We start from the raw sequence: 55600 nt of genomic DNA, 5'->3' as shown, positions 1-55600 counted from the left end.
CTTCGCGGTGCGCGCGCTCGAGGCGTCGAACGAGCGCCTCGAGGCCCTGATCGAGCAGGGACTGGCCATGGCCGTGCAGGCTGCCGAGGAGCGCGAGGGGCTGCTGTCCAGGCTGCAGCAGATGTCCGACGACGCCGCGCAGCAGGCGCTGCAGGCGGCGCTGGAGCGCCGCGCCACGGCCGAACAGGCGCTCTCCGAAGCCCGCCAGCGGCTCGACGACCTGACCCATACGCTGCGCCAGCGCGACGAGCAGCGCCTGGTGGCCGAGCGCGAGCAGGAGCCGCTGCGCCAGCGCGTGATCGAGCTGCAGCTCAAGGAGCAGGCGGCGCGGCTCAACCAGGAGCAGTTCGCGCAGCAGCTCGCCGAGGCCCAGGTCGACGCCACCGCCGAGCAGGCGCTGCGCGAGGGCCTCGAACAGACGCCTAAGCCTTCCTGGCTGCAGGGCGAGGTCACCCGGCTGGCCAACGCGATCGCCGCGCTGGGCCCGGTCAACCTGGCCGCGCTCGACGAGCTCGCCCAGGCCAGCGAGCGCAAGGGCTTCCTCGACGAGCAGTCGAAGGACCTGAACGAGGCGATCGCCACGCTGGAAGACGCGATCCGGCGGATCGACCGCGAGACCCGCGAGCTGCTGCAGGACACCTACGACACGGTCAACCGCCATTTCGGCCAGCTGTTCCCGCAGCTGTTCGGCGGCGGCGAGGCGAAGCTGATCCTCACCGGCGACGAGATCCTCGACGCCGGGGTGCAGGTCATGGCCCAGCCCCCCGGCAAGCGCAACAGCTCGATTCACCTGCTCTCGGGCGGCGAGAAGGCGCTGACCGCGATCGCGCTGGTGTTCGCGATGTTCCAGCTGAATCCGGCGCCGTTCTGCCTGCTCGACGAGGTCGACGCCCCGCTCGACGATGCGAACACCGAGCGCTATTGCGACATGGTGCGACGGATGTCCGACCAGACCCAGTTCCTTTTCATCACCCACAACAAGATCGCGATGGAACTCGCACAGCAACTGATCGGCGTCACCATGCAGGAGCGCGGCGTGTCACGGATCGTGGCCGTCGACCTCGAGGCGGCGCACCGGATGGCGGAGGCAGCCTGATGAGCAGCCTCGGCATCAGCATCCTGATCCTGGCGGTCTCCGCGATCGTCGCGGTGGTCGCGGTCAACCTCGCGCAGGCGCTGGGGCGACGCAGGCGGCTGGCGGCGGCTCGCCCGCGAGGCGAGGCCGACAAGGTCCGCGAGCGCGGCGGCGAGGCGGCGGGCGAGGCGCCCGCACCGGCCGATGAGCGCGGCGCGTCGCCCCGGAGCGCGCGGGCCGATCGCCGCGAGCCCCGGCTCGGCGAGGTCGAGGCCCCGGCGGGGGCCGAGCCCGGCTTCGCTTCGGAACGGGACCCTGAGCTCGACGCGCCGCACGAGCCGACGGAAGCCGTCGCCCAGCCCGGGCCGGCCCGCAGCGCCCCCGCGGCGGCCCCGGCCCGCCCGCCGGCACCGGCCCCGTTGCTATCGCCGATGTGCGACTGCATCGTCACGCTTCCTCTCGAAACCCCGATGCCCGGCGAGCGCCTGATGGCGGCCACCCAGGGCATCCGCCGCGCCGGCGGCAAGCCGATCCTGGTCGACGGGCTGCCCACGGGATTCGCGAGCGAGGACGACGCGGTGCCGCTGGCGGCGGGGATGGCCTTCCGCGCCCTGCGCATGGGCGTGCTGCTCGCCAACCGCCACGGGCCGCTCAACGCGATGGAGTACTCGGAGTTCGTCGCCGCCGCGCAGGCCGTGGCCGACCAACTGGCGACCCTTGCCGACACGCCCGACATGGCCGACGCGATCGCGCGGGCGCGCGATCTCGATGCCACCTGCGCCCAGCTCGACGCCCAGATCGGCCTGAACGTCGACGCGCCGGATGCTCTCGGCCCCGCGCAGGTGGCGGCGCTGGCCGCCGAGCTCGGCATGGTCGACCGCGGTGGCCACCGACACGCGCGGCTGGGACCGGGCGGCGAGCTGGTGTTCACGATGTCCCTCACCGATTCGCCGCAGCGGCTGGGCTTCCTGCTCGACGTGCCGCGCACCGCCGAATCGCTCGAAGGCTGGTCGGCGATGCTCGACTGCGCGCGGGATGTCGCGGCCCGGCTGTCGGGCCGGGTCGTGGACGACGCCGGACGGCCGATTCCGCTCGAGTCGCTCGACACGATCGCCCGCCAGCTCGCGCAGCGCTATGCCTCGCTCGAGGCGATCGGCCTGCCTGCCGGCTCCACGCTGGCGATGCGCGTCTTCAACTGACAGCCCCGTCGCGTGACCGACCATCCCGACCTTGGCAGCCGGCCTGCAGACGATCCGCGTTCGCGGGCCGAGGCCCTTCGCCGCCTGATCGAGCGCTACGACCACGAGTACTACGTGCTCGACGCGCCCACGGTGCCCGATGCCGAGTACGACCGGGTGTTTGTCGAGCTCCAGGCGCTCGAGCGCGAGCACCCGGGGCTCGCGTCGCCCGATTCGCCCACGGCCCGCGTCGGCGGCGTGGTGGCCGGCGGCTTCGAGTCGGTGCGCCACAGCCGGCCGATGCTCTCGCTGTCCAACGCCTTCGACGACGACGCCGTGCGTGGCTTCGACCGGCGCATCCGGGAGCTGCTCGCCGAGGCCGGTGTCGACGCGTCCGGGCTGCGCTACAGCGCCGAGCTTAAATACGATGGACTGGCGGTCAGCCTGCGCTTCGAGCGCGGCCGCCTGGCCCGGGCCGCCACCCGCGGCGACGGGGCGGTCGGCGAGGACGTCACCGCGAACATCCGCACCATCCGTGCGATCCCGCTGCACCTGCACGGCAGCGTGCCCGAAGTGCTCGAGGTGCGCGGCGAGGTGCTGATGTGGCGCGCCGACTTCGAGGCGCTCAATGCCCGTCAGCGCGAGGCGGGCGAGCGCGAGTTCGTCAACCCGCGCAATGCCGCAGCGGGCAGCCTGCGCCAGCTCGATCCGGCGCTGACGGCGCGCCGGCCCTTGCGATTCTTCGCCTACGGCGTAGGCGAGGTCGCCGGCAGCGAGGCCTCCCGGTTGCCCGGCACGCACTCGGGCCTGCTCGACTGGCTCGCCGCCGCCGGCCTGCCGGTAGGGCCGGAGCGGGCCCAGGCCCGCGACGCCGACGACCTGCTCGCCTTCTACCGCCGGATCGGCGAGCGGCGGGCTGCCTTGCCCTACGACATCGACGGCGTGGTCTACAAGGTCGACCGGCGCGACTGGCACGAGCTGCTCGGCTACGTGGCCCGGGCGCCGCGTTTCGCACTGGCCCACAAGTTTCCGGCCGAGGAAGCGGTCACCGATCTGCTGGACATCGAGGTGCAGGTCGGCCGCACGGGAAAGCTCACGCCGGTCGCGCGGCTCGCGCCGGTGTTCGTGGGCGGCGTCACGGTTACCAATGCCACGCTGCACAACGAGGACGAGATCGTCCGCAAGGATCTGATGATCGGCGACCGGGTGGTCGTGCGACGCGCCGGCGACGTGATTCCCGAGGTGGTCCGGGCGCTGCCCCGCGAGGCGCCCGAAGGGCATTACCGCCGCTTCGAGATGCCCCGCGACTGCCCGGTCTGCGGCTCGACAACGGCGCGCGAGGAAGGCGAGGCCGACCGGCGCTGCGTGGCGGGCCTGTTCTGCCCGGCGCAGCGCCGGCAGGCCCTGCTGCACTTCGCGCAGCGCCGCGCGATGGACGTCGACGGCCTGGGCGAGAAGCTGGTCGGCCAGCTGGTCGACGGCGGGCTGGTGCGCACGCCGGCCGACCTGTACCGGCTCGATGCCGCCACGCTGGCCGGCCTGGAGCGGATGGGCGAGAAGTCCGCCGCCAACCTGGTCGAGGCCATCGACCGGTCCCGGGAGACCAGCTTCGCGCGCTTCCTGTTCGCGCTGGGCATCCGCCATGTCGGCGAAGAGGTCGCCCGGCTGCTGGCCGAAGCCTACCCGGACGTCGACGCGCTGATCGCCGAGGACTGGGACGCGCTGACCGCGCGCAAGGCTGCCGTCCAGAAGGAGAACGCCCGGCGCCGCGCGCGCGGCGAGCCGGCCGATCCGGTGCCGCTCGAGGGCGTCGGCCCGGAGATCGTCGACAGCGTGCGGCGCTTCTTCGCCGAGCCGCACAACCAGCAGGTGGTCCGCGCGCTGCTCGATGCGGGCGTACGCTGGGAGCCGGCCGCCGCGCCGGCGGCGGGCGCCTCGGGCGGCGCGGGTCCCGCGCAGGCCGGCGCGCTGCAAGGCAAGACCATCGTGCTCACCGGCACGTTGCCCTCGCTCACCCGGGAACAGGCCGAGACGATGATCCGCCGACACGGCGGCAGCGTCACCGGCTCGGTGTCGCGCAAGACCGATTTCGTCGTGGCCGGCGAAGCCGCCGGCAGCAAGCTGGAAAAGGCCCGCGCCCTCGGGGTCGCGGTCATCGACGAAGCGGCGCTGCGCGCCATGGTCGGCGAGCCCGGCTAGGCCCGGGCTCCCGGGTCGGCCAGGTTCGCGCACCTGAAACGGAGAACTCGAAGAATGCTCGGAATCATCGGCGGCAGCGGGCTCGCCCGGCTGGCTGACCTGGAAAACCCCCGGCGGCGGATCGCCCGCACGCCCTGGGGGGATCCTTCCTGCGCGCTGACCTTCGGCGAGCTCGACGGCCGCGAGATCGCGTTCCTGGCGCGCCACGGCTACGGCCACACGATCGCGCCGCACGAGATCAACTATCGCGCCAACCTGTGCGCGCTGCGCGACGCCGGGGTGGAGGGCGTGATCGCGGTGGCCACGGTGGGCGGCATCGCCCGCGACTGCGGCCCGGGCTGCCTCGTGGTGCCGGACCAGATCATCGACTACACGCATGGGCGCAAGAGCACCTACTTCGAGGGCCCGGACCAGCCGGTCACCCACATCGACTTCACCGAACCCTACGATCCCGCGCTGCGCGCCCGCCTGCTAGGCGCGGCGGCCCGCGCCGGCGAATCGGTGATCGACCATGGCGTCTACGGCTGCTCGCAGGGTCCGAGGCTCGAGACTGCCGCCGAGATCCGCCGGATGGCGCGCGACGGCTGCGACCTGGTCGGGATGACGGGCATGCCCGAGGCGGCGCTCGCCCGCGAGCTGGAGCTGCCCTATGCCGCGCTGTGCGTGGTGGCCAACCACGCGGCAGGCATCGGCGAGAGCGCGCAGCGGATCTCGCTCGAGGCGATCACCGAAGTGCTCGACCAGGCCATGGCCCGCGTTCGACGGATCCTCTCCGAGGCGATCCGCGGCGAGCCGGCAGGGCGCTGAGGGGAAAGCGACCGCGCGAATCGAGAGCGACCGGAAACGGGCCGGCCCGCCAGCCGACCGGGAACGGGAGGCTTGGAGTGCCTGAAGAAATCGGCGAGATCGGGCCGCGCAGGAGATTCATCCGGGCGTTCGGGCGTTCAGGCGCGAAGCGAGTCGAGCAGGTCGGTCTCGAACTGGATCTGCTGGCGCGGGTTCAGCAGGGCAGGGCCTTCGATCAGGAACACGTCCTCGACCCGCTCGCCCAGCGTGGTCACGCGGGCGGTCTCGAGCGTGATCCCGTGCCGGGCGAGCACCAGCGCGATCGCGTACAAGAGGCCGGTGCGGTCGTTGGCGGTGACCGAGAGCAGGAAGTGCTCGCCGCGCTCGTCGGGGCGCAAGTCCACCGTGGGCTCGATCGGGAAGGTCCGCGAGCGCCGGGAGCTGCGCCCGCGCACCGGCGTGGGCAGCGGCGCCCGCCGATCCAGCCAGTCGCACAGCTCGGTCTCGACGAGGGTCAGGATGTCGCGGTACTGGCCGACCTCGCCCAGCGGGTCGACCACCAGGAAGCTGTCCAGCGCCCACCCATCGCGCGTGGTGTGGATCTTGGCGTCGAGCACCGACAGGTTGCGGCTGTCGAAGTAGCCGCACAGCCGCGCGAACAGATCGGGCTGGTCGCGCAGCCACACCACGACCTGGAAGCCTTCGCCGATCGGCGCCACCCGGGTGCGCACCACCGGCCGGTCGGCAGGCTGCCCGGTCAGCACCCGCGCATGCCAGGCGATGTCCTGCGCGTCGTTGCGCAGGAAGTAGCCCATGCCCAGCCGTTTCCAGAAGTCCTCGTAGCGCTCCGGCGCCACCGCGTGCAGGTTCAGCAGGCGGACCGCCTCGGCGCGGCGCGCGTCGAGCCGGCGCTCGCGGGTCGGCGCTTCGCCCTCCAGCGCGCGCTTGGCGGCCCGGTAGAGGTCCTCGAGCAGCTTGGCCTTCCAGGCGTTCCAGACCTTGGGGCTGGTGCCGCGGATGTCGGCCACCGTCAGCAGGTAGAGCGCGGTCAGCCGCTCCTCGGTGCCCACCAGCGACACGAAGCGGGTGATGACCTCGGGGTCGCCCAGGTCCTGCTTCTGCGCGATCGAGGACATGGTCAGGTGGTGCTCGACCAGGAACTCGACCAGCGCGGTGTCGGCCGGCTCCAGGCCGTGCTGGACGCAGAAGCGGCGTGCGTCGACCTTGCCGAGCTTCGAGTGGTCGCCGCCGCGCCCCTTGGCGATGTCGTGGAACAGCGCCGCGATCGTGAGCAGCCAGGGCTTGTCGAAGCCCGCCAGCAGCTGGCTGCAGAACGGGTACTCGTGGGCGTGTTCGGCCATCGCGAAGCGGCGCAGGTTGCGCACCACCATCAGGATGTGCTGGTCCACCGTGTAGACGTGGAACAGGTCGTGCTGCATGCGGCCGACGATCCGGCGGAAGGCCGGCAGATAGCGGCCGAGGACTGACCACTGGTTCATCCGCCGCAGTTCGTGCGTCACGCCGCGCGGCGATTGCAGCAGCTGGAGGAACAGCGCGCGGTTGGACGGGTCGCGCCGGAAGCGCGCGTCGATCCTGGCCCGGGCGTGCCAGAGCGCGCGCAGCGCGCCGGTGGCGATGCCCGAGAGCTCGGAATGGCGCTGCATGGCGAGAAAGCAGCGCAGGATGGCCGACGGATCGCGCTCGAAGAGTTCGGGATCGGCCAGGTCCAGCAGCCCCTGCTTGTCGACGAATTCGCGGTCGATCGGCCGGGCGACCGCGCCGGGCGACGGGAACAGCGCGCCGCGCAGGTTCTGCAGCACCATCGTGTTGAGCTGGGTCACCGTCTTGGCCGACCGGTAGTAGCGCTGCATCAGCTCTTCGGACGACTGGCGGGCCGAGCTGCGGGCCAGGCCCAGGGCCTCGGCGACCCGGGCCTGCAGGTCGAAGAGCAGGCGGTCCTCGTGGCGTCCTGCCAGGATGTGCAGCCAGGCCCGGATTCGCGCGATGCGGCGCTCGTTGGCGCGCAGCTGGGTGGCCTCGCTGGCGGTGATCAGGCCGCGGGCATGGAGCTCGCTCCAGTTCCGGCCGAAGCCGCTGGCCCGCGCGATCCAGCGGATCACCTGCAGGTCGCGCAGGCCGCCCGGGCTCTCCTTGGTGTTGGGCTCCAGGCTGTAGGGGCTGTCGTCGAACTTGGCGTGGCGCTGGCGCATCTCGAGCAGCTTGGCCGAGAAGAACTCGTCGACCTTCAGCGCGGCGTCGAGCTCGCGGCCCAGCGCCTCGTAGCGCTGCCGGCTGCCGGCCAGCAGCCGGCGCTCGAGCAGGCTGGTGCGAACCGTGATGTCGGCCTGCGCCTCGCGCAGGCACTCCTCGGGCGTGCGAACGCTGTGGCCGATCTCCAGCCCGAGATCCCAGCAGGCGCCGATGAACCGCTCCAGGCCCACCGCCGCCGCGCCCTCGGGGCGCTCCGGCACCAGGATCAGCAGGTCGACGTCGGAGTGCGGGTACTGCTCGCCGCGCCCGTAGCCGCCGACCGCGGCCAGCGCGTACTGCCGCGAGGGCGCCAGCAGCCGCCACAGCGCGCAAAGGGTCCGGTCGGTCGCGCGGCCCAGGGCGCGGTGGAGACGGTCCGGATCCTGCGACGCCCGAAAGCCCTCGATCGCGGCGCCGCGATCGCGCTGCCACGCCTCGCGAACGGGCGCGAAATCGGGCATGTCCGCTTGCGGCGGGAGGGCCTCGGCCCGCAGCGCCCGCGCGCCCACGGCTCAGGCGACCGCGGTGAGCGGCTCGGGGCGGGCCGGCGCGCCGGCGGATACCGTGAGCACCTCGAAACCGGTGTCGGTGACCAGCACCGTGTGCTCCCACTGCGCCGACAGGCTGTGGTCCTTGGTCACGATGGTCCAGCCGTCAGCCATCTCGCGGACCTCGCGGCGGCCGGCATTGATCATCGGCTCCACGGTGAAGATCATGCCGGCTTCGAACCGGTCGCCGGTGCCCGGCCGGCCGTAGTGCAGGATCTGCGGCTCCTCGTGGAACTTGCGGCCGATGCCGTGTCCGCAGAATTCGCGGACCACCGAGCAGCCCTGGGCCTCGGCATGGCGCTGGATCGCGTGGCCGATGTCGCCGACCGTGGCGCCCGGGCGCACCTGCTCGATGCCCAGCCACATGCAGTCCCAGGTGACCTGGCACAGCCGGCGCGCGGCGATCGACGCCTCGCCGACCAGGAACATCCGGCTGGTGTCCCCGTGGAAGCCGTCCTTGATGACGGTGACGTCGATGTTGACGATGTCGCCGTTCTTCAGCACCCGGTCGCCGGGAATGCCGTGGCAGACCTGGTGGTTGACCGAGGTGCAGACCGACTTGGGGTAGGGCCGGTAGCCGGGAGGCGCGTAGTTCAGCGGCGCCGGCACGGTGCCCTGCACGCCGACCATGTAGTCGTGGCACAGCCGGTCGAGTTCGCCGGTGGTGACCCCCGGCTTCACGAAGGGCGTGATGTAGTCGAGGACCTCGCTGGCCAGGCGGCCGGCGACCCTCATGGCCTCGATCTCGGAGGCTGTCTTGATGTTGATTGCCATGCTAGAATTATAGGCTTCGCTTTCGGCGGATGGCGCGCATTGTCCATGCGGTGCCTGAGTCGATGGCGAAAATCGCGCGCGCCGCACCTGACGGGTGCCGCCGGCCACCGATCAGCCCGCACAGGCAACCAGCCCGTGCGGGGCCGGTCGGTCCGGCGGCCTTTGCGGCGCGTCAGTCACAACCCTCAGTTGGAGTCTGTCATGTCCGTCACCATGCGGCAAATGCTCGAGGCCGGCGTTCACTTCGGCCACCAGACGCGGTTCTGGAATCCCCGGATGGCCCCGTATATCTACGGCCATCGCAATCGCATCCACATCTTCAATCTCGAGAAGACCCTGGTCATGTACCAGGACTCGATGAAATACCTGCGCCAGCTGGCCGCCAACCGGGGCACCGTGCTGTTCGTGGGCACCAAGCGCTCGGCCCGCGAGACCATCGCCGAGGAAGCCGCGCGCGCCGGCATGCCCTTCGTCGACCAGCGCTGGCTCGGCGGCATGCTGACCAACTTCAAGACGGTCAAGGCCTCGATCAAGCGCCTGAAGGAGATGGAAGCCACGATGGCCGAAGGCGGCCTCGAGAAGATGTCCAAGAAGGAAGGCCTGATGTTCCAGCGCGAGATGGAGAAGCTCGAGCGCAGCCTGGGCGGCATCAAGGACATGGGCGGCCTGCCCGACGCGCTGTTCGTGGTCGACGTCGGCTACCACAAGATCGCGATCACCGAAGCTCAGAAGCTCGGCATCCCGGTCGTGGCGGTGGTCGACACCAACCACTCGCCCGAGGGCATCGATCACGTGATCCCGGGCAACGACGACTCGGCGCGCGCCATCAAGCTCTATGCCCGCGGCGCCGCGGACGCGATCCTCGAAGGTCGCGCCGCCTCGCTGCAGGAGATCGTCAAGACGGCGACCGAAGGCGACGAGGAATTCGTCGAGATCGACGCCGGCGAGGACGAAGAAGCCTGAGCAGTCGCAACCCCGTAGCGGCCGACGGCCGATGAAATCGGCGGCGGGCACGGCCCGCCGGCCGGGGGCGCGGCGGGGCTGTCGGTGACAGCCCCTTTTTTTTACCCGACACGAACACCACGAAACCGAACGGAGTCCAGCAATGGCCGAAATCACTGCAGCCATGGTCAAGGAACTGCGCGAGAAGACCGACGCGCCGATGATGGAGTGCAAGAAGGCGCTCACCGAGGCCGAGGGCGACATGGCCCGCGCCGAGGAGATCCTGCGCGTCAAGCTCGGCAACAAGGCCACCAAGGCGGCCGCCCGGGTGGCCGCCGAAGGCGTGGTCGGCATCCACGTGAGCGCCGACGGTCGCAAGGCGGCCATGGTCGAGCTCAACTGCGAGACCGACTTCGTCGCCAAGAACGACGACTTCCTGAAGCTCGCGAGCGACCTCGCCACCCTGGTGGTCGAGCGCAACCCGGCCGATGTCGAGGCCCTGTCGGCGCTGCCGATGGCAGGCACCACGGTCGACGAGTACCGCAAGACCCTGATCGGCCGGATCGGCGAGAACATGAGCATCCGCCGCTTCGCCCGCATCGAGGCCAAGGGCCGGATCGCCAGCTATCTGCACGGCGGCGCCAGGATCGGCGTGCTGGTCGACCTGGTCGGCGGCGACGAGACCCTGGCCAAGGACCTCGCGATGCACATCGCCGCCAGCAAGCCGAAGGCGCTGTCCAAGGAAGGCGTGCCGGCCGACGAAGTCGAGCGCGAGCGCTCGATCGCCTCGCAGAAGGCTGCCGAGTCGGGCAAGCCGGCCGAGATCGTCGCCAAGATGGTCGAGGGCACCGTCCAGAAGTTCCTGAAGGAGGTCACGCTGCTCGGCCAGATCTTCGTGAAGGATCCGGAAGGCAAGCAGACCATCGAGCAGCTGCTCAAGGCGCGCGGCGCCCAGGTCGCCGCCTTCACGCTGTACGTGGTCGGCGAGGGCATCGAGAAGAAGCAGACCGATTTCGCTGCCGAAGTGGCCGCGCAGGCTGCCGCTGCCGCCGGTCGCTGAGCGAGACGGCAATCGAATTCGCGGGCATCGAAATCGGGCGATAATCGCGAACGGCGGCGCCCTGCCGGGCGCCGACCTCGCGGGCGCCCCGTCGGGCGGCCCGTCCAGGGCGCCCGCCCTCGGGTGCCGCATCGCGAGGATTCGTCCGGTCGCGGAGCCGGCCCAGCCGGCCCGGCGCACCGGTCCACATCGGGAGATCGACTTTGACTGCAGTCGAAAGCCTTGCCGCCCGTCCGGAGCCGCTCGCCGCGCCGATCCCGCATCGGCGGGTGCTGCTCAAGCTCTCCGGTGAAGCCCTGATGGGCGACGATGCCTACGGCATCAATCGCGAGACCATCGAGGCGATGGTCGGCGAGATCGCCAGCGTGGTCGAGCTGGGCGTCGAACTGGCGATCGTCATCGGCGGCGGCAACATCTTCCGCGGCATGGCCGGCGGCGCGACCGGCATGGACCGCGCCACCGCCGACTACATGGGCATGCTGGCCACGGTCATGAACTCGCTGGCGCTGCAGGACGCCCTGCGCCAGAAGGGCGTGGTCGCCCGCGTGCAGTCCGCCCTGAAGATCGAGCAGGTGGTCGAGCCCTACATCCGGCCCAAGGCACTGCGCTACCTCGAGGAAGGCAAGGTCGTCATCTTCGCGGCCGGCACCGGGAATCCCTTCTTCACCACCGACACGGCTGCGGCGCTGCGCGGCGCCGAAATGGGTGTCGAGGTGGTGCTCAAGGCCACCAAGGTCGACGGCGTCTACACCGCGGACCCCATGAAGGACCCGGGGGCCACCCGTTACCAGCGCATCAGCTTCGACGAGGCCATCGGCCGCAACCTGAAGGTCATGGACGCCACGGCCTTCGCGCTGTGCCGCGACCAGAAACTGCCGATCCGCGTGTTCTCGATCTTCAAGGAAGGCGCGCTGCTGCGCGCGGTCCGCGGCGAGGACGAGGGCACGCTGGTCCACGTCTGACACCTTTCTTTCCGGAGGATCCATGAGCGTTGCCGAGGTCAGGAGCACGGCCGAGCAGAAGATGCAGAAGTCGCTGGACGCGATGAAGACCAGCTTCCAGAAGATCCGCACGGGCCGCGCCCACGCGGGCCTGCTCGACCACATCCAGGTCGACTACTACGGCAGCATGGTGCCGCTCTCGCAGGTCGCCAACGTCACGGTGCAGGACGCGCGCACTCTCGGCGTGCAGCCCTGGGAGAAGAAGATGGTCCAGGTCGTCGACAAGGCGATCCGCGAGTCCGATCTCGGCCTGAATCCGGCCACCAGCGGCGACCTGATCCGCGTGCCGATGCCGCCCCTGTCCGAGGAGCGTCGCCGCGAGATGACCAAGATCGCCCGCGGCGATGCGGAGCACGCCAAGGTGGCCGTGCGCAACCTGCGCCGCGACGCAAACGAGCAGCTCAAGAAGCTGCTCAAGGACAAGGCGATCTCGGAAGACGACGAGCGGCGTGCGCAGGAGGACATCCAGAAACTGACCGACCGTTTCGTGGCCGAGATCGACAAGCTGCTCGCGACCAAGGAGCAGGAGATCATGACGGTCTGACCGCCGTCGATCGCGTTCGCTCGATGCCCAGATTTCCCAGCTCGACCCGCGAGGTCCCCGCCACCGGAGGGGTGCCTCGCCATGTCGCGATCATCATGGACGGCAATGGCCGCTGGGCCACCTCGCGCCACCTGCCGAGGGTGGCCGGCCACGCCAGGGGCGTCGACGCGGTGCGGCGCACCGTCGAGGCCTGCGCGCGAGCCGGCGTCGAGTACCTGACCCTGTTCGCGTTCAGCTCCGAGAACTGGCGGCGCCCGGCCGACGAGGTGTCGGTGCTGATGCGCCTGTTCATCACCGCGCTCGAGCGCGAGGTCGGCAAGCTGTCCGACAACGGCATCCGGCTGCGGGTCGTCGGCGACACCAGCCGCTTCGAGCCGCGGCTGCAGGAGCTGATCGGACAGGCCGAGGCGCGCACGGCCGCCAACAGCCGGCTGACCCTCACCGTGGCGGCCAATTACGGCGGGCGCTGGGACCTGGTCCAGGCCACCCGGGCGCTGCTGGCGGCCCGGCCCGAGCTCGCCGCCGAGCCCTCGCGCATCGCCGAGGACGACATCGCGGCGCACCTGGCCATGGCCTGGGCGCCCGAGCCCGACCTGTTCATCCGCACCGGCGGCGAGCAGCGAATCAGCAACTTCCTGCTCTGGCAGCTCGCCTACACCGAGCTCTATTTCACCGACACCTGGTGGCCCGACTTCGACCAGGCCGAGCTCGAGCGCGCCTTCGAGTCCTTTCGCGCCCGCGAGCGCCGCTTCGGCCGCACCAGCGCCCAGCTGGCGGCCGGCGCGCAGGCCTGAGCGCGCACCAATGCTGCGCCAGCGCGTCATCACGGCCCTGGTCCTGCTGGCCGTCCTGCTGCCGACCCTCTTCTGGTGGCCCGCCTGGACCTGGGCCGCGCTGACCCTCGCCTTTCTGGCCGTGGGCGCGCGCGAGTGGGCGGGGCTGCTGGCGATCGCCCGGGCGGCATCGGCGCGGCCTCCGGGCGCCGGCGCGTCAGGACCCGGCAGCGCCGGCCTGCCGGTGCGCTCCGTGGGGCGAAGCGCCTGGCCGGTCGGGCTGGCGGTCGTGGCGATCGGCCTCGCGCTGCTCGCCTGGCGGGCGGCCGCGGGCTGGCCGGAGTGGTTCGGTCTGGCGCTGTCCGCGCTCGCCACCGGCTGGTGGTGCCTGGCCGGCCCGGCGCGACTCGCGCAGCATCGGGCCGGGGGCGGCGGCACGCCGCTGGCCGCCTTCCTGCTGCTCGCCTGCTGGGTGGCGCTGATCGAGCTTCACGCGCGCGGCCCGGTCGTGCTGCTGGCTGCCATGGCCATCGTCTGGATCGCCGACATCGCCGCGTATTTCGTGGGTAGGGCGATCGGCCGGCGCAAGCTGGCGCCGGCGATCAGCCCCGGCAAGAGCTGGGAGGGCGCGCTCGGCGGCGCGCTGGCAGTCGTGCTGGCGGGCTGGGCGGTCGCCGTCTTCGCGGGGCAGGGCGGGGCGCTGTCGGCCACGCTCGCGGCGCGGCTCTTCGACGCCTCGGCGGTGCTGGCGGTGCCGGTTCTGCTGGCGCTCGCCGCGCTGTCGGTCGTCGGCGACCTGCACGAGTCGCTGCTCAAGCGCGAGGCCGGCGTCAAGGACAGCGGCACGCTGCTGCCCGGCCATGGCGGCGTGCTCGACCGGATCGATGCGCTGATCCCGGTCATGCCTGCGGTATCGTTGCTGCACCGGCTGCTCGGTTGATCGGCCAGCCATCCGCCGCTCCGGCCGCACACCCCGTTCCAAGATGATCCATCTCACGATCCTCGGCGCCACCGGCTCGATCGGGCGCAGCACGCTCGACGTGGCGGGGCGGCACCCGGACCGCTACCGGGTGTTCGCGCTCGGTGCGCAGCGCCAGCACGAGCTGCTGGCCGAGCAGTGCCTGCGCTTCGCGCCGCGCTACGCGGTGCTGGCCGACGAGGCTGCCGCGGCCCGCCTGCGCGAGCGCCTGGCGGCTGCGGGCAGCGGCACCGAGGTCCTGGCCGGGCCGCGCGCCCTGATCGAGGTCGCCGCGGCCGCCGAGGTCGACGCGGTGATGGCCGCCATCGTCGGCGCCGCCGGCCTCGAGGCCGCGATCGCCGCGGCACGCGCGGGCAAGCGGATCCTGCTGGCCAACAAGGAGTCGCTGGTGATGGCCGGCCAGGTCTTCCTGTCGGCCTGCGCCGCCGGCGGCGCCTCGGTGCTGCCCATCGACAGCGAGCACAACGCGGTGTTCCAGTGCCTGCCTCCCGGCGGGCGCGCCGACGGCCCCGGCATCCGTCGCATCCTGCTGACCGCCTCCGGCGGCCCCTTCCGGCGCGCCAGCGCCGCCGAGATGGCCCAGGCCACGCCGGAGCAGGCCTGCGCGCATCCGAACTGGTCGATGGGCCGCAAGATTTCCGTCGATTCCGCGACGATGATGAACAAGGGTCTCGAGCTGATCGAGGCACATTTCCTGTTCGGCTTGCCCGGTTCGCGATTGGATGTCGTCGTGCATCCGCAGAGCATCGTGCATTCGCTGGTCGAGTATGCCGACGGGTCCATGCTGGCCCAGCTCGGCAACCCGGACATGCGCACGCCGATCGCCCATGCGCTCGCGTATCCCGAGCGGATCGAGAGCGGCGTGTCGCCGCTCGATCTCGCCCGTATCGGCAGACTGGATTTCGAGGAACCGGACATGGAACGCTTTCCCTGCCTCAGGCTGGCCCACCAGGCGCTCGACGCCGGCGGCGGCGCGCCCTGCGTGCTCAACGCCGCGAACGAGGTCGCGGTCGAGGCCTTCCTGGCGCGCCGCATCGGCTTCGCCGGCATCGCGCAACTGAATGCCCGCGTCCTCGACAAGCTCGGCGACCGGCCCGCGGGCGCCGACGTCGAGTCGGTGCTGGCGCTGGATCGCGACAGCCGCCGCGCGGCCGGCGCGCTCCTCGAGCGAGTCGCGGCATGAGCGGGCTGCAGACCCTGGTCGCCTTCCTGGCGGCACTCACCCTGCTGATCTTCGTCCACGAGCTCGGGCACTACCTGGTGGCGCGCTGGTGCGGGGTCAAGGTGCTGCGCTTCTCGATCGGATTCGGCAAGCCGCTTGCGCGCTGGCACGTCGGCCCCGACCGGACCGAGTGGACGCTCGCGATGATCCCGCTGGGCGGCTACGTCCGCATGCTCGACGAGCGCGAGTCGCAGGATTCGCCCATCCCGGCCGGCGAGCTCTCGCGCGCCTTCAGCCGCAAGCCGCTGTCGCAGCGCGCCGCGATCGTGGCGGCCGGCCCGCTGGCCAACTTCCTGCTCGCGATCCTGCTCTACGCGGTGCTGGGCTGGGTCGGCGTCGACGAGCCCGCGCCGATCGTCGACAAGCCGGCGGTCGAGACGCCGGCGGCGCGCGCCGGGCTGGCGCGCGGCGACCGGATCCTGTCGGTCGACGGCGACGAGGTACGCTCCTGGAACGAGCTGCGGCTGGCCCTGCTCGATCCGCTGATCGAGCGTCGCGCCGCGCAATTGACGGTCCAGCGCGAGGGTGGGGCAGGCAGCGGCACGCTTGCGCTCGATCTGTCCGGCATGTCCGAGCGCGATGCCGAGCGCGACTTCCTCGGCCTGATGGGCCTTCGGCTCGCGGCCGGCAAGGTGGTCGTGGGTTCGCTGGTCGAAGGCGGCGCCGCCCTGAGCGCCGGGCTGGCGCCGGGCGACGAGCTGGTGTCGGTGAACGGCGCACCGGTGGGGCGTGCCATCGACCTGATCGACGCGGTCAAGGCCAATCCCGGGCGCCAGATCCAGATCGTGGTGCGCCGCGGCGCCGACGAGATCGCCTTGCCGGTCGTGCCCCAGGCCGTGGCGGGCGAGGGCGCCGACGCAGGCCGCACCATCGGCCGGATCGGCGCCGCGCTGCAGGACCGGGTGAAGATGGAAACGCTGCGTTACGGCCCGCTGGAGGCCTTGTGGCAGGGCACACGCCAGACCTGGGACATGTCGGTGTTCACGCTGCGCATGCTGGGCCGCATGCTGACCGGCGAATTGTCGATCCGCAACCTGAGCGGGCCGGTGACCATCGCAGACCTGGCCGGCCAGTCGGCGCGCGTGGGCTGGTTCGCCTACCTGAGTTTCCTCGCGCTCATCAGCATCAGCCTGGGCGTGCTCAATCTGCTCCCCGTGCCGGTCCTCGACGGAGGGCATTTGGTATATTACGGACTCGAGGCAGTGAAGGGCAGGCCGCTGTCCGAGCGCTTCATGGTCGTCACGCAAAAAGCCGGCCTCGCGATCATCATGCTGATGATGGCAGTGGCCCTGTTCAATGACATCAGCCGCCTGATCGGTTCCTGATCCATGCCATTCCTACGTAGCCGCCTGCGGCGCGGCCGCAGCGCGGTACGTCTGGCGATCGTCTCCGCCGTCGCGCTGCTTGCAGCCAGGGCCGCCTTCGCCTTCGATCCTTTCGTCGTCCGCGACATCCGCATCGAAGGCGTTCAGCGCACCGAGCCGGGCACGGTCTTCAGCTACCTGCCGGTCAAGGTCGGCGAGCGGCTCACCGAAGAGGGGGCCAGCGAGGCCGTGCGCGCGCTGTTCGCCACCGGCTTCTTCCGCGACGTGCGCCTCGAGGTCGACGGCGACGTGCTGGTCGTCTACGTCGAGGAACGCCCCGCGATCGCTTCGGTGGACGTGGTCGGCGCCAAGGAGTTCGACAAGGAAGCCCTCAAGAAGGTACTGCGCGACCAGGGCCTGGGCGAGTCGCTGATCTTCGACCGCAGCGTGCTCGAGCGCGCCGAGCAGGAGCTCAAGCAGCAATACCTGGCGCGCGGCCGTTACGCCGCGAGCGTCACCTCCACGATCACCCCGCTCGAGCGCAACCGAGTCGGCATCGTGCTCACCGTCGACGAGGGCGATGTCGCCCGGATCGGCGCGATCCGCTTCGTGGGCAACAAGGCCTTCACCGAGAAGCAGCTGCTCGACGAGATGCGGCTCACCACGCCGAACTGGTTCACCTGGTACTCGAAGGCCGACCAGTATTCGCGCGAGAAGTTCGCCGGCGACCTCGAAACCCTGCGCTCCTTCTATCTCGACCGCGGCTACCTCGAGTTCGAGGTCCAGTCCACGCAGGTGTCGATCACGCCCGATCGCGAGCGGGTCGAGCTCACGATCGCCATCCGCGAGGGCGAGCAGTACCGGGTCAAGGACGTCGGTTTCGGCGGCACGCTGCTGGGCCGCGAGGCCGAATTCGCGGAGCGGGTCACGCTGAAGCCTGGCGACGTGTTCTCGGGCTCGAAGCTGACCGAGTCCACCAAGCGGATTTCCGACCGGCTGGGCGAGCTCGGCTACGCCTTCGCCAACGTCAACGCGGTGCCGACCATCGATCGCGACAATCGCGAGGTCTCCTTCCAGATCCTGGTCGACCCGGCGCGCCGGGTCTACGTGCGCCGGATCAACGTGGCCGGGAACTCGCGCACCCGCGACGAGGTCATCCGCCGCGAACTGCGCCAGTTCGAGGATGCCTGGTACGACGCCGACAAGATCCGGCTCTCGCGCGAGCGGGTGAGCCGGCTCGGCTACTTCACCGACGTGCGCATCGACACGCAGCCAGTGCCCGACGCGCCCGACCAGGTCGACCTGAACGTGGTGGTCACCGAGCAGCCGACCGGCAACGTCACCTTCGGCGTGGGCTTCTCCAGCACCGAGAAGGTGATCCTGTCGGCGTCGCTGAACCAGCAGAACTTCATGGGCACCGGCAAGTCGTTGGGCCTGACCGTCAACACCAGCAAGTTGTTCCGCACGGTCGCGCTGTCCTACGTCGATCCTTACTTCACGCCGGACGGCGTGAGCCGGGCATTCGATCTCTACACCCGCACCTACAACGCGAGCGAGCTCGACCTGGGCGACTACCGGATCCGTTCGAGCGGCATCGGCCTGCGTTTCGGCGTCCCCTACACCGAGTACGACCGCCTGTCCTTCGGCCTGGTGGCCGAGCGCAACGACGTCAAGCTCGGCACGCTCGCGCCGTCGCGCTACATCCAGCAGGTGGCGAACTTCGGCGAATCGGCCAGCGCGCTGCTGGCCACTGCCGGCTGGGCGCGCGACAGCCGGGACAGCGCGCTGATCCCCACGCGCGGTCGCCTGCAGAGCGCCACCCTCGACGTGACCCTGCCGGTGGGCGACCTGCGCTACTGGCGCGCCGCCTACAAGCACGAGTGGTACTACCCGCTGAACCGCGACTACACGATCGCGCTCTACGGTGACCTGGGCTTCGGCCGGGCGTTCGGCGGCAACCCGTATCCGCTGTTCAAGAACTTCTACGCCGGCGGCATCGGTTCGGTGCGCGGCTACTACCCGTCCTCGCTGGGTCCGAAGGACTTCGAGCAGCTGCTCAACGGCGGCTTCCGCGAGGTGCCGCTGGGGGGCCAGTCGAGGGTGGTCGGCAGCGCCGAGTTCATCTTCCCCTTGCCCGGAACCGGCAGCGACCGCACGATCCGGACCTTCGTGTTCCTCGACGCCGGCAACGTGTTCGAGGGCACCTCGATCGACCTCGGAGACCTGCGCTACTCCGCCGGTCTCGGCCTGAGCTGGCTGTCGCCGATCGGTCCGCTCAAGCTCAGCGTCGCCTTCCCGATCAACAAGGAAACCGGCGACCGCACCCAGCGCCTGCAGTTCCAGGTCGGCACCGGTTTCTGAGGTCCGGTTGCCGGGCGGGGCTGCCGCGCCGAGGGGCGGAACCCCGGTTGACGGCGCCGCGTCATCGCGCCGGCGCCTCGGGGGGCGGCGGCGCTTCTGTGCGACAATCGCCGCTTGATCGCTCACGCATGTAGGGACCACCGTCGATGAAGAACGGATCACCGTCCGCCCGGATTCTGAAGTTGGTTGCGGCCGCCGCGCTCGCCGCGACCGCATCGTTCGCCGTCGCCCAGGAAGGCACGCGGATCGGCTTCGTCAACACCGAGCGCATCCTGCGCGATGCCGCCCCGGCCAAGGCTTCGCAGCAGAAGCTCGAGCAGGAGTTCAGCCGACGCGAGAAGGAGCTGCAGGACATGGCCGCGCGCCTGAAGTCCATGGGCGAGCGCATCGACCGCGATGGCGCCGTCATGTCGGACGGCGATCGCCAGCGCCGGCAGCGCGAGTATGCCGACGTCGAGAAGGAATTCCAGCGCAAGCAGCGCGAGTTCCGCGAAGACCTCAACCAGCGCCGCAACGAGGAACTCGCCCAGGTCATCGAGAAGGCGAACCGGGTCATCAAGCAGATCGCCGAGCAGGAGAAGTACGACATCATCCTCCAGGAGGCCGTCTTCGCGAGCCCGCGTATCGACATCACCGAGAAGGTGCTGCGCGCGCTCACTTCGGGCGGCAAGTGAGCTTCGGCTCTGCGGCAACGCGGGGCGCGCGGCAATGGAACTGAGGCCCGGTCTGAGCCTTGCGGCGGCGGCCGGGATCGCCCGGGCGCGCATCCTGCGCGGAGACCCCGATCGGCTGCTGCGCGGCCTGGCGACACTGGCCTCGGCCGGACCGGCCGATCTTTCCTTTCTCTCCGATTCCCGCTACGCGGCGCAGGCCCGCGACAGCGCTGCCGGTGCGATCATCGCCCGGGAATCCGACGCCAGCGGGCTGCCGGCAGGCTGCGCCGTGCTGGCGAGCGACGACCCCTATCGCGCCTTCGCGACGCTCGCGCGCGAGCTCGAGGCCATGCTGCGCCCCGCGAGCGCGCCCGGCTGCGAGCCCTCGGCGGTGGTGGCGCCCGACGCCCGGATCGGCAGCGGCGTCAGCATCGGCGCCCAGGTGGTGATCGGCGCGGGGGCGAGCATCGGCAAGGGGGCGTCGATCGGTCCCGGTTCGGTGGTCGGGGCCGGCGTGAGCATCGGGGCCGGCACGGTCCTGCACGCGCGCGTGACGATCTACGACGCTTGCACGATCGGCGAGCGCTGCATCCTGCACTCGGGCGCGGTGATCGGCGCCGACGGCTTCGGATTCGCGTCGGCCGAGGGGCGCTGGGAGAAGATCCCGCAGCTCGGCGCCGTGCGCATCGGCAACGACGTCGAGATCGGCGCCAACACCACGATCGACCGCGGCGCGCTCGACGACACGGTGATCGGTGACGGCTGCAAGCTCGACAACCAGATCCAGATCGGCCACAACGTGCGGATCGGCGAGCACAGCGCGCTCGCCGGCTGCGTGGGCGTGGCCGGCAGCGCGGTGATCGGACGCCGGTGCCGGATCGGCGGCGGCGCCGGCATCCTGGGGCACCTCGAGATCTGCGACGACGTGACGGTTTCGGCGATGAGCCTGGTCACCCGCACGATCCGGCAGCCGGGCTTCTACACCGGCGTGTTCCCGCTGATGGACAATGACGACTGGGAGCGCGCGGCCGCCGTGCTGCGACGACTGCCCGAACTGCGCACCCGGGTGCGCAGGCTCGAACGAACCGACGAGGACAACACCCGATGACAGTCATGGACATTCGCGCCATCCTGGAACACCTGCCGCATCGCTATCCGTTCCTGCTGGTCGACCGGGTGCTCGAGCTCGAGAAGGGCAAGCGGATCGTGGCGATCAAGAACGTCACGATCAACGAGCCGTACTTCACCGGACACTTTCCCTACCTGCCGGTGATGCCCGGCGTGCTGCAGATCGAGGCGCTCGCGCAGGCCGCCGGCATCCTGTCCTTCCAGACCATGGGCCGGGTGTCGGACCAGGGCTCGGTCTACTACTTCGTCGGCGTTGACAATGCGCGCTTCAAGCGCCCGGTGGTCCCCGGCGACCAGCTTCGGCTCGAGGTCGAGATCGTGCGGATCGCCCGCTCGATCTGGAAATACGCCGGCCGCACCACGGTCGACGGCCAGCTGTGCGCCGAGGCCGAGTTGATGTGCACGCTGCGGGAGATCGACGGGTCCAACGGGGGCGGAAATCCGGGCGGCGCCGGCCCCGACGGCGGCGCGACGCCGGCGGCTTCGGCCTGAACCGCGCGGCCTGGCGATGAGCGGCGCGCAGCGCATCCACCCCACGGCGATCGTCGACCCGGCCGCCGAGCTCGACACCTCGGTCGAGGTCGGCGCCTATGCGGTGATCGGCGCAAGCGTGAAGATCGGCGCGAACACCCGGATCGGCCCGCACGCGGTGATCGAGGGACCTGCCACGATCGGTCGCGACAACCGGATCTTCCAGTTCGCGTCGATCGGCGCCGACCCCCAGGACAAGAAGTACGCCGGCGAACCGACCTCGCTCGAGATCGGCAACGGCAACACGATCCGCGAGTTCGTCACGATCAACCGCGGCACCGCGCAGGACCGCGGCGTGACCACGCTGGGCGACGACAACTGGGTCATGGCCTGCGTGCACATCGCGCACGACTGCCTGATCGGCAGCCACGCCATCTTCGCCAACACCACGAACCTGGCCGGCCACGTGCAGATCGGCGACTGGGTGATCCTCGGGGGATGCACGCAGGTCCACCAGTTCTGCAAGATCGGCGCGCACGCGATGACCGGCGTCAGCTCGGTGGTGCTTCACGACATCCCGCCTTTCGTGATGGCCTCGGGCAGCAGCGCGCAGGCCCACGGCATCAACTCCGAGGGCCTGCGCCGGCGCGGCTTCTCGGCCGACCGGATCAACGCGATCCGGCGCGCCTATCGCACGCTCTACCGCTCGGGCCACACGCTGCAGGAGGCGATCGCCGCGCTGCGCGTCGAGCCCGGCCCCGACGTCGCCGCGCTGGTCGCCTTCCTCGAAGGCGCGACCCGCGGGATCGTCCGCTGAGCGGCGCCGCGCCGATGGCCGGACTCCGGCTCGGCATGGTGGCCGGCGAGGCCTCGGGCGACCTGCTTGCGGCCTCCGTGCTCGACGGCCTGTCGGCCCGCACGGACGCGCTGGATGCCCGAGGCATCGGCGGGCCGCAGATGCGCCATGGCGGCTTCGACGCCTGGTGGACCACCGATGCCTTGTCGGTCAACGGTTACATCGAGGTGCTGCGCGAGTACCCGCGCCTGAAGCGGATGCGCGACTCGCTGCGAGAGCGCCTGCTCGAATGGCGCCCCGACGTGTTCGTGGGGGTCGACGCGCCCGACTTCAACCTGGACCTCGAGCTCGCGCTGCGCGAGCGCGGCCTGCGCACCGTGCACTTCATCGGCCCGTCGATCTGGGCCTGGCGGGCCGGGAGAATCGAGCGCATCCGGCGCGCGGTGGACCACGTGCTGCTGATCTTTCCCTTCGAGGAGGAGATCTACCGCAAGGCCGGGATCCCCGCGACCTACGTGGGCCACCCGCTCGCCGATCGCATTCCCGAGGGGGTCGACACCGAAGGCGCCCGCCGCGCGCTCGGGCTGTTTCCCGGCGGCGGGCCGGTCGTGGCGCTCATGCCGGGCAGCCGGGGCGGCGAGGTCGAGCGCCTCGGGCCGGATTTCCTGCGCACCGCGGCCTGGCTGCACTTGCGCCGGCCCGACATCCGATTCCTGTTGCCGGCGGCCTCCGACCGGTTGTTCGAGCGGCTCAGGGAGATGGCCACGGCGCTGAAGCTGCCGGCCACCCTCCCGCTCACGCTGGTCAGCGGCCGCTCGCACGAGGTCATCGCCGCGGCCGACACGGTCCTGGTCGCCAGCGGCACCGCCACGCTCGAGGTGGCGCTGATGCGCAAGCCGATGGTGATCGCCTACCGGCTGGCCTGGTTGAGCTACCGGATCATGCGGCGGATGGCTTTGCTGCCGTGGATCGGGCTGCCCAACATCCTGAGCCGCGAGTTCATCGTGCCCGAGTTCGTGCAGGCGGCGGTCAGGCCGGAAGCGCTCGGCCAGGCCCTGCTCGCGCAGCTCGACGACGACGCCGGGCGCGAGGCGATCGCCCGGCGCTTCGCCGACCTGCACGGACAGTTGCGGCGCGACTGCGCCTCGCGGGCGGCCGAGCGCATCCTGGAGATCGGCGGTGGCTGAGCGGCCCGCGACGCACGGCCAGCTGTCGCTTGGCCTGCCTGCGCGCGAGGGCCCGGTGTGCGGCGTCGACGAGGCCGGGCGAGGGCCGCTTGCCGGGCCGGTGTACGCGGCTGCGGTCGTGCTCGACCCCGGCGCGCCGGTGGCAGGCCTGCGCGACTCCAAGGCGCTTTCGGCGCGCGCGCGCGAGTCGATCGCCGGGGCGATTCGCGAGCGGGCGCTGGCCTGGTCGGTGGCCAGCGCCAGCGCAGCCGAGATCGACGCGTTGAACATCCTGCAGGCGACGATGCTGGCGATGCGCCGCGCGGTCGACGGCCTGGGCTTGCGTCCGGCGCTTGCGCGCGTCGACGGCAATCGGGCGCCGGTGCTGGCCTGCGCAGTGGAGACCCTGGTGCGCGGCGATGCGCTGGACCCCGCGATCTCGGCAGCCTCCATCCTGGCGAAATGCGCGCGCGACGCGCAGATGGACGCCTTGCACGAGCGTTTCCCGCAGTACCGCTTCGATCTGCACAAGGGCTACCCGACCGCGCTGCACCTGGCGCTGCTGCGCGAGCACGGGCCCTGTCCCGAGCATCGGCGCAGCTTCGCGCCGGTGCGCAAGCTGGAGCAGGCATGAAGCGGATCGAGTCGGCGGCGAACGAGACCTTCCGCGAGCTGCTCGCGCTCGCGGGCTCGGCGCGCGAGCGGCGCAGGCTCGGCCTGTCGGTGATCGAGGGCGTGCACCTGCTCGAGGCCTGTCTCGCCCGGAGCGGGGCGCCCCGGCAGATCTTCCTGCCGGCGCGCACCGCGGAGGCCGTCGCGGCCGCCGGCCGCGACATGTCGGGCCCCGGCGTGGCAGGGGCCGCGCGAGCCGGCGCCCCGGACGCCGCGCAAGCCGGCGCGGGAGGCACCATCGCCGAGATCGCCGCCTTGCTCCATGCGACCGGCCTGACGCCGGTCGTGCTGGCCGACCGCTTGTTCGCGCAGGCCAGCCAGGTCGAGCACGGGCCGGGGCCGATCGCCCTGGTGGACACGCCGCGACCGGTGCTGCCCGACCGACTGGTCGACGACGCGGTCTATCTCGATCGCGTGCAGGACCCGGGCAACGCCGGCACCGTGCTGCGCACCTGCGCCGCGGTGGGCGTTCGGCGCGTGATCACCTCGCCGGGCACCGCCTTCTGCTGGTCGCCCAAGGTGCTGCGCGCGGCCATGGGCGCCCACTTCCATCTGGACATCCACGAAGGCGTGCCGCCGGCCGAGCTGCTCGCCAGGCTCGCGGTCGAGGCCGTCGCCACCACGGCCGATGCGCCGACCGGCCTCTGGCAGGCCGACTTGCGCGGCCCCAGGGTCTGGCTGCTCGGCAACGAAGGGCAGGGGCTCGAGGCCGCGCTGCTGTCCGCCCCGGGCGTGCGCCGGGTGTCGATCCCGCAGTCCCACGCGGTCGAGTCGCTCAACGTGGGCGTGGCCGCCGCGGTGTGCCTCTACGAGCAGCTGAGGCAACGCGCAGCGCCGACGCCGGATCGGGCAGTGCAGTAGCCCTGTCCGCGCGCTCAGCGCTCGGCGAGCTGCTGCAGCACCGTCGTCGCGATCTCCTCGATCGACTTGGTGGTCGTCGACAGCCAGTGGATGCCCTCGCGGCGCATCATCGACTCGGCCTCGGCGACCTCGTAGCGGCAGTTGTCCAGGGCCGCGTAGCGGCTGCCCGGCCGTCGCTCCTGACGCACCTCGGCCAGCCGCTCGGGCGCGATCGAGAGCCCGAACAGCTTGGCCTTGTGCCGGTACAGCTCGTCGGGCAGCCGGCCGCGGTCGAAGTCCTCGGGAATCAGCGGGTAGTTGGCGGCCTTGATGCCGTGCTGCATCGCCAGGTACAGGCTGGTGGGCGTTTTGCCGCATCGCGAGACCCCCACCAGGATCACGTCCGCCTGATGCAGCTCGCTGTGCTGCTGGCCGTCGTCGTGCGCCAGCGAGAAGTTGATCGCCGCGATGCGGTTGCGGTAGGCCTCCGAGTCGGCGGCCGCGTGGGAGCGCCCCATCCGGTGGGAGGAGCGCACGCCGAACTCCACCTCGAGCGGCTCCACGAAGGTCGCGAACAGGTCGAGGAAGCGGCAGTTGGCCTGCCTGACCACGTCGTTGATGGCCGAGTCGACCAGCGTGCTGAAGACGATCGGCCGGTGCCGGTCGACGCGGCCCTGCCGCTCGATCCGCTCGACCGCCTCGTGGGCCTTTTCGGTGGAGTCGATGAAGGGCAGGCGGACTGTCCGCAGGCGCAGGTCCTCGAACTGGCTGAGCAGCGAATGGCCGAAGGTCTCGGCAGTGATGCCGGTGCCGTCGGACAGGTAGAACACGGTGCGGTCGTAGCGGGTATCGCCGGTGTCGGGCATCGCAGGTCCGGTCGGAAAGGTTCGTCGCAGCCTGCATTCTGACGCGTGGCGCCCGAACGCGCGCGGCCGGGACGGGAGCGCCTCCCGTGGCGTTCCCGGGGCCGCTGCCGCCGGCGAAGTAAAATGCCCGGTTCCGGAACGTTCCGGATGCGCTCCCTCCATCGCCTGGCCCGCGCCGACCCCCGGGCCGCAGGCGAAGCTGCCTGGCAGGGGGTGCATCCAGAGCGCTTCGCGCAACCGGATCTCAACCTGTCAGGACCTTCCCATGAACCGTCACGAAGGACGTTACGTCGTCCCCTTCGAGGAACTGCGCATGACCGATGTCGATTCGGTCGGCGGCAAGAACGCCTCGCTGGGAGAAATGATCAGCCAGCTCGCGGCCTCGCATGTCCGCGTGCCCGGCGGCTTCGCCACCACCGCCTTCGCCTTCCGCGAGTTCCTCCAGCACCAGGGGCTGGCCGGGCGGATCGCCGCCGAGCTCGACGCGCTGAACGTCGAGGACGTCAAGGCGCTGGCCGAATGCGGCGCGAAGATCCGCCAGTGGGTCGTCGAGGCGCCGCTGCCCGCGCAACTCGAAAAGGAGATCCGCGAGCACTACCAGCGGATGGTCGACGAGGCCGGCGGCGCCGGGATCTCGGTCGCCGTGCGCTCGTCGGCCACCGCCGAGGACCTGCCCGACGCCTCGTTCGCCGGCCAGCAGGAGACCTTCCTCAACGTGGTCGGCGTCGAGGCGGTGCTCGACCGCATGCGCCACGTCTTCGCGTCGCTCTACAACGACCGTGCGATCTCCTACCGGGTGCACAAGGGCTTCGCGCACGCCGACGTGGCCCTGTCGGCCGGCGTGCAGCGCATGGTGCGCAGCGACCTGGCCAGCTCGGGGGTCATGTTCACGATCGACACCGAGTCGGGCTTTCCCGACGTGGTCTTCATCACCAGCTCCTGGGGCCTGGGCGAGACGGTCGTGCAGGGCGCGGTGAACCCCGACGAGTTCTACGTCCACAAGCCGATGCTGGCTGCCGGCAAGTTCCCGATCATCCGTCGCGAGATGGGCTCCAAGCTGGTCAAGATGGAGTTCGTGGCGAACGGCGGGGCCGGGCGCACGGTGCGCACCGTCGACGTGCCGATCGAGGCGCGCAACCGCTATTCGCTGACCGACGTCGACGTGATCGAACTGGCCCGCTACGCGGTGATCATCGAGCAGCACTACGGCCGTCCGATGGACATCGAGTGGGGCAAGGACGGCGGTGACGGCAAGCTCTACATCCTGCAAGCGCGGCCCGAGACGGTGAAGTCGCAGCAGGGCGGCACCCGCCAGCAGCGCTGGAAGCTCAAGTCGCGGGCCGAGGTGCTGGCCTCGGGCCGGGCGATCGGCCAGAAGGTCGGCGCGGGCCCGGTGAGGGTGGTGTCCGACGCGTCGCAGATGGACAGCGTGCGCCCCGGCGACGTCCTGGTGACCGACATGACCGACCCGAACTGGGAGCCGGTCATGAAGCGCGCCTCGGCGATCGTCACCAATCGCGGCGGGCGCACCTGCCACGCAGCGATCATCGCGCGCGAACTGGGCATCCCCGCTGTGGTCGGCTGCGGCGACGCCACCGGCCGGCTGGGCAGCGACGCGCTGGTCACCGTGTCCTGCGCCGAGGGCGACACCGGCTACATCTACGATGGCCTGCTCGAGACCGAGGTCACCGAGGTCGACACCGGCGCGATGCCCGAGCTGCCGGTCAAGGTGATGATGAACGTGGGCAACCCCAGCCTCGCCTTCGAGTTCGCCCGCATCCCGAACGCCGGGGTCGGTCTGGCCCGGCTCGAGTTCATCATCAACAACAACATCGGCATCCACCCGAAGGCGATCCTCGACTACCCGAACGTCGACCCCGACCTGCGCAAGGCGGTCGAGAGCGTCGCGCGCGGCCACGCCACGCCGCGCGCCTTCTACGTCGAGCGCCTGGCCGAGGGCGTGGCCACCATCGCCGCCGCCTTCTGGCCGCAGCCGGTGATCGTGCGGCTGTCCGACTTCAAGTCCAACGAGTACCGCAAGCTGATCGGCGGCTCGCGCTACGAGCCCGAAGAAGAGAACCCGATGCTGGGTTTCCGCGGCGCTTCGCGCTACGTGGCCGAGAGCTTCCGCGACTGCTTCGAGCTCGAGTGCATGGCCATGCGCCGCGTCCGCGAGGAAATGGGGCTGACCAACGTCGAGCTGATGGTGCCTTTCGTGCGCACCACGAAGGAGGCCGCCGCGGTGGTCGGCCTGCTGGAGAAGCACGGCCTGAAGCGCGGGCAGGGCGCCGGCCCCGACGGCAAGGGCGGGCTCAAGCTCGTCATGATGTGCGAGCTGCCCTCCAACGCGCTGCTGGCCGAGCAGTTCCTCGAGCACTTCGACGGCTTCTCGATCGGCTCGAACGACCTCACGCAGCTCACGCTGGGCCTGGACCGCGACTCCGGGCTGGTCGCCGAGAGCTTCGACGAGCGCGACCCGGCGGTGAAGCTCCTGCTCGAGCGGGCGATCGACGCCTGCCGCGCGGCCGGGAAATACGTCGGCATCTGCGGGCAGGGGCCGTCCGATCACCCGGACCTTGCCGAGTGGCTGATGGCCAAGGGAATCAGCTCGATCTCGCTGAATCCCGATACCGTGGTCTCCACCTGGCAGCGGCTGGCCGGCGTCAAGGCGGGCTGACCCGCGGGAACGAAGACGGCCTCCCTCCGGAGGCCGCTTCGATCGAAAGGAGAACGGCCCCCGCGGGGGCCGATTCAGCGAACAAGAAAACGGCCCCCGAGGGGGCCGTTTTCGCGTCAGACGATGGCGATCACTTGACGACCATCATCTGCGTCTTCTGGCCGCCCTTGTAGGTGTAGAGCGTCAGCGCCGCGTCCTTCATGTCGCCGAACTGGTCGAAGGCGATCTTGCCGGTGATGCCCTCGTAGTTGATCTTGGCCAGCTCGGGCAGGTACTTCTTCGGATCGGTCGAGTCGGCCTTCTGCATCGCGGCGACCATCGTGTTGACCGCGTCGTACACATAGGGCGCGTACAGCTGCACGTCGATGCCGAACTTGGCCTTGAAGCGCTTCTTGAAGTCCTCGATGCCGGCGGCCTTGTCGGGCGTGACACCGCCCGCCTCGGCGCAGATCACCTTGCCTTCGCCGATCGCGTCGCCGGCCAGCTTGGCCATCTCGCCAGTGCAGATGCCGTCGCCGCCCATGAACTTGGCGTCGATGCCCAGCTGCTTCATCTGGCGCATCATCGGGCCGGCCACCGCGTCCATGCCGCCGTAGAAGACCACGTCGGGCTTGGCGCCCTTCAGCTTGGTCAGGATGGCGCTGAAGTCGGTGGCCTTGTCGTTGGTGAACTCGCGCCCGACGATCTTGCCGCCGGCGGCCTTCACCGCCTTCTCGAACTCGTCGGCCACGCCCTGGCCGTAGGCGGTGCGGTCGTCGATGACCGCGATCGACTTGGCCTTCAGTTCGGTGACCGCGTACCGGCCCAGCGTGCCGCCGAGCTGGCCGTCGTTGGCCACGACGCGGAAGGTCGTCTTGAAGCCCTGCTTCGTGTACGACGGAGCGGTCGACGAGGGCGAGATCTGCGGGATGCCGGCGTTGCTGTAGATGCGGGCGGCCGGGATCGAGGTGCCCGAGTTCAGGTGGCCCACGACGCCGGCCACGCCGGAGTCGACCAGCTTCTGTGCGGCGGCGGTGCCCTGTTTCGGATCGGCGGCGTCGTCCTCGCCGATCAGCTCGAACTTGACCTGCTTGCCGCCGATGGTCAGGCCCTTGGAGTTCAATTCCTCGATCGCAAGGCGGCCGCCGAACTCGTTGTCCTTGCCCAGGTGGGCGATGCCGCCGGTGAGCGGGCCGACGTGGCCGATCTTGACCACGGACTGGGCCGAGGCGACGCCGGCGCTCGCGGCGAAGGCGGTGGCGATGGCGAAGCCGATGAGCTTCATTTTCATCAGGGTGTCTCCGGATATGGGTCCATCGAACGCAGGGCGGGCGGATGCCTCGCCGACTGCGGCTCAACGGCGCGAATCCTAGCCCGAAACGCCTCCGGGCGGCAATGACGACCCTTGTCCCGACCCGGCGTCGACGCAGGCCGACCGGAGGCTGCTTCGGCGCGGCGGGTTGGTGCTAGCATCCCCCGCATGCGGCAGCCCCGGGGGCAGGTCCGCGACCGGACGCGCGAGGGAGAGTCGAATGCAGGTGCATCACTGGTGGTGGATCCTTGCGCTGGCGCTCGGCGTCGGCGAGATGCTCACCACGACCTTCTACCTGCTCGTGCTCGCGCTGGGTGCGCTGGCCGGCGGCGTGGTGGCCTGGGCCGGCGGCTCGGCCACGCTGCAGGTGCTCGCGACCGCCGCGGTCGCCATCGTCGGCTGGACCGTGCTCTGGCGCCGGGGCCGCGCACGCGCCGCGGCGGCGCGGCCGGGCGCCGACCGGAACATGGTGCTCGACATCGGCGAAAGCCTGCGCGTGGACGAATGGACCGACGGCCGCCGCACGCGCGTGCCCTATCGCGGCGCGCACTGGGCAGTGGAGCTCGACCCGAGCGAGCCCGACTCGGCGGCCCGTGCCGGAGCCTTCGTGATCGACCGCGTCGACGGCAATCGGCTGATCGTGCGCCGGCAGGCGGCCCCCGCCGCTTCCTCGGCGCCATCCGCCTCCTGATCACCCACCTTCCCGAACCACGGAGTCCAGCATGCCCAGCGGTGGTTTCAGCGTATCCCTGATCGTCCTCGTCCTGGCGATCGTCTTCATCGTCCGGGCGCTCAAGGTGGTGCCCCAGCAGCACGCCTGGGTCGTCGAGCGGCTCGGCAAGTTCGACCGCGTGCTGGCGCCGGGCCTCAACTTCCTGATCCCCTTCGTGGACCGGGTGGCCTACAAGCACCTGCTCAAGGAGGTGCCGCTCGACGTGCCGAGCCAGGTCTGCATCACCAAGGACAACACCCAGCTCACCGTGGACGGCGTGCTCTACTTCCAGGTCACCGACCCGATGCGCGCCTCCTACGGCTCGAGCAACTACATCGTGGCGATCACCCAGCTGGCCCAGACCACGCTGCGCTCGGTGATCGGCCGGATGGAGCTGGACAAGACCTTCGAGGAGCGCGAGCTGATCAACGCCAACGTGGTCTCGGCGCTCGACGAGGCCGCGCTGAACTGGGGCGTGAAGGTGCTGCGCTACGAGATCAAGGATCTGACGCCGCCGGCCGAGATCCTGCGCGCGATGCAGGCGCAGATCACCGCCGAGCGCGAGAAGCGCGCGCTGATCGCCGCCTCGGAAGGTCGCAAGCAGGAGCAGATCAACATTGCCACCGGCGAGCGCGAGGCCAGCATCCAGCGCTCCGAGGGCGAGCGGCAGGCCGAGATCAACCGCGCGATGGGCGAGGCCTCGGCGATCTCGGCGGTGGCCGACGCCACCGCCCGCGCGATCGAGCGGATCTCGGCGGCGATCAACCATCCGGGCGGCATCGAGGCGGTCAACCTGCAGGTGGCCGAGAAGTACGTCGATGCGCTCGGCAAGCTGGCCAAGGAGAACAACACGATGATCGTGCCGGCCAACCTGGCCGACGTGTCCTCGCTGGTGGCCGCAGCCACCTCGGTGATCCGCCACGCGAAGCAATGACCGCGCCGACGCTGCTCGCCGCGGCGCGCAGCTTCCTGCTCGACCATCCGCCGTTCTCGCTGATGGCGGCCGAGGACCTCGACTTCCTCGCCCAGCGGCTCGAGCTCGAGTACTTCGCCGACGGCGAGACCCTGATCGAGCCCGCTTCGGGCACGCCCGACGCCATGTGGATCGTGCGCCAGGGCCTGGTGCAAGGCTGGCGCAGGCCGCCCGGCGAGACCGCCGGCGAGCTGCTGCCCATGGTCCATCTGACGCCCGGCGACACCCTGCCGGTCGGCGCGCTGATGGCCGAGCGGCCGGTCAGCTCGGTCTACCGGGCCCAGGGCGACGTGTTCTGCTGGCGCCTGCCCAAGGACGACTTCGACGACCTGCTGGCCTCCAGCCCGGTCTTCCTGGACTTCTGCAAGCGGCGCACCGCCGCGCTGCTCGACCTTTCCAACCAGGCCTTGCAGGCGAACTACGTAGCCCAGACCACCCAGTGGCGCTCGATGAACGAGCCGCTCGCCGAGATGCTGCGCCGCCCGCCGGTCACCTGCGGGCCGGACGAGCCGCTGCGCGCGGTGTTCGAGCGGATGGAGCGAGAGGCGGTCGGCGCGATGCTCGTGGTCTCCACGACGCCGGAGGGCAGCGAGCGGGTCGACGGCATCTTCACCCGCCAGGACGTCGTCGGGCGGGTGGTGCTGCCCGAGGTGCCGCTCGACGCGCGGATCCGGCAGGTCATGTCCTCGCCGGTCTACACGATGGACGCCGCCGACACGGTCGGCGACGCGATGCTGCGGATGGCCGAGCATGCGATCCGCCACATCCCGGTGATGCGCGAGGGGCGCCTGGCCGGGGTGGTGACCGAACGCGACCTCTTCGTGCTGCAGCGGCGCACGCTGCGCCAGATCTCCGACGCGATCGGGCGGGCCGACGACGTCGAGGGACTCGCCATCGTGGCGGGGGACATCCGGCACTGGTCGCACAGCCTGGTGGCACAGGGGGTGTCGGCCGAATTCATCACCCGGCTCATCAGCCGCCTGAACGACCAGCTGTCGGTCCGCCTGATCGGCATGATCGCGGGGGCGCACCGGATCGATCTCGACCGGGTCTGCTGGCTCTCCCTGGGCAGCGAGGGCCGGGAGGAGCAGACGATCGCCACCGACCAGGACAACGCGCTGATCGTGGGGGAGGGCGCGGCGCCGCTGGAGGCGCTACTGGCCTTCGCCGACGAGATCAACCGCGGGCTGGACTACTGCGGCTATCCGTTGTGCAAGGGCGGCATCATGGCCGGCAACCCCAGGTGGTGCCTGACGCTCGAGCAGTGGCGGGGGCAGTTCGACGGCTGGATCGACCGGGGCGATCCGGTCGCGCTGCTGAACGCGAGCATCTTCTTCGATTTCCGCGCGCTCGCCGGTGACGCCTCGCTCGCCTGGACGCTGCGCGAGCACGTGGCCGAGCATGCCCGCCGCGTGCCGCGCTTCCTCAAGCAGATGAGCGACAACGCCTTGCGAAATGGTCCACCCGCTTCCTGGACTGGCGGCATGCTCGGCAGCCTCTTCACGCGCGAAGAGGCGTCCATCGACCTGAAGCTGAACGGCACCGCGCCCTTCGTCGACGGCGCGCGCCTGCTCGCCCTCGGGCACGGGATCCGGGCGACCGGCACTGCCGAGCGCCTGGCCCAGCTTGCGCGGGCCGGCGCGCTCCCGGCGCCCGAGGTGCGCGACTGGACCTCCGCCTTCCAGTTCCTGCAGAGCCTGAGGCTGCGGGTCCAGCACAGGTTGCATCTGGCCGGCGACGCCGGACGGAAGGAGGGCAACCCGAACCGGATCGACGCGCGCGACCTTTCGGCGATCGATCGTCGGATCCTCCGGGAATCTTTCCGCCAGGCGCGCGAACTGCAGCAGCGCCTGGCCGCGGATTATCCGGGCTGATGCGCGACTGGCTTGCCGGGTTGCTGGGCCGTGTCCGCGGGAACGGCAGGGGCATCGGCGCGCGAGGATCCGTGACCCGCTGGGTGGTGCTCGACGTCGAGACCAGCGGACTGGAGCCCGCCGTCGATCGGGTGCTGGCGGTCGGTGCGGTGGCGGTGCGTGCCGGTCGCGATCGCACGCGGATCGCGATGGCCGACAGCCTGGAGCTGTTCGTCGCGCAGACTTCGCCCAGCGAGCGCGAGAACATCCTGGTTCATGGCATCGGCGAGGCGGCGCAGCGAAGCGGGCTCGACCCTGCCCGTGCAAGCGAGCGGCTGCGTGCCTACCTCGGGGATTCGCCGGTCGTCGCCTTTCATGCGGCGTTCGACCGCGGTTTCCTGTCGCGGGCGCTGAAGTCGTGGAGCGGCCACACTCTGGGCAATGCCTGGCTCGACGTGGCCGAGCTGGCGCCGGCCCTGCACGCCGAGGCGAAGGGGCACGCGCTCGACGACTGGCTGGCGCATTTCGCGATCCCGGTGGACCAGCGCCACAATGCCTGCGCCGACGCGCTGGCCACCGCGATGCTGTTCGTGAGGCTGCTGGCCGACGTGCCGCCCGCCGAACGCGACCTGCGGGGCTTGCAGAAGATCGCCTCGCACGCCCGCTGGCTGCCCCGCTCCTGAGCGAATGGGGCGGCGATGCGCCGTCCGGAGGCGGAACCGGGCCCGGGATCAGGCCCGCGTGCCCGCCTTGATCAGCCGCTGGCGCTCGCGCTGCCACTCGCGCTCGCGCTCGGTCTCGCGCTTGTCGTACTGCTTCTTGCCCTTGGCCAGGCCGATCTCGCACTTCACGCGCCCGCCCTTGTAATGCAGGTCGAGCGGCACCAGCGTGTAGCCGGCGCGCTCGACCTTGCCGATCAGCTTGTCGATCTGCGCGCCGTGCAGCAGCAGCTTGCGGGTGCGGGTCGGATCCGGTTTGATGTGGGTGGACGCCTCCGGCAGTGCGGTGATGTGGGCGCCGATCAGGAACAGCTCGCCATTCCGGATCACGACGTAGCCTTCCTTCAGCTGGGCGCGGCCGGCCCGGATGGCCTTGACCTCCCAGCCCTCGAGGACGAGGCCGGCTTCGAAACGCTCCTCGATGAAGTAGTCGTGGAGGGCCTTTTTGTTCTGCGCGATGCTCATCTTTACAATTCTCGCCGATTTCGGGCGTTTCGCCGCGCCCGAGCCGATCCGACCCTGCCGATGACTGCACGCCCGCCGCACTCCGTCCGAAAGTCCGTCCTGGTTCCGTATCCGGCGGAACGGATGTTCGCGCTCGTGGAGCGGGTCGAGGACTATCCGAAGTTCCTGCCCTGGTGCGGCGGGACCGAGGTCAGGCGCCACGAAGACGGCACGGTGACCGCCACGGTGCGGATCGATTTCCGTGGCATTCGCCAGGGCTTCACCACGCACAACACGCCCGAGCCCGGACGCCGGATCACGATGGCGCTGCGCGACGGGCCCTTCAGCCACCTGCACGGCGAATGGCGCTTCTCGCCGCTGCGCGAGGACGCCTGCAAGGTCGAGTTCGAGCTCGAGTACCGCTTCGCCGGGGGCCTGCTGGGCCGCGTGCTCGAGCCTGTTTTCGACCACATCGCGCGTTCGTTCGTCGACGCCTTCGTGCGGCGCGCCGAGCACCTGCATGCGCTCGGATGAGCCCAATCTGCATGTCGAGCTCGCCTGGGTCGACGCCGGGGGGCGGGTGGTCCTGCGCCCGCTCGCGCTGCCTGCAGGCGCCACGCTCGGCGACGCGCTGGCGGCCATCGACCTGCCGGCGCTGCGCGAGGGGCTGATCGCGGGCCGTCTGGTCGCGGCCGTGTTCGGCGAGCTCAAGCCGCCGACGGCGCCGCTCTTCCAGGGCGACCGGGTCGAGCTGCTCGAGGGTCTGCAGGTGGATCCGAAGGTGGCGCGGCGACGCCGCGCCGAGGTCAGGCGGCGGACCCAGGCGACAAAGGCCTAGCTGGCCTTGCCGCAGTGGTCGGCGACCGCGCGCTGCATGGCCTCGGTCCGGCGGGCTCGCTCGGCGTCGTCCACCACGGCCCGCTCGCCGCGCTCGTCGATCGTGGTGAGCCGCACGCCGCTCTCCAGCGTGCGCAGGCCCGCACGGGCCTCTTCGCAGACCCGGGTGCGCTCCCCGGCCTGACGGGCCAGCTCGGCCTGCTCCCGCTCGGCCTCGGCGCGTTCGGTGGCCTTCTGGCGCGAGGCCTTCTCGCGTTCGACCCAGCTCGCCGGCCGGGGTTCCTGCGGCGCGGCCAGGGTGGTGGAGGGCACCCCGGTCGCGCTCCCGGCCGGCGCGGCGAGCAAGGTGACCCGCGCGCCCGGCGGGGGCGGCAGGTCGGAGTAGACGATTCGCCCGCTCGCGTCACGCCACTTGAATGCCGGGGCGGCCGCCGCGTCGGGATGCGCGGCCATCGTGGCAAGGACCGCGCCGAGCAGGGTCGCCGCCAGGCGAGCGTGGCCGAAGGGCCGGGCTGGCGGCGGGGTGGGGTGGGGACGACAGGCGGGCATTCGACGGTTCATCGGGAAGCGGTCCGGAACGGCCAGGGCGATGAACCGATTCTGCTGCGCGGGGTCGCGCCGGCGAGCGCGGGCACCGACGAAAGGCGCTGCCTCGCGGCCCGGCGGCGCGCGCCTTCCGCCGGCGTGCCGGGGGCGTTCCGCCGCCGCCGCCAGCTCTGTATAATGCGGTTTTGCGCCCAGAGGGTTCCATGCGACTGGCGAAGAAAGCCCTGACCTTCGACGACGTCCTGCTCGTCCCGGCTTACTCCGAAATCCTCCCCCGCGACACCTCCCTGAAGACCCGGTTCACGCGCGGCATTGCGCTGAACCTGCCGCTGGTATCGGCGGCCATGGACACGGTTACCGAGGCCCGCCTGGCCATCGCGATCGCCCAGGAAGGCGGCATCGGCATCGTCCACAAGAACCTGTCGCCGCAGCGGCAGGCGGCGGAGGTGCTGAAGGTCAAGCGGCACGAGTCGGGCATCGTGCTCGACCCCATCACGATCGAGCCCTCGATGAAGGTGCTCGACGTCATCAAGCTCACCCAGCAGCACAAGATCTCGGGCCTGCCGGTCGTCGAGAACGGCCGGGTGGTCGGCATCGTGACCAACCGAGACCTGCGCTTCGAGACCCGGCTGGATTCCCCGGTGTCCACGATCATGACCCCTCGCGAGCGTCTGGTCACGGTTCGCGAAGGTGCCTCGCTCGACGAGGCCCAGGCGCTGATGCACCAGCACCGGCTCGAGCGGGTGCTGGTGATCAACCAGGCTTTCGAGCTGAAGGGCCTGATCACCGTCAAGGACATCCTCAAGGCCACCGAGAAGCCCAACGCCTGCAAGGACGCCGAAGGCAAGCTGCGCGTGGGCGCTGCGGTCGGCGTGGGCGGCGACGTGGAAGAGCGGCTCGAGCTGCTGGTGCGCAACGGGGTCGATGCCGTGGTGGTGGACACCGCGCACGGCCACAGCAAGGGCGTGATCGACCGGGTCCGCTCGATCAAGCGCCAGTACCCGAACCTGCAGGTGGTGGCCGGCAACATCGCCACCGGCGAAGCCGCGCGCGCGCTGGTCGGCGCCGGCGTCGACGCGGTCAAGGTCGGCATCGGCCCTGGCTCGATCTGCACCACGCGGATCGTGGCCGGGGTCGGCGTGCCGCAGATCACCGCCATCGCCGACGTGGCCGGCGCGCTGGCCGGCACCGAGGTGCCGCTGATCGCCGACGGCGGCATCCGCTTCTCGGGCGACATCGCCAAGGCGGTCGTGGCCGGGGCCGATGCGGTGATGATGGGTTCGATGTTCGCCGGCACCGAAGAGGCGCCGGGCGAGGTCGTGTTGTACCAGGGCCGCTCGTACAAGACCTATCGCGGCATGGGCTCGCTGGGCGCCATGCAGCAGGGTGCGGCCGACCGCTACTTCCAGGATTCCTCGGTCAACGTCGACAAGCTGGTGCCCGAGGGCATCGAGGGCCGCGTGCCCTACAAGGGCTCGGTCGTGGCCATCCTGTACCAGCTGGCAGGCGGCCTGCGCGCCAGCATGGGCTATTGCGGCTGCCCGACCATCGAGGACATGCGCACCCGCCCCGAGTTCGTCGAGATCACCGCCGCCGGCATGCGCGAGTCGCACGTCCACGACGTGCAGATCACGCAGGAAGCGCCCAACTACCAGATCGACTGACGCTTTCATGCACGACCGGATCCTGATCCTCGACTTCGGCTCGCAGGTCACGCAACTGATCGCGCGCCGGGTGCGCGAGGCGCACGTCTACTGCGAAATCCATCCCTGCGACGTCTCCGACGCCTTCGTGCGCGAGTTCGCGCCCAAGGGCGTCATCCTGTCCGGCAGCCACATGTCGGCCTGGGAGGAGTCCACCGACCGGGCGCCGCAGGCGGTGTTCGAGCTCGGCGTGCCGGTGCTGGGCATCTGCTACGGCATGCAGACCATGGCCCAGCAGCTCGGCGGGCGCGTCGAGAGCGGCCAGCACCGCGAGTTCGGCTATGCCGAGGTGCGCGCGCACGGCCACACCCGGCTGCTCGAGGGCATCGAGGACTTCCGCACGCCGGAAGGCCACGGCATGCTCAAGGTCTGGATGAGCCACGGCGACAAGGTCGTCGAGATGCCGCCGGGCTTCAGGCTGATGGCCTCCACGCCGTCCTGCCCGATGGCCGGCATGGCCGACGAGTCGCGCGGCTTCTACGCGGTGCAGTTCCACCCCGAGGTCACCCACACGGTGCAGGGCAAGCGCCTGCTGTCGCGCTTCGTGCTCGACATCTGCGGCTGCCGTGCCGACTGGGTGATGGGCAACTACATCGACGAGGCGGTCGCCAGGATCCGCGAGCAGGTCGGCGACCAGGAGGTCATCCTGGGCCTGTCCGGCGGCGTGGACTCCAGCGTGGCCGGCGCACTGATCCACAAGGCGATCGGCGACCAGCTCACCTGCGTGTTCGTTGACACCGGGCTGCTGCGCCTGAACGAGGGCGCGCAGGTCGTCGAGACTTTCCAGGCCCACATGGGCATGAAGCTGATCCACGTCGACGCCACCCGGCGCTTCATGGACGCGCTGGCCGGCGAGTCCGACCCCGAGGCCAAGCGCAAGATCATCGGCCGCGAGTTCGTGCACGTGTTCCAGGAAGAGGCCGGCAGGCTGCCGCGCGCCAAGTGGCTGGCCCAGGGCACGATCTATCCCGACGTGATCGAGTCGGCCGGCGCCAAGACCGGCAAGGCCAAGACGATCAAGTCGCACCACAACGTGGGCGGCCTGCCCGACACGCTGCACCTGCAGCTGCTCGAGCCCCTGCGCGAGCTGTTCAAGGACGAGGTGCGCGAGCTCGGCGTGGCGCTGGGCCTGCCGCGCGAGATGGTCTACCGCCATCCGTTCCCCGGCCCCGGCCTGGGGGTGCGCATCCTGGGCGAGGTCAAGGCCGAGTACGCCGACCTGCTGCGCCAGGCCGACGCGATCTTCATCGAGGAACTGCGCAACACGAAAGGGCCCGACGGCCACTCCTGGTACGACCTGACCTCGCAGGCCTTCGCGGTCTTCCTGCCGGTGAAATCGGTGGGCGTGATGGGCGACGGCCGCACCTACGAGTGGGTGGTCGCGCTGCGCGCGGTCCAGACCCAGGACTTCATGACCGCCCACTGGGCGCACCTGCCGCACGAGCTGCTCGGCCGCGTGTCGAACCGGATCATCAACGAGGTCCGGGGCATCAACCGCGTGGTGTACGACGTTTCCGGGAAGCCGCCGGCGACGATCGAGTGGGAGTAGGGCTCTTCACACGCCTCGAGCCGTGAAGAAGCGCTCGATGTGGGCCGCGACTTCCAACGGGCGCGTCAGGGCCGGCAGGTGGCCCGAACCTTCCATGACCACCAGTTCGCTGTCGGCGAGCAGGGACTGGGTGTAGCGCATGTGCTCGATGCGGTAAAACGCGTCGAGTTCGCCGTGGACGATGAGCGTCGGGAGGCGCAGCTGCGGCAGCCTGCTGGCCCAGTCGACAGGCTGCTCGGCCTCCATGACGAACAACCGATCGGCCGCCTCGGGCGTGGCGCGGGCCAGGATGTACTCGCCCCATCTCCGGATGTGCTCGGTGTCGGGCTCGGGCGTGCAGCGCTCCAGGAACCACCGCAACCGGTCGGCGTGCGTGGCACCGGGCCACGATGACGGCGGCACCCGCGGCGCGACGGGCAATTCGGGTGAACGCACCTCCCCGCAGCCGTTCATCAGCACCAGCCCGTCGAATCGGTCGGGCCGGGCGAGCACGGCCCGCATCGCCGTCACCGTTCCGCGCGAAAAGCCAGCCATCACGCAGCGCTCGATGCCCAGCGCGTCCATCACGCGGAACACGTCCTCCACCAGCGCTTCGGGCGTGATGCGCTCGACGGGCACCCGCGTCAGGCCCGCCCCGCGGTGGTCGTAGGTGACGGTGCGCCAGCGCGCACTCAGGGGCGCCAGGGCCGGGAGCCAATCCTCGACGTTGCTGATCCAGCCGCCGTGGGCCAGGATCGTCCGGGGCCCCTTGCCGAACGCGAGGGTGAACATCCGGTTGCCATCGATGTCCAGGAACATGGGGCCTCCCGAGCAAAGTGATCGCGGTCATCGCGGGCGATGCACCGCATGCCCGCAGGCTATCCCTCGCACACGCGCATGCAAACGGGACGGATGTCCCGCCGTGCGGGCGCCTACAGCCCGAGGTCCCGGGACCGAGCGACCGCTCGGGCGCGATTGTCCACGCCCAGCTTGGCGTACAGGGCCGACAGGGCGTTGCGCACCGTCTTGTCCGCCACGCCGAGGCGCACGGCGATCTGCGCGTTGTCCAGGCCCTGCGCGACCAGGCCGGCGAGCTCGCGTTCGCGGGGCGTGAGCCGGGGCGTCCCGCCCGCGCCGGTGACGAAGTCGACCACCGCGTCACAGAACCGGGCGAAAGCCGGCTCGTGCCCCAGCGGCACGTGATTGGCCGAGGGCAGCGACTCGAAGCGTGCGCCGGGAATCGACGCAGCGATGTCGTGGCCGAGTTCGACCGGCACGGCACGGTCGCCGTCGCAGTGCAGGACCAGGGTCGGCACGGTGACCTGGGGCGCGAGCGCGCGCACGTCGAGTTCGGCCCGCGCCCGCATGATCTCGGCCGCGCGCGGTCCGTCGCAGCTGCGGCGCTGCTGCTCGTTCATGCCTGCGCGCACCTCGGGCGTCGCGTCGGGCACGAAGCGGCTGCTGAAAAACTCCCGCACCGCGGGGTCGTTCCGACCCCAACCGAATTCCACGAGCCGCCACTGCGCTTCGAGGAAGCCGCGGTCCTCGGGCGTGCGGCACCGATGCAAGGCGCCGTGGAGGAAACCTCCGAGGATGACGAGCCGCGAAACCCGCTCGGGATGCCGCACCGCATAGGCGATCGCGATGGCTGCCGCGCCGCTCACGCCCAGCAGCGCCACCCTCGGCTCGCGGGTGGCATCGACCGCGGCCTCGACCACGGCTTCGAGTTCCTCCACCCAGGGTTCCAGCCCCCGCGGCCGCGGGTCGTCGCCCGACAGGCCGCAGCCGCGCTCGTCGTAGCGCACCAGGCCGAACGAGCGGCTCAGCCGCTCGACCCAGGGGCGCCAGATCGGGGATCGCAGGTCGTACTCGACGTTCGTGAGCCAGTGCGCCACCCGAACCAGCGTCGGCGCGCCGGGTGCACCGCTGCGGGTCCAGGCGATGCGCGCCCCGGAGGGCAGTTGCGCAAAGCGGAAGGCCTGGGCGGAGACCGCTTGCGCGCCGCTCGACGAGTCGGTGTGTGGGGACAAGGAACGCGCCATCGAGTGAGGGGCTCTTGCACCTGATCAACGGGATTCTAGATCGCCGCGGGGATTTCCTGGCCACCCGGGCCAACGAGGCCGGCGCGGCGCGTTGCCCGGGTCAGGCCGCCCTGCAGCGCGCCCTGGCGGCCTTGCGGCCCCACGCGAGCACGTAGTGCGCGCCGGAGATCGCCATCGTCGCCAGCGTCGTCCACATCAGCAGGTCGACCCACAGGCCGTCCTGGAGATGCCCGGCCAGCACGGCGAGCACGGCGAGCAGCAGCAGGAACTGCAGCACCGTGTTGAGCTTGGAGATCCGCGTCGGGGTCATTTCCAGGCCGCCCGCCACCAGCCGGTAGGCCAGCGCTCCGGCGACGATCACCAGGTCGCGCGCCACCAGGACGGACGCGAACCACCAGGGAATCGCCTGCTGCATCGCAAGCAGCACGGTCACCGTGACCATCGTCAGCTTGTCCGCCAGCGGGTCGGCCACGGCGCCGAACCGGCTCTCCAGGTTCCAGCGACGGGCGATCCGCCCATCTGCGAAGTCGGAGAGCGCGGACACCACGAAGCAGCCGAAGGCCTCGTCGTGCTTGTCCTGGTACAGGAGCGCCGCGATCACCGGCACCAGGGCCAGGCGCAGCAGGGTGATGAGGTTGGGCAGGTGGCGCATGAACTTGTGTCGCCTGACTTGACGTTCAGCGAAGCCGCACCGGCACTCGGCGCCAACCGCCCAGGGGGTAGGTTTCACGCACCGGCTCGACGCCGGGCGCCGGCTCGATGCTCGGCGTCGCTTGCAGCAAGGCGCGAACCGCGACGACGAGCTCCATCGTCGCCAGCGGTCGCCCCGGGCAGGCGTGAATGCCGACACCGTAGACGAGGTTGTCCGGTGCGTTGCGCTCGGGCTGGTAGGCCTCCGGATCCCCGAAGACGGCCTCGTCGCGGTTGGCCGAGGTCCAGTTCAGGTACACGCGCGTCCCGGCGGCGAGCTCGTGGTCCCCGATGCGCACGTCCGCCGTCGTGACGCGCCGGTTGACGAGGAAGGGGTCGTCGATGCGCAGCATCTCGTCGATCGCCGCCGCGAGCCCCTCGGGATGCGCCCGCAGATGCTGCTGCACGTCCGGATGCGTCGCGAGGAACCGGACGACGACGCCCAGCGCCGCCGCCAGCGACCCGAGGTCGCCTGCGGTCCAGTTGCGCAGGATCGAGACGATGTCGGCCTCGTCCAGCGGGTGCCCGTCGAAGGTGGTGGCGAGCAGCGCGGTCGTCGGATCAGTGGGTGGCGTCGCGCCCGATTCGCGGCGTCGGCGCAGTTGTGCGCGGATGATCTCGTCGAAGGCGGCTGCGACCGCGGCGGTCCTCGCGCGATCGCCGCTTCGCGTGGCGGCATGGTTGTCGGCCATCCACGAGAGCAGTTCGTCCTCGATGCCTTGCCAGCCCAGCCACTCCGTCTGCGCGCGCACCGCGAACGGCGCGCCGATCTCGCTCACCGCATCGACGACGGCCCCGCGCGGCAGCGCGGCCACGAGGGCCTGCGCGATCGCGGACACGCGCGGCTCGAGCGCAGCCATGTGCGCGGGCGCGAAGAAGGGGTCGATGAGCCCGCGCCACGCGGCATGCTCGGGCGGGTCGATCGCATTGGGAACGGCGCGCCTCGCCGACGTGGCCGACGAGAAGGTCTTCGGGTCGGATGCCGCGGCGACGACGTCGGCATGCCGGAAGAGCGTGACGCCACGGGGCGACTCGGCCAGCGCGCAGGCGGCGCGCATGCGGTCGTAGGTGCCGAGCTGGTCGGCGAGCACCTCGGGTGAAAGCGGCTCCCAGGTCGGGATGGGCTTGTTCATTTTTTGATTCTCCCACGCTGCGTCGAGGATCTGCGGCTGCGGCGATCGACTGCGCGAAAACGGTCTGGCTATGGCTCGTCGACGGCATCCCCCTCACGCGGTGGGACGTCGTCGGCGCGGGCATCGCGCTGGCCGGCATGGCGGTGATCGCGCTGCAGCCGAACGGGCAGTGAGTTACCGGCCGCCTCGGCTCGACGCCGTTGGCTCGTCTTCCACAATGCCGCGAACACGGCCAGCAGCGCCAGGTAGTTCAGCACCATGAACCAGGGTGCGTTCCACGGGACGCCGTCGAAGCCGCGCTGGGTGAAGGGATACAGCACCGGCGAGGCGTAGTAGTCCGCCGAATGCGTGAACACGTCGATCAGGATGTGCGACCACCAGCCCAGCAGCGGCAGCCAGAAGCTGCGCTGCCAGGCCCACAGCATCAGCGTGATGCCGCCGGCGACCACGGCGCTGTGCGCGGTGCAGTGGAGGTGGTGCGACCACAGGCCGACGAGTGCCGGCGTCATGGGTTCCTGGCTCGGCACCGCCAAGGCGTAGGCCCGCACCGCCTCGAAGCTGCCGCCGCCGAACCACCACCAGGCCAGCAGCGGCAGCATCTGGAAGGTGTCCGGCAGGCCCGCCGCGGCGATCGTGGCGGCCACGGTCCGGCGCGCGAGCGGGCGGCGCCGGGCAAGCCAGGTCACGCCGGCACCGGTCCACAGGGTGTGCGCGAGGATGTCCATGGCGCACTCTACCCCCGCAGATCAAGGGTTGAATGTCGGCCGTATGATTCGGTTCAGCCCGACGAAGAGCGCGAGCCAAATCGCTGTCCGCAGCGTCATCGCGCCCAGGCTCGCGCTGGCCACCGCACCGCTTCCCGATGCGTAGAGGGCGAGGATCGTCGCGAGCGCAAGCAGGTTCAGCGCGAGGATCGCGCCGGCCGCGCGCTTGCCCCACGTGGCGCTACGCAGCATCGCGACGCCCGCCGCCACATACGCGGCGCCCATCGCCGTGTTGAAGAGCAGCAGTGGCCTGAAGACCACGTAGCCTGGGTCGGCGCCGGCGAGCACGCGAGCCCCGGCGACGAGGGTCAGCAGCCCGAAACCGATCGCGACAGCGGCCAGCAGCACGCGGAATACGCGCAGGCGCATCGCAGGCTCGCTCGGGTTCATGGACTTTGCGGCGTCAGCCCGGTTCCACCAGCGCCGCGGTCAGGCGCCGCACGATCGGCAGCACCACGAGCAGGGTCGGGAACGCCACCACCCACGACAGTGCCCAGGCGCCGAGCCAGGTGCCGAGGAAGCCTTCGACAGGCCCCAACGCGCGCAGCGTGCTGATCAGCGAGACCACCAGGGTCATCAGCAGCGAGAGCAGGAAGGGCATCACGATGCCGGCGTATCGGGCCGGGATCCTGGGCGTGCCGAGGAAGGTCTTCTGCGAAGTGCTGGGAGCGTTCATCGGGAGGAGGGTAGCGAGGGGCTGGCAGCGCCGCATCATACCGACCGGGTCAATCCGCCATCGACCCGGATGTTCTGCCCGGTGATGTAGCCCGCCCCGTCCGAGGCCAGGAAGGCGACGGTGGCCGCGATCTCCTCGCTCCGGCCGTAGCGCTGCATCGGCACGCTGCTGCGGCGCTCCTCGGTGGCCGGCAGGCTGTCGATCCAGCCGGGCAGCACGTTGTTCATCCGGATGTTGTCCTTCGCATGGGTGTCCGCGAAGATCTTGGCGAAGGCGGCCAGCCCGGCGCGGAATACCGCCGAGGTCGGGAACATCTCGCTGGGCTCGAAGGCCCACGCAGTCGAGATGTTGACGATCACGCCCGAGCCCTGACCGCGCATGTGCGGAACCACCAGCCGGGTCGGGCGGATCACGTTCAGCAGGTAGGTGTCCATGCCCCGGTGCCAGTCCTCGTCGGTGATCTGCAGGATCGGCCCGCGCGGACCGTGGCCGGCGCTGTTGACGAGCACGTCGATGCGCCCCCAGCGGGACACGACCAGGTCGACCAGCCTGCCGAGGTCCTCGTTCGACTGGTTCGATCCGGTCAGGCCGATGCCGCCGAGCTCGGCCGCGAGCGCCTCGCCCTTGCCGGAGGACGAGAGGATGGCGACCCGGAAGCCGTCGGCGGCCAGCCGCCTGGCGGCCGCCGCGCCCATGCCGCTGCCGGCGGCGGTGACGATGGCTGTCTTCTGCACTGTCATTCGAGATCCTCTTCTTGCGCCACGACGACGCGACCATCGATTCTGCCGGGAAGCGCGCGCCTGGTGCCGGCGCCGCGCTTCGGTCGTGCCGTTTCCTCGGCGCCGCATTGGGAGGCCTGCGTTCGCCACTACTCCTGTCAGGGTCATCCTCGATTGCAGGAATTGAACGACTGTATAAACCAATTGGTCAATTCCGATCGTTCACCATCCTCACCGGAGTGGCACGAAGATGTCCGGATCGGACCCGAAGCCGAAACCGATGCCTGCCGTCGACACCAAGACGCGGATCCTGCAAGCAGCGTTCCGTACGCTGGCCACCCAGGGTTACGCGGCGCTGAGCGTGCGCGAGATCGCGAAGGACGCGGGCGTCAACCACGCGCTGATCAACTACCACTTCGGCACCAAGGACCGGCTCGTCATCGCGGTGCTCGACGAGGCCAATCGCCGGCTCCTGGAGCGGCAGCGCCGGATGTACGCCTCGCCCGGCGGATTCGCGCAGAAATGGGCGCAAGCCCGGGCTTTCTACGAGGACGACCTCGCCTCCGGCTTCGTGCGAGTGCAGGCCGAGCTCTATTCGGCCAGCCTGTCGAACGTCGAACTGCGCGAGCAGTTCCTTCCGCGTATCCGGGCCTGGAAGGGCGTGGTGCTCGAGGCGGTGCGCGAGGCGCTGCGAATGCATGCGCCGCGGCTGCCGGAAGGATTCGATGCCGAGGCGATCGCCACGCTCATCTCGGAGTTCTGGCTCGGCATGGAGTTCGCACGCCTGATCGGCGGCGACGAGGAGAGGGTGCGGCACGAGCCTGCGCTCGACGCGATCGGCCGCATGCTGTCAGCGCTCGAGGCGAGCGCGACCTCGCCCCGCGGCGTGGCGAGCGACACGGCCACCAGGCGAGGTGGCGCGCGCAGAAGGAGGTGACGATGGAAGGCAAGGCTCTTCCCGAGCGATTCCGGCAAATCGCCGGGCCGCTGCCTGATCCCGGCACGCTGGCACCCGAGGCGCGCAGGCCCTACGAATCGATCGCGCCCGTCCGCGAGGGATTCTTCGACAACGATGGCGTGAAGATCTGGTACGGCGTGTGGGGCGAGCGGGGGCCGTGGCTGGCCTTCGCGCCGTCCTTCCAGATGGTGCATTCGCAGATGCTCAAGGGTGTCGTCCCCTGGCTCTCGCAGCACTTCCGGGTGATCACGACCGACGGGCGCGGGAACGGCCGATCGGACCGGCCGGTCGGGCAGCAGGCCTACGACTTCGGGCTCTACTACCGCGACTTCGTCGGCGTGCTCGACGCGGCAGGCGCTGACCGGGTGGCGCTGGTCGGCATCTCGGCAGCCGCGATGACGGTGCTGCGGCTGGCCGCCGAGCAGCCGGCGCGGGTCACGCACCTGATCGCGTGCGGCGGTTTCGCAGAGACCCTCGCCGCCGATCCGCAGATCGCCGACAGGGTCCGCACCGAGGCCGCGGGGATCCGCGACGACTGGCCCGGCTATGTCGACGGCTTCATGTCGCGGCTGTTCAACGAGCCACACTCGACGAAGGCCTACGAGGACGGTGTGCGCTACGCCTGGGCGAGCGATGCCGACACGATCGGCTGGGCCTTCCGGGGCTGGCGCGGCCACGACGTTCGGGAGCATGCGCGTCGAGTCACCTGTCCGACCCTTGTGATTCACGGTGACGCCGACTTGCGCGTGCCGTGGAAGAAGGGCGAGGCGATCCACGAGCTGGTGCCCGGCTCGCGCATGCTCACGGTCGAGGGGGGCGGCCACGTGCAGGCGGTGCGCGACCCGGTGATGTTCAGCAGCGCGGTGTGCGATTTCGTCGGCGCGGGCCCGGCGCGCCGCACCTGGGTGCGCGGCATGGCCCGGCCGCGGCGAGCGCTCTTCGTCAGCAGCCCGATCGGCCTGGGTCACGTGCAACGCGACCTCGCGATCGCACGCGAGCTGCGCAAGCTCCAGCCCGACCTGCAGGTCGACTGGTTCACCGTCGATCCGGCCGCCGGTTATCTCGAGCGCGAGGGCGAGCGCGTGCACCCGATCTGCGGGCGGCTGGCCAACGAGAGCCGTCATTTCGAGCACGTGGCCGGCGAGCACGACCTGTCGGCCTTCTTCGCGCTGCGCTCGATGGACGAGATCATGGCGCGCAACTTCATGGTCTTCCTGGAGCTGATGCGCAGCGAGCACTTCGACATCGTGGTCGGCGACGAGGCCTGGGACGTCGACTACCACTATCACGAGAACCCCGAGCTCAAGCGCCAGCCCTTCGTGTTCCTCACCGATTTCGTCGGCTGCCTGCCGATGGACGCCGACGACGAGCGCGAGTCCTTCCTGTGCGCAGACCGCAACGCCGACGACATCGAGCACGTCGAGCGCTACCCCTACCTGCGCGACGCGGCGCTGTTCGTCGGGAACCCCGACGACGTGCCCGACCGGCCCTTCGGCCCGGAGCTGCCCGGCATCCGGGAGTGGACCGACCGGAACTTCTGCTACTGCGGCTATGCGCTGCCTTTCGATCCGGCCAGCCTCGCTGACACCGACCGGCTGCGCGCGCGACACGGCTATCGCCGCGACGAGCGGATCGCGATCGCGTCGGTCGGCGGCACCGCGGTCGGCGGACACCTGCTTCGGCGGATCGCCGACGCATTCCCGCGGATGAAGCGCGAGCTGCCGGAGCTCCGGATGATCCTGGTCGCGGGCCCCAGGCTGGCGGTGGAGCTGCCCCCGCACGACGGGCTCGAGATCCGGCCCTACGTGCACAACCTGTACGAGCATCTGGCCTGCTGCGATCTGGCCCTGGTGCAGGGTGGCCTGTCGACCTGCATGGAGCTCGTCGCGACGCGCCGGCCCTTCCTGAGCTTCCCGCTGCAGCGCCACTTCGAGCAGTGCATCCACGTGCGCCAGCGGCTCGCCAACTATGGCGCCGACAATGCGGTCGACTATCGCGACGCGACGCCGGCCTTGCTGGCCGATCGCGCGCTGGCCGCGATGCACGCGCCGGTGCGCTACCGGCCGGTCGAGTCCGACGGCGCTGCGCGCGCGGCGCTGCGCATCGCGCGGGTGCTCGAGAACCGCGACTGGGCGCGTTAACCCTCCAGAGGAGACTGTCATGCCCGCCATCGCTCTCATCTACGGTGTGGTCGCCTACGCGATCTTCCTGCTCACCTTCCTCTATGCGATCGGATTCGTCGGCGACTTTATCGTGCCGAAGACCATCGATGCCGGCTGGCCGGCCGGCGCGACCGGCGCGACGCTGGCCGAGGCGCTGATTGTCGACACGCTGCTGCTGACGGTGTTCGCGGTGCAGCACAGCGTGATGGCTCGGCCCGCGTTCAAGCGCTGGTGGACGCGCTTCGTTCCCGCGCCGATCGAGCGCAGCACCTACGTGCTGCTGGCGAGCGCGGCGCTGATCCTGCTGTTCGCGCAGTGGCGACCGATCACGCAGACCGTATGGTCGCTGCCGGACGGCCTGGCGGCGACGGCGCTGATCGTCGCGCACTGGCTCGGCTGGGCGATCGTCTTCGCCAGCACCTTCATGATCGATCACCTCGAACTCTTCGGACTGCGACAGGTGCTCGCGCGCCTTGCCGGCCGGCCGATGCCGGAGCCCGTCTTCCGCACGCCGCTGCTGTACCGACACGTCCGGCACCCGATCTATCTCGGCTTCCTGCTCGCCTTCTGGGCAACGCCGGTGATGACCGCGGGACACCTGCTGTTCGCGGTGGCCACGACCGGATACATCCTGATCGGGATCCGGCTGGAGGAGCGCGATCTTGTCGCGCATTTCGGCGATGCCTACCGGCGCTATCGCGAGCAGGCCGGCATGCTGCTTCCGCTTCGCTGGCGTGGCCATCGCGCCGGCGACGACGATGCCGTGCGGGGCCAGGCAGGGTCCCGGCGCTGATACGGTCGATCGCGAGGCCTCGGCGGGCGACGGGCGCGCTATGCTCTCCTGCGACAGGACAGGCCAGAAGGGGAGAGCGCGAATGCAGTTCATGACCGGGATGGACCACCGCACGGTCCGGGCCAACGGCATCAAGGTGAATCTCTGGACCGGCGGACGGGGCCCGGCCGTGCTGCTGCTGCACGGCTACCCGCAGACCGGCCAGATGTGGCGCAAGGTCGCCCCGAAGCTGCTCGACCGCTTCACCGTCGTCTGTCCTGACCTGCGCGGCTACGGCGACTCGGACAAGCCGCGCGACGGCTACGACAAGAAGACGATGGCGCGCGACATGCACGAGACGATGCTCGCGCTGGGCCACTCGCGCTACGCGCTGGTCGGCCACGACCGCGGCGCGCGGGTCGCGCACCGGCAGGCGCTCGATCACCCGGACGCGATCACCAGGCTGTGCGTGCTCGACGTCGTGCCCACGCACACGGTGTTCGCGAAGGCCGATCGCCACCTCGCGGCCGCCTATTGGCACTGGTTCTTCTTCCAGGCACCCGACCTGCCCGAGATCATGCTGCAGGCGGCGCCCGAGGCCTTCCTGAGGCAGATGTTCCGCACACTGAGCTTCCGTGCCGGCGCGATCGAGGAGCCGATGTTCCAGGAGTACCTGCGCGCCTTCACGCTGCCGGGCACGATCCGTGCCGGCCTCGAGGACTATCGGGCCGCCGCGACCCGCGACCTCGAGGACGACGAGCGCGATCTCGCCAGGCGGCTGCGCTGCCCGGTGCTCGCGATCTGGGGCCGTGCCGGCAAGATGGACGCGATGTTCGACGTGCTCGCCACCTGGAGAGAGAAGGCCGACGAGGTTCGGGGCCACGCCCTCGACTGCGGGCACTTCATTCCCGAGGAAGCCCCCGACGAGCTGCTGGCGGTGCTGGGCGACTTCCTGCCGGGCTGAGTCTCGGTTGTTCTCAGTCGGGAATCTCGGCCTCGACCAGCGCGGCCAGCTGCGCGAGCGACTCCTGCCAGCCCAGGTGGCAGGCCTCGGGTGGAATCGCGGCGGGGATTCCTTCCTGCACGATCTCGAGCTCGGTGCCGCAGCTCACCGGCCGCAGGGTCACGGTGGTGTGCATCTCTCCTGGCGGGCCCGGGTCGTCGAATCGATCGGAATAGCGCAGCCGTTCGCCGGCGACCAGCTCAAGGTACGTGCCGCCGAACGCGTGGGTCTTCCCGTTCGACAGCTGGGTGAAGGACATCCGGTACCGGCCGCCGACCCGGGCGTCGAGTTCGTGGACCCGCCCCGTGAAGCCATGGGGCGGCAGCCACTTCACCATGGCCTCGGGGTCGAGGAAGGCGCGGTACACGCGTTCGGCCGGGGCGCGCAGCACCCGGTGAAAGCGCACTGTGCCGGTGCTCATGTCGATGTCTCCTTCGATGCGGTCGCGGGAGGCGGCGCAACGAGCCCGAAGCCCGCGCCCTGCGGATCGCTGGCGACGACGATGCGGCTGCCGCCGGGCACCTCGGCCGGCCCGTGGTGGACCGTGCCGCCGCCGCCGACGATCGCCGCCGCGGCCCGGTCGATGTCCGGCACACCGAAGTAGAAGGTCCACATCGGCGGCGGGCCGCCGGGAGGGGCGTTCATCACCGCTCCGATCGTGATGCCCCGCTGGACCAGGAAGCGGTAGTCGCCGAGCTCGCCCATGTCGACCGCGTCGCCCGGTTGCCAGCCGAAGCGCCCGCCATAGAAGGCGAGGGCGGCCTGCTGGTCGGCGGTGGTCAGCTCGTTCCATTGGCAATGCCCCGGCGTGTCCGGGGCGAAGGCGGTGCTGGCCGCGTCCACCGCGCCGCGCATGACATAGCAGGGCACGCCCTGGGGGTCGGCGATCATCGCGAAACGGCCGACGCCCGGAATGTCGGTGGGCGGCATGAGGATCGTGCCGCCGGCCGCCTGCACATCGGTTGCCGAGGCATCGACATCGTCGACGCCGACGTAGCCCAGCCAGGCCGGGCGCGAGCCGGCGCAGCGCGGGTCGCCGGCGGTGCAGTACAGGCCGCCGACGTCGGTGCCCGCGGCCGAGAAGATTCGGTAGGCGCCGGCGGCGGCGGCTTCCGCAGGCCGGTCCTGCCAGCCCAGGATCGACGCGTAGAAGCGCGCGGCCGCCTCGGCGTCGGGAGTCATCAGTTCGTACCAGATGAAATCGCCGTGATGGTTGGTCATGGCTCGTCTCCTCGGGTGTCCGAAGTCAGGCGGCGTCGCTCAGGCGTCGAGGATCGGCACGAAGCCTCCGAAGATCATCCGCTGGCCGTCGAAGGGCATCTTGTCGCCCATGGCCTTCATCCGCGGGTCGGTCTGCATTCGCGCCATCGCGGCGTCGCGGACCTCCTTCGACGGGTACTCGAACCAGCTGAACACCACGACCTCGTCCTCGCGCGCCTGGACCGCGCGGCGGAAGTCGGTCAGCTTGCCATCCGGCACCTCGTCGCCCCAGCATTCGATCATCCGGCTGACGCCGAATTCCTTGAAGATCGGCGCGGCCTCGGCCGCGTGCTGCAGGTAGGCCTCCTTGTTGGCGGCGGGAACGGCCAGTACGAAGCCGTCGACATACTTCGTCTTCATGCTGCTTCTCCTTTTCGATTGCGTAACCGGTGCTCGCATGACGGAGCGGGCGGCTCGCCTTGACAGGAGAGTTGATATCAACATAATACGGTGATGGGCGCAAGAGTGCCGATCGAACAGACGCTTCAGGTCCGGGATGCCTGCCTGTGCCTGCACGCGCAACGGGCCGCCCGAGCGCTCGCCCGCCGCTTCGACGAGGCGCTGCGGCCCTTCGGCCTGACGAACGGGCAGTTCTCTCTCCTGATGGCGCTGAACCGGCCCGCGCCCCCGGCTCCGGGCGAGGTGGCGCGCACGCTGGCGATGGATCGCACCACGCTGACCGCCGCGCTCAAGCCGCTCGCCCGTGATGGCCTGGTGGACATCGCGGTGGATCCCGGAGACCGGCGGGGCCGCCGATTGACACTGACCGCAGCCGGACACGCCAGGCTGGACGCAGCCTTGACGGCCTGGCGGGCCCTGCACCGGGCAATCGAGGCGGAGCTCGAGGCGGGCGGCGTCGTTCCGGACAAGCTCAGGAAGGGGCTGCGCGCGCTGGACGGGGCTGGCAGCTAGCGCCGGCGCCACTCCTCGGCCCACAGCCTGGGCAACTCCCGGGAAACGGCCGGCGGCGGCTGGCCGAACAGGGTCTGCCTGCCGCTTCGATGCAGCAGGCCGTGCACCTTCCTGCCGGCCTCGTCCCACAGCAGCACCATGTTGTTGTCACCGCAGTCGTGCGGCTTGCAGGAGGCGCCGAGCCAGTAGCGCGTGCCGCCTGCCTCGACCAGGCGCAACGGCGGCGAGGGGCCCGCGAGGCTGGCGATCCAGCCCTCGCGACCCAGCGGGCCGAGCGCCGCGCGGTAGGCCGCTGGAAATCCCGGCCGCTTCAGCAGCGCGCCCACCGTCTGCGCCTCGAGCGGGATCGGCGTGCCCGGCAGCCGGTTGCGATTGGGGTCGCAGTGGCGCAGCACCTGGCCGACAGCGGGGGCGCCGAGTGGCGCCAGGGCTGCCGCACTGCCGTCGATGCGTGCGAAGAGCCCCGTGGCGTCATGCGTGAGCGTGAGTTCGACCGGCCCACCCGGAGCCTGACCACGTACGGTTGCCGCGAAGCCGGGATGGGCTGGCGCGCCCGTTGGTGCCTTGCGGTTCGATCTCAGCGTCGATGCCTTCACCGCGACACCGGCGCGCTCGATGTCGAGCGTGTCGCCGTAGAGCCGGATCCTCAGCTGGCCGGGATCGCTGCAGGTGTTCGAGAAGATCCCCCCCACCTGCCTGTCGGTGACCGGGTCGAGTGCGGCCATGGCGAGCGGGGCGAAGCACGCGGCGAGCGCGGCGGCAGCGGCGCGGCCAAGTGGATGGATGCGCATCCGGGCCTCCCTGCGCACCCGCAAACTGGGTGCGGCTTGCCGATTGTGCGCCCCCGGGGTCGAGCCGAACAGGGCGGTCCGAACGAAGAAACGGGCGACCCCGAGATCGCCCGTTTCCTCGCCGGGACTGAACCCCGGCGCGCGCTCCGTCGTCAGGCGGCGAGCTTCTCCGGCTGGGCCGCCGGCGCCGAACTGCGGATCAGGTGGTCGAAGGCCGACAGGCTGGCCTTCGCGCCTTCGCCCATCGCGATGACGATCTGCTTGTAGGGCGTCGTCGTCGCGTCGCCGGCCGCGAACACGCCGGGCACCGAGGTCTGGCCGCGGGCGTCGACCTCGATCTCGCCGCGCGGGCTCAGGGCCACCGTGCCCTTCAGCCAGTCGGTGTTGGGCAGCAGGCCGATCTGCACGAACACGCCTTCGAGCTCGAGCTGCTTCTCCTCGCCGCTCACGCGGTCCTTGAACACCAGGCCGCTCATCTTGCCGCCGTCGCCGGTGACCTCGGTGGTCTGGGCGTTCACGATCACGCTCACGTTGGGCAGGCTCTTCAGCTTGGCTTGCAGCACCGCGTCGGCACGCAGCTTGCCGTCGAACTCCAGCAGCGTCACGTGGGCCACCACGCCGGCCAGGTCGATCGCCGCCTCGACGCCCGAGTTGCCGCCGCCGATCACCGCCACCCGCTTGCCCTTGAAGAGCGGACCGTCGCAGTGCGGGCAGTAGGCCACGCCGGCGCCGCGGTACTCGCGCTCGCCTGGCACGTTCATCTCGCGCCAGCGCGCGCCGGTCGCCAGGATCACGGTCCTGGCCTTCAGCGTGGCGCCGCCGGCGAGCTTCACGCGGGCCAGACCGTCGTCACCGGCAGGCTCGAGCGCCTCGGCCCGCTGCAGGTTCATCACGTCGACCTCGTACTCGGCCACGTGGGCCTCGAGCGCGCGGGCCAGCTTCGGTCCGTCGGTCTGCGGGATCGAGATCAGGTTCTCGATGCCCATCGTGTCGAGCACCTGGCCGCCGAAGCGCTCGGCCACCACGCCGGTGCGGATGCCCTTGCGGGCCGCGTAGATGGCCGCGGCCGCGCCGGCGGGGCCGCCCCCGACCACCAGCACGTCGAAGGCTTCCTTTGCGCCGATCTTCTCCGCCTCGCGGGCCGCGGCGCCGGTGTCGACCTTGGCGAGGATCTCCTCGAGCGTCATCCGACCCTGGCCGAAGGCCTCGCCGTTCACGAAGACCGTGGGCACCGCCATGATCTTGCGCGACTCGACCTCGCCCTGGAACAGCGCGCCGTCGATCATCGTGCTGGTCACGCCGGGGTTCAGCACCGCCATCAGGTTCAGGGCCTGGACCACGTCGGGGCAGTTGTGGCAAGACAAAGAGATGAAGGTCTCGAAGCGGAGCTCGCCCTTCAGGTTGCGGATCTGCTCGATCGTCGCAGCGTCGACCTTGGGCGGGTAGCCGCCGGCCTGCAGCAGCGCGAGCACCAGCGAGGTGAATTCGTGGCCCATCGGGATGCCGGCGAAGGCCACGCGGGCGGCCTGGCCGGCCGCGCCGACGGTGAACGAGGGCTTGCGGGCGTCGGCGCCGTCCTCGCGCAGCGTGATCTTAGGCGACAGCGACGCGATCTCGCGCAGCAGCTCGCGCAACTCGGCGGACTTGGCGCCGTCGTCGAGCGAGGCGGCGAGTTCGATCGGCTGCTCGAGCTTCTGCAGATAGGCCTCGAGCTGGGTGCGGATGTTGGCAGCGAGCATGTTCAGTTCCTCCTTGAGAGTGGAAGATCGCAGTGCGAAGCCGTCGGTCAAGGGCTTGGCGCTGCGATCGACCCGCGCCGGCAGGAGCCGGCGGGGCGATCGGGGCGGCCCGCGATCTTGCTTTGCGGGCTGCCGGGGCGAAGCCGGAGGCGAAGGCCCCCGGCGGCCGGGTCAGGCGCTCAGATCTTGCCGACCAAATCCAGCGAGGGGGCCAGCGTGGCTTCGCCCGGCGTCCACTTGGCGGGGCAGACCTCGCCCGGGTGGTTCGCGACGTACTGGGCCGCCTGGACCTTGCGCAACAGCTCCTTCGCGTCGCGACCGATGCCGTTGTCGTGGATCTCGCACAGCTTGATCTGGCCTTCCGGGTCGATCACGAAGGTGCCGCGCAGCGCCAGGCCCTCTTCCTCGATCATCACGTCGAAGTTGCGGGTGATGGTGCCGGTCGGGTCGCCGATCATCGGATAGCGGATCTTGGCGATCGTGTCCGAGGTGTCGTGCCAGGCCTTGTGGGTGAAGTGCGTGTCGGTCGACACGGCGTAGATTTCCACGCCCAGCGACTTGAAGGTGTCGTAGTGGTCGGCCAGGTCGCCCAGCTCGGTCGGGCAGACGAAGGTGAAGTCGGCCGGGTAGAAGACGACGACCGACCACTTGCCTTTCAGGTCCTCGCTGGAGACCGGAACGAACTTGCCGTTGTGGTAGGCGGTGGCGTTGAAGGGCTTGATTTCGGTGTTGATCAGGGACATGTGTCGCTCCTTTGTATCGGGGAGTGGGTGGGACGAGACGAATATTATTTATTGCTATCGCACATCGCAAATGAATTATATCAAACTATTTAATTGACGTCATCTATCGCACGCCTTGTGCCGATCGATGCCGCTCGCAACGCCTTGGAGGAGAACGGCGTCCAGGGAAGGGCGATAGAATTGCGGCCCCACCGAAGCGCGACCCGCCCTTGAACGAAATCCCGACACCCTTCGATCTGGCGATGATGCGGCTCGCGATCGACCAGGCGCGCAATGCCTGGACCGTTGGTGAAGTGCCGGTCGGCGCGGTGCTGGTCCGGGACGGGCGGGTGCTGGCCACCGGCTACAACCAGCCGATCGCCTCG

General features: G+C 70.5%; 54 protein-coding genes and 1 pseudogene (2 of these 55 cut by a window edge). 36 read left to right on the top strand and 19 right to left on the bottom strand.

The window, feature by feature from the left end; translation table 11 throughout:
• The 4 genes in view from smc to FHP08_RS05990 are tightly spaced (at most 54 nt apart) and all read left to right on the top strand, a layout consistent with a single transcriptional unit that may run on beyond the window.
• Positions 1–1096: the 3' end of a chromosome segregation protein SMC gene (gene smc / locus FHP08_RS06005; RefSeq protein ID WP_147703414.1), read on the top strand. 2429 nt of this gene lie to the left of the window's left edge; 1096 of the gene's 3525 nt are visible here — the last part of the coding sequence; its start codon lies beyond the left edge, outside the window; the stop codon is at positions 1094–1096.
• A complete protein-coding gene (locus FHP08_RS06000) occupies positions 1096–2274 on the top strand; it encodes a cell division protein ZipA C-terminal FtsZ-binding domain-containing protein (protein ID WP_147703413.1) in 1179 nt (392 codons plus the stop codon). Before smc ends, FHP08_RS06000 begins: the two co-directional genes overlap by 1 nt.
• 12 nt (positions 2275–2286) lie before the next feature.
• A complete protein-coding gene (gene ligA, locus FHP08_RS05995) occupies positions 2287–4452 on the top strand; it encodes an NAD-dependent DNA ligase LigA (RefSeq protein WP_147703412.1) in 2166 nt (721 codons plus the stop codon).
• A gap of 54 nt (positions 4453–4506) precedes the next feature.
• Positions 4507–5259, top strand: coding sequence for an S-methyl-5'-thioinosine phosphorylase (locus FHP08_RS05990; protein ID WP_147703411.1), 753 nt, complete (start codon positions 4507–4509; stop codon positions 5257–5259).
• A gap of 137 nt (positions 5260–5396) precedes the next feature.
• Here the strand turns inward: FHP08_RS05990 and FHP08_RS05985 are convergent, their stop codons facing one another.
• Together FHP08_RS05985 and map are read right to left on the bottom strand one after the other, a co-directional pair.
• The gene (locus FHP08_RS05985; RefSeq protein WP_147703410.1) at positions 5397–7949 is read right to left on the bottom strand and encodes a [protein-PII] uridylyltransferase; all 2553 of its coding nucleotides are present in this window, start codon (positions 7947–7949) and stop codon (positions 5397–5399) included.
• Positions 7950–8000: 51 nt separating this feature from the next.
• The gene (map, locus tag FHP08_RS05980; RefSeq protein WP_225879066.1) at positions 8001–8897 is read right to left on the bottom strand and encodes a type I methionyl aminopeptidase; all 897 of its coding nucleotides are present in this window, start codon (positions 8895–8897) and stop codon (positions 8001–8003) included.
• Between the two features lie 114 nt (positions 8898–9011).
• Between map and rpsB the strand changes: the two genes are divergently transcribed.
• The 16 genes from rpsB to FHP08_RS05900 all read left to right on the top strand — a co-directional run bounded on the left by rpsB (position 9012) and on the right by FHP08_RS05900 (position 24743).
• Entirely contained in the window at positions 9012–9773 is a 762-nt protein-coding gene (gene rpsB, locus FHP08_RS05975; protein ID WP_147703408.1) for a 30S ribosomal protein S2, read from the top strand.
• Positions 9774–9915: 142 nt separating this feature from the next.
• Positions 9916–10812 carry a translation elongation factor Ts gene (gene tsf / locus FHP08_RS05970; protein ID WP_147703407.1) on the top strand — a complete coding sequence of 299 codons (897 nt, stop codon included), beginning with the start codon at positions 9916–9918 and terminating at the stop codon, positions 10810–10812.
• 254 nt (positions 10813–11066) lie between these two features.
• Complete coding sequence (pyrH, locus tag FHP08_RS05965; protein ID WP_267285488.1) at positions 11067–11774, top strand: UMP kinase; 708 nt, start codon at positions 11067–11069, stop codon at positions 11772–11774.
• Between the two features lie 22 nt (positions 11775–11796).
• Complete coding sequence (gene frr / locus FHP08_RS05960) at positions 11797–12357, top strand: ribosome recycling factor (RefSeq protein WP_147703405.1); 561 nt, start codon at positions 11797–11799, stop codon at positions 12355–12357.
• Between the two features lie 23 nt (positions 12358–12380).
• The gene (gene uppS, locus FHP08_RS05955; RefSeq protein WP_147703404.1) at positions 12381–13151 is read left to right on the top strand and encodes a polyprenyl diphosphate synthase; all 771 of its coding nucleotides are present in this window, start codon (positions 12381–12383) and stop codon (positions 13149–13151) included.
• Positions 13152–13161: 10 nt separating this feature from the next.
• Positions 13162–14070: a phosphatidate cytidylyltransferase gene (locus FHP08_RS05950; protein WP_147703403.1), complete on the top strand. Its 909-nt coding sequence runs from the start codon at positions 13162–13164 to the stop codon at positions 14068–14070.
• 43 nt (positions 14071–14113) lie between these two features.
• Entirely contained in the window at positions 14114–15292 is a 1179-nt protein-coding gene (gene ispC, locus FHP08_RS05945; protein ID WP_147703402.1) for a 1-deoxy-D-xylulose-5-phosphate reductoisomerase, read from the top strand.
• Positions 15289–16656 (top strand): RIP metalloprotease RseP, encoded by a 1368-nt coding sequence (gene rseP / locus FHP08_RS05940; protein ID WP_147703401.1) that lies wholly within the window; start codon positions 15289–15291, stop codon positions 16654–16656. Before ispC ends, rseP begins: the two co-directional genes overlap by 4 nt.
• A gap of 3 nt (positions 16657–16659) precedes the next feature.
• A complete protein-coding gene (bamA, locus tag FHP08_RS05935; protein WP_147703400.1) occupies positions 16660–18996 on the top strand; it encodes an outer membrane protein assembly factor BamA in 2337 nt (778 codons plus the stop codon).
• Between the two features lie 146 nt (positions 18997–19142).
• Complete coding sequence (locus FHP08_RS05930; RefSeq protein ID WP_147703399.1) at positions 19143–19670, top strand: OmpH family outer membrane protein; 528 nt, start codon at positions 19143–19145, stop codon at positions 19668–19670.
• Positions 19671–19704: 34 nt separating this feature from the next.
• On the top strand, positions 19705–20757 hold the full coding sequence (lpxD, locus tag FHP08_RS05925) for a UDP-3-O-(3-hydroxymyristoyl)glucosamine N-acyltransferase (RefSeq protein ID WP_147703398.1): 1053 nt from the start codon (positions 19705–19707) through the stop codon (positions 20755–20757).
• Positions 20754–21269 (top strand): 3-hydroxyacyl-ACP dehydratase FabZ, encoded by a 516-nt coding sequence (gene fabZ / locus FHP08_RS05920; RefSeq protein ID WP_222707824.1) that lies wholly within the window; start codon positions 20754–20756, stop codon positions 21267–21269. The genes lpxD and fabZ overlap by 4 nt, the downstream gene beginning before the upstream one ends.
• 16 nt (positions 21270–21285) lie before the next feature.
• The gene (lpxA, locus tag FHP08_RS05915; RefSeq protein WP_147703397.1) at positions 21286–22065 is read left to right on the top strand and encodes an acyl-ACP--UDP-N-acetylglucosamine O-acyltransferase; all 780 of its coding nucleotides are present in this window, start codon (positions 21286–21288) and stop codon (positions 22063–22065) included.
• Between the two features lie 14 nt (positions 22066–22079).
• Positions 22080–23231, top strand: a complete 1152-nt coding sequence (lpxB, locus tag FHP08_RS05910) for a lipid-A-disaccharide synthase (RefSeq protein ID WP_147703396.1) — start codon at positions 22080–22082, stop codon at positions 23229–23231.
• Between the two features lie 22 nt (positions 23232–23253).
• Entirely contained in the window at positions 23254–23844 is a 591-nt protein-coding gene (gene rnhB, locus FHP08_RS05905; protein WP_225879065.1) for a ribonuclease HII, read from the top strand.
• Positions 23841–24743 carry a TrmH family RNA methyltransferase gene (locus FHP08_RS05900; RefSeq protein ID WP_147703395.1) on the top strand — a complete coding sequence of 301 codons (903 nt, stop codon included), beginning with the start codon at positions 23841–23843 and terminating at the stop codon, positions 24741–24743. Before rnhB ends, FHP08_RS05900 begins: the two co-directional genes overlap by 4 nt.
• A 14-nt stretch (positions 24744–24757) precedes the next feature.
• Here the strand turns inward: FHP08_RS05900 and ppsR are convergent, their stop codons facing one another.
• A complete protein-coding gene (ppsR, locus tag FHP08_RS05895) occupies positions 24758–25588 on the bottom strand; it encodes a posphoenolpyruvate synthetase regulatory kinase/phosphorylase PpsR (protein WP_147703394.1) in 831 nt (276 codons plus the stop codon).
• Positions 25589–25853: 265 nt separating this feature from the next.
• On the opposite strand from ppsR, the gene ppsA reads away from it, so the two are divergent.
• The gene (gene ppsA, locus FHP08_RS05890; protein WP_147703393.1) at positions 25854–28265 is read left to right on the top strand and encodes a phosphoenolpyruvate synthase; all 2412 of its coding nucleotides are present in this window, start codon (positions 25854–25856) and stop codon (positions 28263–28265) included.
• A gap of 130 nt (positions 28266–28395) precedes the next feature.
• Here ppsA and FHP08_RS05885 read toward each other — a convergent pair whose 3' ends face one another.
• Positions 28396–29535: a branched-chain amino acid ABC transporter substrate-binding protein gene (locus FHP08_RS05885; protein WP_147703392.1), complete on the bottom strand. Its 1140-nt coding sequence runs from the start codon at positions 29533–29535 to the stop codon at positions 28396–28398.
• Between the two features lie 241 nt (positions 29536–29776).
• Between FHP08_RS05885 and FHP08_RS05880 the strand changes: the two genes are divergently transcribed.
• The 4 genes from FHP08_RS05880 to FHP08_RS05865 are packed head-to-tail and all read left to right on the top strand — an operon-like array spanning position 29777 to position 33777.
• Complete coding sequence (locus FHP08_RS05880; RefSeq protein WP_147703391.1) at positions 29777–30247, top strand: NfeD family protein; 471 nt, start codon at positions 29777–29779, stop codon at positions 30245–30247.
• A gap of 31 nt (positions 30248–30278) precedes the next feature.
• Positions 30279–31202, top strand: a complete 924-nt coding sequence (locus tag FHP08_RS05875; protein WP_147703390.1) for an SPFH domain-containing protein — start codon at positions 30279–30281, stop codon at positions 31200–31202.
• A complete protein-coding gene (locus FHP08_RS05870; RefSeq protein ID WP_147703389.1) occupies positions 31199–33115 on the top strand; it encodes a DUF294 nucleotidyltransferase-like domain-containing protein in 1917 nt (638 codons plus the stop codon). Before FHP08_RS05875 ends, FHP08_RS05870 begins: the two co-directional genes overlap by 4 nt.
• Entirely contained in the window at positions 33115–33777 is a 663-nt protein-coding gene (locus FHP08_RS05865) for a 3'-5' exonuclease (RefSeq protein ID WP_147703388.1), read from the top strand. The genes FHP08_RS05870 and FHP08_RS05865 overlap by 1 nt, the downstream gene beginning before the upstream one ends.
• Positions 33778–33825: 48 nt before the next feature.
• On the opposite strand, the gene smpB is transcribed toward FHP08_RS05865, so the two are convergent.
• The gene (gene smpB / locus FHP08_RS05860) at positions 33826–34359 is read right to left on the bottom strand and encodes an SsrA-binding protein SmpB (protein ID WP_267285486.1); all 534 of its coding nucleotides are present in this window, start codon (positions 34357–34359) and stop codon (positions 33826–33828) included.
• Here smpB and FHP08_RS05855 point away from each other — a divergent pair.
• Complete coding sequence (locus FHP08_RS05855) at positions 34339–34791, top strand: type II toxin-antitoxin system RatA family toxin (protein WP_147703386.1); 453 nt, start codon at positions 34339–34341, stop codon at positions 34789–34791. The genes smpB and FHP08_RS05855 overlap by 21 nt on opposite strands.
• The gene (locus FHP08_RS05850) at positions 34778–35095 is read left to right on the top strand and encodes an RnfH family protein (RefSeq protein ID WP_147703385.1); all 318 of its coding nucleotides are present in this window, start codon (positions 34778–34780) and stop codon (positions 35093–35095) included. The genes FHP08_RS05855 and FHP08_RS05850 overlap by 14 nt, the downstream gene beginning before the upstream one ends.
• Here the strand turns inward: FHP08_RS05850 and FHP08_RS05845 are convergent.
• Positions 35092–35643 carry a DUF4124 domain-containing protein gene (locus tag FHP08_RS05845; protein WP_187272182.1) on the bottom strand — a complete coding sequence of 184 codons (552 nt, stop codon included), beginning with the start codon at positions 35641–35643 and terminating at the stop codon, positions 35092–35094. The two genes, FHP08_RS05850 and FHP08_RS05845, sit on opposite strands and share 4 nt — an antisense overlap.
• Positions 35644–35843: 200 nt before the next feature.
• Here FHP08_RS05845 and guaB point away from each other — a divergent pair, with 200 nt between their 5' ends.
• On the top strand, positions 35844–37304 hold the full coding sequence (guaB, locus tag FHP08_RS05840; RefSeq protein WP_147703383.1) for an IMP dehydrogenase: 1461 nt from the start codon (positions 35844–35846) through the stop codon (positions 37302–37304).
• 7 nt (positions 37305–37311) lie between these two features.
• A complete protein-coding gene (gene guaA / locus FHP08_RS05835; protein ID WP_147703382.1) occupies positions 37312–38892 on the top strand; it encodes a glutamine-hydrolyzing GMP synthase in 1581 nt (526 codons plus the stop codon).
• A 6-nt stretch (positions 38893–38898) separates the two neighbouring features.
• Here the strand turns inward: guaA and FHP08_RS05830 are convergent, their stop codons facing one another.
• From FHP08_RS05830 to FHP08_RS05815, 4 genes are all read right to left on the bottom strand, one after another.
• A complete protein-coding gene (locus FHP08_RS05830) occupies positions 38899–39690 on the bottom strand; it encodes an alpha/beta fold hydrolase (protein WP_147703381.1) in 792 nt (263 codons plus the stop codon).
• 113 nt (positions 39691–39803) lie between these two features.
• The gene (locus tag FHP08_RS05825; protein WP_187272181.1) at positions 39804–40901 is read right to left on the bottom strand and encodes an alpha/beta fold hydrolase; all 1098 of its coding nucleotides are present in this window, start codon (positions 40899–40901) and stop codon (positions 39804–39806) included.
• A 112-nt stretch (positions 40902–41013) separates the two neighbouring features.
• Positions 41014–41565, bottom strand: a complete 552-nt coding sequence (locus FHP08_RS05820; RefSeq protein WP_147703379.1) for a CDP-alcohol phosphatidyltransferase family protein — start codon at positions 41563–41565, stop codon at positions 41014–41016.
• A gap of 25 nt (positions 41566–41590) precedes the next feature.
• On the bottom strand, positions 41591–42736 hold the full coding sequence (locus tag FHP08_RS05815; protein WP_147703378.1) for a cytochrome P450: 1146 nt from the start codon (positions 42734–42736) through the stop codon (positions 41591–41593).
• Positions 42737–42801: 65 nt separating this feature from the next.
• Between FHP08_RS05815 and FHP08_RS18610 the strand changes: the two are divergent.
• Positions 42802–42909 (top strand): annotated as a pseudogene (locus FHP08_RS18610) (YnfA family protein); the annotation flags it as partial.
• Between the two features lie 573 nt (positions 42910–43482).
• On the opposite strand, the gene FHP08_RS05800 reads toward FHP08_RS18610, so the two are convergent.
• The 3 genes from FHP08_RS05800 to FHP08_RS05790 are packed head-to-tail and all read right to left on the bottom strand — an operon-like array spanning position 43483 to position 44916.
• Positions 43483–43890 (bottom strand): hypothetical protein, encoded by a 408-nt coding sequence (locus FHP08_RS05800; protein WP_222707823.1) that lies wholly within the window; start codon positions 43888–43890, stop codon positions 43483–43485.
• 13 nt (positions 43891–43903) lie between these two features.
• Positions 43904–44176, bottom strand: coding sequence for a DUF2798 domain-containing protein (locus FHP08_RS05795; protein ID WP_147703375.1), 273 nt, complete (start codon positions 44174–44176; stop codon positions 43904–43906).
• A gap of 35 nt (positions 44177–44211) precedes the next feature.
• A complete protein-coding gene (locus FHP08_RS05790; protein ID WP_147703374.1) occupies positions 44212–44916 on the bottom strand; it encodes an SDR family oxidoreductase in 705 nt (234 codons plus the stop codon).
• A gap of 259 nt (positions 44917–45175) precedes the next feature.
• Here FHP08_RS05790 and FHP08_RS05785 point away from each other — a divergent pair, with 259 nt between their 5' ends.
• The 4 genes from FHP08_RS05785 (at position 45176) to FHP08_RS05770 (ending at position 49751) form a co-directional block, all read left to right on the top strand.
• A complete protein-coding gene (locus FHP08_RS05785) occupies positions 45176–45832 on the top strand; it encodes a TetR/AcrR family transcriptional regulator (RefSeq protein WP_187272180.1) in 657 nt (218 codons plus the stop codon).
• Positions 45833–45834: 2 nt separating this feature from the next.
• Entirely contained in the window at positions 45835–47994 is a 2160-nt protein-coding gene (locus tag FHP08_RS05780) for an alpha/beta fold hydrolase (protein ID WP_187272179.1), read from the top strand.
• Positions 47995–48013: 19 nt separating this feature from the next.
• Positions 48014–48808: a methanethiol S-methyltransferase gene (gene mddA, locus FHP08_RS05775; protein WP_147703371.1), complete on the top strand. Its 795-nt coding sequence runs from the start codon at positions 48014–48016 to the stop codon at positions 48806–48808.
• Positions 48809–48890: 82 nt separating this feature from the next.
• Positions 48891–49751, top strand: a complete 861-nt coding sequence (locus FHP08_RS05770; RefSeq protein WP_225879045.1) for an alpha/beta fold hydrolase — start codon at positions 48891–48893, stop codon at positions 49749–49751.
• A 13-nt stretch (positions 49752–49764) separates the two neighbouring features.
• Here the strand turns inward: FHP08_RS05770 and FHP08_RS05765 are convergent, their stop codons facing one another.
• From FHP08_RS05765 to FHP08_RS05755, 3 genes are read right to left on the bottom strand one after another with little or no spacing between them, the layout of a single operon-like run.
• Entirely contained in the window at positions 49765–50211 is a 447-nt protein-coding gene (locus FHP08_RS05765) for an SRPBCC family protein (protein WP_147703370.1), read from the bottom strand.
• Positions 50208–51011 (bottom strand): VOC family protein, encoded by an 804-nt coding sequence (locus FHP08_RS05760; RefSeq protein ID WP_147703369.1) that lies wholly within the window; start codon positions 51009–51011, stop codon positions 50208–50210. The genes FHP08_RS05765 and FHP08_RS05760 overlap by 4 nt, the downstream gene beginning before the upstream one ends.
• A gap of 39 nt (positions 51012–51050) precedes the next feature.
• Positions 51051–51410, bottom strand: a complete 360-nt coding sequence (locus tag FHP08_RS05755) for a DUF1428 domain-containing protein (protein ID WP_147703368.1) — start codon at positions 51408–51410, stop codon at positions 51051–51053.
• A 93-nt stretch (positions 51411–51503) separates the two neighbouring features.
• Between FHP08_RS05755 and FHP08_RS05750 the strand changes: the two genes are divergently transcribed.
• Complete coding sequence (locus FHP08_RS05750) at positions 51504–51962, top strand: MarR family winged helix-turn-helix transcriptional regulator (RefSeq protein WP_147703367.1); 459 nt, start codon at positions 51504–51506, stop codon at positions 51960–51962.
• On the opposite strand, the gene FHP08_RS05745 is transcribed toward FHP08_RS05750, so the two are convergent.
• From FHP08_RS05745 to ahpC, 3 genes are all read right to left on the bottom strand, one after another.
• Complete coding sequence (locus FHP08_RS05745) at positions 51959–52753, bottom strand: Ivy family c-type lysozyme inhibitor (RefSeq protein WP_147703366.1); 795 nt, start codon at positions 52751–52753, stop codon at positions 51959–51961. The two genes, FHP08_RS05750 and FHP08_RS05745, sit on opposite strands and share 4 nt — an antisense overlap.
• Before the next feature lie 152 nt (positions 52754–52905).
• Positions 52906–54492: an alkyl hydroperoxide reductase subunit F gene (ahpF, locus tag FHP08_RS05740; protein WP_147703365.1), complete on the bottom strand. Its 1587-nt coding sequence runs from the start codon at positions 54490–54492 to the stop codon at positions 52906–52908.
• A 179-nt stretch (positions 54493–54671) separates the two neighbouring features.
• On the bottom strand, positions 54672–55235 hold the full coding sequence (gene ahpC, locus FHP08_RS05735; RefSeq protein WP_147703364.1) for an alkyl hydroperoxide reductase subunit C: 564 nt from the start codon (positions 55233–55235) through the stop codon (positions 54672–54674).
• A 242-nt stretch (positions 55236–55477) separates the two neighbouring features.
• Between ahpC and tadA the strand changes: the two genes are divergently transcribed.
• Positions 55478–55600, top strand: the beginning of a protein-coding gene (gene tadA, locus FHP08_RS05730) for a tRNA adenosine(34) deaminase TadA (RefSeq protein WP_147703781.1). The gene runs 330 nt beyond the window's last position; 123 of the gene's 453 nt are visible here — the first part of the coding sequence; it begins with the start codon at positions 55478–55480; the stop codon falls past the right edge of the window.

The sequence above is a fragment of the Zeimonas arvi genome (assembly GCF_008039575.1).
GTDB classification, from domain to species: Bacteria; Pseudomonadota; Gammaproteobacteria; order Burkholderiales; family Burkholderiaceae_E; genus Zeimonas; species Zeimonas arvi.
This window is presented reverse-complemented; position numbering and strand designations above follow the sequence as displayed.

Bases quoted from the DNA above. Each gene is read 5' to 3' on its own strand.
- FHP08_RS05830 (WP_147703381.1), bottom strand. From the start codon at position 39,690: ATGTTCCTGGACATCGATGGCAACCGGATGTTCACCCTCGCGTTCGGC.
- ahpC (WP_147703364.1), bottom strand. From the start codon at position 55,235: ATGTCCCTGATCAACACCGAAATCAAGCCCTTCAACGCCACCGCCTAC.
- FHP08_RS05990 (WP_147703411.1), top strand. From the start codon at position 4,507: ATGCTCGGAATCATCGGCGGCAGCGGGCTCGCCCGGCTGGCTGACCTG.
- guaA (WP_147703382.1), top strand. From the start codon at position 37,312: ATGCACGACCGGATCCTGATCCTCGACTTCGGCTCGCAGGTCACGCAA.
- ahpF (WP_147703365.1), bottom strand. From the start codon at position 54,492: ATGCTCGCTGCCAACATCCGCACCCAGCTCGAGGCCTATCTGCAGAAG.
- lpxB (WP_147703396.1), top strand. From the start codon at position 22,080: ATGGCCGGACTCCGGCTCGGCATGGTGGCCGGCGAGGCCTCGGGCGAC.
- ppsR (WP_147703394.1), bottom strand. From the start codon at position 25,588: ATGCCCGACACCGGCGATACCCGCTACGACCGCACCGTGTTCTACCTG.
- FHP08_RS05815 (WP_147703378.1), bottom strand. From the start codon at position 42,736: ATGAACAAGCCCATCCCGACCTGGGAGCCGCTTTCACCCGAGGTGCTC.
- FHP08_RS05750 (WP_147703367.1), top strand. From the start codon at position 51,504: ATGGGCGCAAGAGTGCCGATCGAACAGACGCTTCAGGTCCGGGATGCC.
- bamA (WP_147703400.1), top strand. From the start codon at position 16,660: ATGCCATTCCTACGTAGCCGCCTGCGGCGCGGCCGCAGCGCGGTACGT.
- FHP08_RS05795 (WP_147703375.1), bottom strand. From the start codon at position 44,176: ATGAACGCTCCCAGCACTTCGCAGAAGACCTTCCTCGGCACGCCCAGG.
- FHP08_RS05885 (WP_147703392.1), bottom strand. From the start codon at position 29,535: ATGAAAATGAAGCTCATCGGCTTCGCCATCGCCACCGCCTTCGCCGCG.
- FHP08_RS05875 (WP_147703390.1), top strand. From the start codon at position 30,279: ATGCCCAGCGGTGGTTTCAGCGTATCCCTGATCGTCCTCGTCCTGGCG.
- FHP08_RS05760 (WP_147703369.1), bottom strand. From the start codon at position 51,011: ATGACCAACCATCACGGCGATTTCATCTGGTACGAACTGATGACTCCC.
- FHP08_RS05745 (WP_147703366.1), bottom strand. From the start codon at position 52,753: ATGCGCATCCATCCACTTGGCCGCGCCGCTGCCGCCGCGCTCGCCGCG.
- FHP08_RS05930 (WP_147703399.1), top strand. From the start codon at position 19,143: ATGAAGAACGGATCACCGTCCGCCCGGATTCTGAAGTTGGTTGCGGCC.
- FHP08_RS05850 (WP_147703385.1), top strand. From the start codon at position 34,778: ATGCGCTCGGATGAGCCCAATCTGCATGTCGAGCTCGCCTGGGTCGAC.
- lpxD (WP_147703398.1), top strand. From the start codon at position 19,705: ATGGAACTGAGGCCCGGTCTGAGCCTTGCGGCGGCGGCCGGGATCGCC.
- FHP08_RS06000 (WP_147703413.1), top strand. From the start codon at position 1,096: ATGAGCAGCCTCGGCATCAGCATCCTGATCCTGGCGGTCTCCGCGATC.
- rseP (WP_147703401.1), top strand. From the start codon at position 15,289: ATGAGCGGGCTGCAGACCCTGGTCGCCTTCCTGGCGGCACTCACCCTG.
- FHP08_RS05950 (WP_147703403.1), top strand. From the start codon at position 13,162: ATGCTGCGCCAGCGCGTCATCACGGCCCTGGTCCTGCTGGCCGTCCTG.
- FHP08_RS05845 (WP_187272182.1), bottom strand. From the start codon at position 35,643: ATGCCCGCCTGTCGTCCCCACCCCACCCCGCCGCCAGCCCGGCCCTTC.
- FHP08_RS05865 (WP_147703388.1), top strand. From the start codon at position 33,115: ATGCGCGACTGGCTTGCCGGGTTGCTGGGCCGTGTCCGCGGGAACGGC.
- FHP08_RS05870 (WP_147703389.1), top strand. From the start codon at position 31,199: ATGACCGCGCCGACGCTGCTCGCCGCGGCGCGCAGCTTCCTGCTCGAC.
- FHP08_RS05800 (WP_222707823.1), bottom strand. From the start codon at position 43,890: ATGAACCCGAGCGAGCCTGCGATGCGCCTGCGCGTATTCCGCGTGCTG.
- ispC (WP_147703402.1), top strand. From the start codon at position 14,114: ATGATCCATCTCACGATCCTCGGCGCCACCGGCTCGATCGGGCGCAGC.
- FHP08_RS05985 (WP_147703410.1), bottom strand. From the start codon at position 7,949: ATGCCCGATTTCGCGCCCGTTCGCGAGGCGTGGCAGCGCGATCGCGGC.
- ppsA (WP_147703393.1), top strand. From the start codon at position 25,854: ATGAACCGTCACGAAGGACGTTACGTCGTCCCCTTCGAGGAACTGCGC.
- FHP08_RS05770 (WP_225879045.1), top strand. From the start codon at position 48,891: ATGCAGTTCATGACCGGGATGGACCACCGCACGGTCCGGGCCAACGGC.
- FHP08_RS05755 (WP_147703368.1), bottom strand. From the start codon at position 51,410: ATGAAGACGAAGTATGTCGACGGCTTCGTACTGGCCGTTCCCGCCGCC.
- mddA (WP_147703371.1), top strand. From the start codon at position 48,014: ATGCCCGCCATCGCTCTCATCTACGGTGTGGTCGCCTACGCGATCTTC.
- FHP08_RS05790 (WP_147703374.1), bottom strand. From the start codon at position 44,916: ATGACAGTGCAGAAGACAGCCATCGTCACCGCCGCCGGCAGCGGCATG.
- FHP08_RS05900 (WP_147703395.1), top strand. From the start codon at position 23,841: ATGAAGCGGATCGAGTCGGCGGCGAACGAGACCTTCCGCGAGCTGCTC.
- FHP08_RS05785 (WP_187272180.1), top strand. From the start codon at position 45,176: ATGCCTGCCGTCGACACCAAGACGCGGATCCTGCAAGCAGCGTTCCGT.
- FHP08_RS05820 (WP_147703379.1), bottom strand. From the start codon at position 41,565: ATGCGCCACCTGCCCAACCTCATCACCCTGCTGCGCCTGGCCCTGGTG.
- FHP08_RS05765 (WP_147703370.1), bottom strand. From the start codon at position 50,211: ATGAGCACCGGCACAGTGCGCTTTCACCGGGTGCTGCGCGCCCCGGCC.
- tsf (WP_147703407.1), top strand. From the start codon at position 9,916: ATGGCCGAAATCACTGCAGCCATGGTCAAGGAACTGCGCGAGAAGACC.
- lpxA (WP_147703397.1), top strand. From the start codon at position 21,286: ATGAGCGGCGCGCAGCGCATCCACCCCACGGCGATCGTCGACCCGGCC.
- FHP08_RS05880 (WP_147703391.1), top strand. From the start codon at position 29,777: ATGCAGGTGCATCACTGGTGGTGGATCCTTGCGCTGGCGCTCGGCGTC.
- FHP08_RS05855 (WP_147703386.1), top strand. From the start codon at position 34,339: ATGACTGCACGCCCGCCGCACTCCGTCCGAAAGTCCGTCCTGGTTCCG.
- frr (WP_147703405.1), top strand. From the start codon at position 11,797: ATGAGCGTTGCCGAGGTCAGGAGCACGGCCGAGCAGAAGATGCAGAAG.
- uppS (WP_147703404.1), top strand. From the start codon at position 12,381: ATGCCCAGATTTCCCAGCTCGACCCGCGAGGTCCCCGCCACCGGAGGG.
- guaB (WP_147703383.1), top strand. From the start codon at position 35,844: ATGCGACTGGCGAAGAAAGCCCTGACCTTCGACGACGTCCTGCTCGTC.
- fabZ (WP_222707824.1), top strand. From the start codon at position 20,754: ATGACAGTCATGGACATTCGCGCCATCCTGGAACACCTGCCGCATCGC.
- rpsB (WP_147703408.1), top strand. From the start codon at position 9,012: ATGTCCGTCACCATGCGGCAAATGCTCGAGGCCGGCGTTCACTTCGGC.
- FHP08_RS05780 (WP_187272179.1), top strand. From the start codon at position 45,835: ATGGAAGGCAAGGCTCTTCCCGAGCGATTCCGGCAAATCGCCGGGCCG.